Here is a 56,449-nt window from a genome sequence, read left to right on the forward strand (position 1 = left end):
CGGGGCCCCGCCCCTCTGCGCCGAGGGCCCCCGGGGGGTGTCCCGCGGGGGGGGGGTAAACGGGAGGGGGCCGCGGGTTGCCCCCCCCCCCCCGCTCCGAGGGATTGTTCCGGCTAATTCCTCTTGATCACTTTGCCCGCGTACCGGAATCCCTTGATGCTCGCCGGAGCGATCTTGAGCGCATTGGCGGCGATCGAGACGAGCATCTGCACGTTCTTCAGCGTCCCCTGCGTGTTGAACCCGTGGGCCTGGTGGTGGTCGTCGTGGATGTGGAGCGTGTGCTCCAGTGCCCCGTTGGCGTCGTAGATCTCCACGGTGTACTCGTGATAGTCGACCATGATGTCCCCCAATTCGACGGAGGTGCGTCCGCGGCGGAAATCAACGTAGCAGGCGGGAAGAATCGAGTCAGTATCACCCGACTGGTGCAGGAGGTGCATTCACGGCGTACCGAGGGGCGCATTCGGGGGCGCATTCTGAAACTCCGGCCATTTGTGCCGTGAACATGACGGAGAATGCGGTCCGGACGGCTGCGCGGGTTTTGTCGGGGAATTCCTGACGTGCGCCGATCGATGTCGCCGACGGACGCAGCCGGGCGTCGCCGCCGCAACTGCGCGCCCGGGTCGCTTCGGTCGCTCGACCCCTCCCGGCTGCTTCAGGCGGGGACGGAGCCCGCCTCGCCGGTGGCCGGATCCGGGGCACGGAAGGTGCGACGGTACGCCGACGGGGCGACTCCGGCCTCCGCCGCGAGGTGCCGTCGCAACGAGGTCGCGGTGGCGAATCCGACCTCGTGGGCGACGCGTTCCACCGGCAGATCGCTGGACTCCAGCAGGTGCCGGGCCCGCCGCAGCCGCTGCGAGATCAGCCAGCGGCCGGGGCTCAGACCGGTCTCCTCCTTGAAGCGCCGGGCGAAGGTACGGGTGCTCATCGCCGCGTGCGCGGCCAACTCGTCCAGCGACAGCGGTAGTTCGAGCCGCTGCAGGGCCCAGTCGCGGGTCGGCCCGGTGCCGGTGGCGCCCGTCGGCGGCAGTGGCCGCTCGATGTACTGTGCCTGACCGCCGTCCCGGTACGGCGGCATGACGCAGAAGCGGGCGGCCTGGTTGGCGACCTCGGTGCCGTGGTCCTGGCGCAGCAGGTGCAGGCAGACGTCGAAGCCGCTGGCCGCCCCCGCCGAGGTCAACACGTCACCGTGGTCGACGAAGAGGACGTCGGTGTCGAGCTCGACCCGGGGGAACAGTTCCCGGAAGCGGTCGCTGAGCGCCCAGTGGGTGGTGGCCCGACGCCCGTCGAGGAGACCGGTGGCGGCCAGCAGGAAGGCACCGCTGCAGATCGACACCAGACGGGTGCCGGGCCGGACGCCGGACAGCGCATCCAGGGCCTTCGGGTCCGCGGCGGCGGCCGATCTCCCGGTGATCGCGTACCCGGGGATGATCACGGTGTCCGCCTCGGCCAGCACCTCGGGGCCGTGCCCGGGGGTGACGGTCAGGTCCGAGACGGTGCGCACGGGCTTCCCGTCCACGCTCGCGGTCACCACCTCGTAGCGGCCGCCGACGGAGCCCAGGACGTGTTGAGGGATGCCGAGTTCGAAGGGGTAGATCCCGTCGAGTGCGAGGACGACCACCTTGTGGGTGCCGGGCCGCGGTCCCGGGCGCAGCGCGCGATCCGGTTCGGTGGTGCGACCGGCCGGGCCGCGGGCGCCGGGAGTACCGAGGACGGCATGGTCGACGGGCATGGCGTGAATGTATCGGAGGCTGACCATTCCGCCATGGTCGGGGCCGGCTCGACCGGCAAGGATCGAGGCACGACCTCGACGGAGACCCTTGAGAACCTCGACCTCCTGAGCCCCCGTCGGGATCGATCGATCCGAGTTGTCCATTCGCAGTCGGACGTGTCCGGCCGAGCACAGGAGGTTTCCATGGCCAAGGGCTACTGGGCCAGCGTCTACCCCGTCATTTCCGACCCCGAGAGCCTGACTGCCTACAACGAGCTGGCCGGTCCGGCCGTCCGGGCCGGCGGCGGGCGCGTCCTGTCCCGCGACGGTCGAGTGGTCGCCCACGAAGCCGGAATCGCCTCACGCGTCGTTCTGATCGAGTTCGACAGCTTCGAACAGGCCGTCGCGACACACGAGAGCGAGGCGTACCAGAAGGCGCTGGCGGCCCTCCCCGACGGCTTCGAGCGCGACTTCCGCATCGTCGAAGGCATCGACTGACAGTGATGATGTCCATGGTGACGCCGCCTGTGGGTCCGGCCCTTCGACCGACCGACGTCTCGACTGTCCTGTTTCGGATTTGTCGGCTCATCGGTGGCGTCACCACGCACGCGGCTGCCTAGTACTCCGGGCAGCCGTGCAGGAGTTCGGCGAAGGCCTCGCCGGCGGCGCCGTAGGGGAGGATCCGCAGCGCGGTGTCGTAGTCCGAGGTGCTGATGACGTAGTACTCGGCGAGGTAGGAGAGGTCGTCCCAGGGCTCCCAGCTGTGGGCGCGCAGCAGGACCCGGCCGCAGCGGGTGCACTCGATCCACGGCACCAGGAGCAGGTCGGCGAGTTCCGGCTCGCGCCAGCCCGTCACCACCTCGACCCCGTCACCGCCGTCCGCACCGTCACCGGCCGTACCGTCACCGGCCGTACCGTCGCCGCCACCGTCGTTCCCGCCACCGCCTGCACCCTGACCGTCGCCCGCAGCGCCGCCGAAGCCCTCCGCGTCGAGGAGCCGCACCGGGGCGGGCGCGCCGTCGTCCGGGCAGCGCAGGATGCCGGGCGTCAGCTGCTCGCGCCCGCCCCACTGCTCGGCGAGCACGGCTATCTGCGCCCGGTCCGCCCCGCCGATCGGGACCTGCCGGGCGAGCAGGCCCCCGACGAGCAGGTCGAGCCCGCACTCCTGCTCCCCGATCAGCCAGCAGTCCTTGACCTCCTCGCGCGCGGGCTCCGGCAGGAGATCGGCGATCCGGTACCAGAGGGCTTCGTCTGCGTCCATGGACCGGACCCTAACGCCCCCCACCGACAGTCCCCGGGCAGCCGTCGCATGACCCTTCCTCAGGATTCGCCTGACCCCGGGGCGGTGGACGGACTACGCTGCGAACGTGCAGTGTCACGTTTCGTAGCCGCCCGCGGAGGAGTCCCGTGTCATCGCCCTGCGACCCCCAGTTCGCTCCCGTCGGCGACGTGAGCGCCGCGCTCATGGTCGTCGACTCCCGGCTCAAGGCCGTCTACGACGGCAAGACGGGGACGGACTCCGAACAGGAGCGGATGATCAAGCAGTTCGCCGCGTCCCTCGGCGCGACGGGCCTCGACGAGCTGGTCGACGGCACGTGCACCCTCATCTACGTGTTCATGAACTGGCTGCGGGGAACGCTGGAGCGCCAGGAGCAGGACGTCGTGGAGTACGTGGTGCCCAGCCTGGTGGCCACGATGCGCATGATGCCCAGGACCTTCCGCCCCGAGGTCGTCCCCATCATGGCCGGTCTGCTCATCGCCGCGGGCACCGGCCTGAGCCCCTCCCTGTGGCGGGCGCAGTACGGGCCCTGGACCGGGGACGAGATGAACCCCCTGGAGGCCCTGGCCGTGCTGCTCGCCGAACACATCAACCGGGTCGCCGGCAACAACGACCACGGCTTCGCCACCCGCCTCGTCGCCGACGCCCTGTCCGAACTGGACGAGGAGGACTGACCGGGGAACGGAACCCGACGGCGACCGCGGCCGCGAACGGATTCTCCCGCCGTCCGGTGCAGCCCGGTGGCGTCGCCGCCGGGTGGGTCGAGGATGATGGCGGGGTGTTGGTCATGGTGGAAGCAGTGCCGTCGGCCCCGGCGGAGCCGATGTTCGTTCGAGTGCGCTCGGCCGTCGGCAGTGCGGTGGTGATCTGGCGGGGAGCCGCTGAGGCGGTGGGCCGGGAGCACCATGTCGAGTGGACCGTGGACGAGGACGTCGTCTGGGCCGGGAACGCCTGGCCGAGCCTGTCGGCCACGCCCGAGGTGCGCGAGGACGGCGATCACACGGTGCTGCGCGGGGTCCTGAGCCTCGACGAAGACGGCGTGGCGGACCTGGACGTGGGGGGTGCGCTGATCATGTTCGAGATCGCCGAGGCCGGCGGCGGCCGCCCGCCACTGCCTGACGGTGTCGACGGCTCGTGGGTCGAGGTCCGGGTCGCACGGGACCGCACCGCCGTCTGGCCCTTCGAGGTCTGACCGTCGGCGGCCGGCGGTGGCAGCGCTGCATCGTCTCCCGTCCGGTCTCCGTCCGCACCGCTCTCGTGGCCGGCACCACCGGCCACGGAAGCGGTGCGGAGCGGTGCCCCGTGACCGTCAGCCGTCGGCGTTGCCGTCGCTGTCGCTGTCGGCCTTGCCGTCGCTGTCACTGTCCGCCGCGCGGCCGCCCGTGAGCTCCACGGCGAAGCGGTCGGAGGCCTCCACCAGTCTGCGGGTCGCCCGGTCTGCCCGGTCCGAGCGGTCGGCGACGGCGCGGAAGGCGCCGTCGAGATCACCGTCCAGCAGCTCGCAGGTGATCACCAGGATGTTCTCCGCGGGCAGGTGGTGCCGGTCCAGCCGCTGCTGGACCGCGTCCATGCCCTCACTCGCCAGCACGTCCCGCAGCTCCTCGGTCAACGGGGCCAGCCACCGGGCGCGCAGTGCGTACTCTCCGCGGTCGGCGAAGGTCGGGCGGAGCGCGGCGAGCAGCTCCGCCGGGTACTCCTCGACGGGCCCGGCGAACTGCGGGTAGTCCTTGGCGAACTCGTCCCAGTCGACGTAGAGCCCGCTGATCTGCTGCGGGAGGAGCGGCCAGCGCGACCAGTTCTCGTCGGATCCGGTGAAGACCTGGCGCAGCAGGTCGTAGGGCGCCTCGGCGGTGCGCGAGAGCAGGATCGCGTCGTAGAGGTCCTTGCCCTGGGGGTGGTTGTCCGACACCAGCCAGAGGATCTTCCAGGCGAGGGAGAGCTGTGGCGTGGCGGCGAGCAGCGGGCCGGTGACGCCGGGGAGGCGGTAGGCCTCCGGTTCGACGGGCAGGTGCTCGGTGAAGACGAAGTCCAGCTGGACCGTCCCACCCGGGACGCCCGGCGCCGACCACGGCAGGACGAGCCTGCGCCCGGGAATCCTGCTGTACGTCCAGATCTCGTCACTGACCGCCTGGTCCGCGTGCAGCCGCACCGTCCCCGAGAGGCGTTCGGCGCCGGCGGCGAGCTCTTCGAGCATGCGGTCGGTGCGCTCGTCCTCCAGCTCCCACGCCACCGGGCGGACCACGAAGTCCAGGTCGCCCGGCTCCCGTGCCTGCTCCCCGTACCAGGCCCGCAGCAGGATGCTGCCGCGCAGCACCAGGTGGTCCGCCCACGGCGATTCGGCCACGGCGGACAGCACGGTGTTCAGCGCCTCGCGCCGCGCGGCGAGCCAGGGCTCGGCGAGTTCCGGGTCGGCGAAGGCCGGTTCGCTGGGCCGGAGGGCCATGCTGTACCCGGCGAGGGCGGGGTCGAAGACCGGCTGCTGGCTCACCGCCTCGTCGTCGATCGGACGGATGCTCCTGGGCAGGTCCCGGTCCTCGCGGACGTCCTCGGACGGCGGCCGCCTGGGCAGCACGACGCCCTGCCACGGGCCGTACTCCAGCTCCTCCCACCCCACGGGTGACTGCGGCTGCGATTGCGGCTGGGACTGGTCCCCGGTCATCTCGGCTCTCCCTCTCCGTACGGCCCGGCACCATGCCCGGGCTCGGCTATCCACCCCGCGTCCAGGGCCTCGTCGCTGTCCACGACGACGAACTCGCGCTCCACCGACACCACGTCGCGGCCGTCGTCCGCGAGGTCCCCCAGCAGCGCCTCCAGCCGGCGGCCCGCGGTGTCCAGGCCCACGAGGCGGCACCGCTGCGTCACGAACCACTCGCACCGGCCGTCCTCGCGCACCCGGCGCGGATTGCGCGACAGGTGCGCGGCGTGCCGGTCCACCAGTTCGGCGAGGCGGGCGCGCCGCCCGGCGTCCCCGCCCTCCTGGGCCGGGCCCGGGAGCAGCAGCTTGACGTGGTGTTCGAAGTACCGGCCGGCCCCGTGCCGTACGGCGTCCTCGTCCGAGGCCGGGACGCCCTCCGACCACGGCGTGGCCTCGATCTTCGCCCGCAGGACGGTGAACCCGGCCCGGTCCAGCCGGCCCGTGACGCGGGCGGTCTCCGCGGCGACCTCCTCCAGCGTGCCGCCGGCGCGCAGGGTGAGCATCGGCTGCGAGGGCGACGCACCGCGGTCCAGCAGGATGTGGGTGAACTTCAGGCCGTGGTCGTCGGCCCAGGCGGCCAGCGCGTCCGCGGCACCGGGCCCCACCGTCAGGTGCACCTCGAAGTCTCCCCGGACGTCGGGCGGATCGGACGGGACGGGCCGGGCGGTGGGCCGTGGGTCAGGACGAGTGGCGAGCGTGGCGAGCATGGGGAGCATCCTGCCAAGCGCGTCTGACAACGGCTCATGCCGCCGACGCGCAGCGGTGCCCGACGGGAGGTGGGTGCCCCGCGCCGCGCCGCTCCGCCCCTGCTCCCTCCGGCCCGTCTCCCGGCGGCTCTCGCTACTGCCTCGACGCCGCCACCGCACCATGTCATCATGTGATGACATCATCTGGTGACATCGCCCGATGACATCAGTGCCGGGACCCCGGGCCACCGACCAACCGACGAAGGAGGACGCGTCCGTGCCAACCCCGACGGGCCTGCCGATACGACGTGAGCGGGCCCTGGTGCCCGTCCTGGTGTTCCTCAGCGCCGTGGTGGCGGTGATCAGCAGTCTCGGCGCACCGATGATCCCCACCATCGCGGCCGTCGACCACGTCTCACTCTCCGAGGCCCAGTGGTCGCTGACCATCACGATGCTGGTCGGGGCGGTCGCCACCCCGGTCCTGGGCCGCCTGGGAGACGGGCCGCACCGCCGTACGGTCACCCTCGCCACCGCCGCCGCCGTCGTGGTCGGCAGCGTGCTGGCCGCGCTGCCGCTCGGCTTCGGCTGGCTGGTCACGGGGCGCGCGTTGCAGGGCCTCGGGCTCGGACTGACCCCGCTGGCCATCGCCACCGCGCGGGACAGCCTGCCCGCCGCGGCCTCCCGCTCGACGGTCGCGCTGCTCTCCGTCACCACCGTCGCCGGCGTCGGCCTCGGCTACCCGATCACCGGCCTGATCGCCCAGGCCTTCGGCATCCACGCGGGCTTCTGGTTCGGCGCCGTGATCAGCGCCCTGGCCCTGCTGCTGGCCGCCCTGGTCCTGCCCTCGACGGCGGAGCGCGAGCGGCACCCGCTGGACGCGCTCGGCGCGGTGCTGCTCGGCCTGGCCCTGGTCGGCCTCCTGCTCGTGCTCAGCGAGGGCGAGACCTGGGGCTGGGGCAGCGCCCGACTGTGGACGGTGGCGGTCGCCTCCGTCCTGCTGCTGGTCGGCTGGGTGTGGCACGAGCTGCGCACCGCCCACCCGCTGGTCGACCTGCGCGCGCTGCGCAACCCCGTCGTCCTGACCGCGGACGTGGCCGGCCTGGTCGCGGGCGTCGGGATGTACCTGCTGATGTCGCTGGTGATCCGCTACGTGCAGACCCCGACCGCCACCGGCTACGGCCTCGGCGCCTCGGTCGTGGTCGCCGGCCTCGTCCTGGTGCCGTTCTCGGCGGTCAGCCTGCTGTCCGGCAAGGTGGTCCCCGGCCTCGCCCGGCGCACCTCCTCCGCCCTGGTGCTGCCGCTGGGCTGCGCGGTCTCGCTCGTCTCGATGCTGTTCTTCCTGTTCGCCCGCGACCACCTCTGGCAGCTCCTGGTGGTGATGGGCATCGCCGGACTGGGCGTCGGCTGCACCTTCGCCGTGATGCCGGGGCTGATCGTCAACGCGGTGCCCGCCCACGAGGTCGGCAGTTCGGTCAGTTTCAACCAGGTGCTGCGCTACATCGGCTACTCCACCGGCAGCGCGCTGTGCGGCGCCGTGCTCCAGGCCCACACCGAGCCGGGCCGGCAGCTGCCCGGCGACAGCGGCTACCGGGACGCGGCCCTGATCGGCTGCGCGGTGTGGGTGGTGATCGGCCTGGCTACGATCGTCCTGCCGCGGCTCGGTGCCGCGACCGCCGCCCGCCGGGGCGCGCGCGTGGACGACGGACTGGTCCCGGACGGGGAACCGGTCGTGGACGAGGAGCTGATCGTGGAGGAGAGCATCGCCGACGGCGTGGCCGGCGAGAGCGAGGTGCCCACGCGGCGGGCCGGAGCCGACCGGTGACCGACGAAACCCCTTCGGCCGACCGGTCCGCCCCTGACACCGACCGGTCCGTTCCTGACACCGACCGGTCCGTCCCTGCCGCCGACCGGTCCGTCCCCGTCACGGACGGCGGCGTGCCGGAGAGCGCGGCAGCGGAAGCCGCGGCACCGGCGGCCGCCGCACCCCGGCGCCGGGACGCCGCCCGCAGCCGGGAGCTCCTCGTCCAGGCGGCGCTGGAACTCTTCGCCGAGCGCGGATTCGAACGCACCACCACCCGCGAGATCGGCGAACGGGCCGGCGTCGACCCGGCCCTGATCGCCCGGTACTTCGGCGGCAAGACGCAGCTCTACCTGGCCACCGTACGGGTCGAGCTGGGCGGCGCGGCACCGGCCGACCTCCTGGTGGAGGACCGGCTGCGCCACCTGCTGGAGCGCTTCTCCCAGCGCGGCCCCGGCCCGACCTTCCGGGCCGCCGTGCTGCCCGGCGACAACACCGAGGTGCAGCAGGAAGCCCGCGCCTACCTCCGCAAGCGGCTGGTCCAGCCCCTGCACGACCGCTTCACCGCCGAGCAGGTCGACCGGCCGCAGCTGCGGGCCGAACTGGCGGCGGCCGCGTTCGTCGGGGTCATCCTGGCCCGCTCGGGCGGTGCCTTCGACGAACTCGCCGCCGCCGACCCCGAGGACCTGCTCCCCCTCCTGTCCGACCTGCTCGCCGCGAGCCGCCCCGCCCGGTAGGCCCCCGCCCGGTGGTCCGCCCCCGACCCGGGGGGGGGGGGGGGGGGCCCCCGCCGGCCCGGGGGGCCCCCCCCCCCCCCCCCGCGCGCCCCCCCCCCCCGGGGCCGCGCCCCCCCCCCCCCAGGGCCGCCGCGGCGCCCGCGCGCCCGCCCGCCCCGGCGGTCCGCCCCCCCCGGGGGCCCCCCCCCCCCCCCGCGGGCGCCCGCCCCCGCCCGGGCGCGCCCGACGGCTCATTCCCGCACGGCGACGGCCTCCGCGAGCGGGGCGAACAGCAGCGCCCAGTTGCCGGGCAGGTGCGTCACCGCGGACGCGACGTAGCAGCGGACGACCGTCCACTCGTCCGACCGGCCGTCCTCCCCCGGCGCCCCGCCCTCCCCGAGGGCCCGCAGGCATTCGTCGACGCACTCCGCGAGGTCGTCCTCGTCGAACCCCAGTCGCGCGCAGGCCTGCCGGGCCTCCGACGGCAGGGGGAACGCGTCGTCCCACTCACCGGCCGCGTCCAGCAGGTAGAGCAGGTGGCTCCCGGGTCCGGGCAGGTCGGCGCGCAGGTCCGCCGTGGTGAACTCCCGCTCGGCGTTCCGCGACACCAGCCCCGACGTCCCGACCGCGTCGGCGACGAGGTCCGCCCAGTAGGCCTCGCCGTGGCGGCCGTCGGTCTGCCGCATGTGCTCGGCGGCGAAGGCCGCCATCGCGCCCGGGTCGTCGATCAGCGGTGAGACGACCAGGTCGCTCCGGTAGTCGAAGCCGAAGTAGTGGCGCCGCCCGTCGAGGGTGAGTGACTCGATCCCGCCCACGTGGCCGACCCGCCCGGGCAGCGGACCGAAGCGCTCGGCACCTACGGCACGTTCCTGTTCCATGCAGCACACCGTACGGACCGTCACCGACACCGGCCGCCGGCAGGCCGCGAGGCCGCACGTGGTGTCCAGGACGGCCGGGCTCCGTAGGCTCCGCCAGGAGGGCCGCGAACGCCGTGGTGCCCGGACCGCTCGGCGGTCCGGGCACGACCCGTACGGAGACGGGCAGGCGGGCGGTCGGTCGGGCAGTCGGTCAGGCGGGGATGCCGCAGTACTGCTGCTGCTTGCCGATCGCGCGGTAGACGCAGTCCGCCGTCTCCACCAGGCGCAGGACCGCTTCGCGGTTGCGGCTGGTCTCACGGCCGATGACCTCGTCGGGCGGGTAGAAGCCGCCGCCGCTGCCGCTCGGACCGGGGTACATCTCGAAGGTGTAGGCGAAGACCCGCTGGGTGCCCCACAGCCAGTCGTCGATGGCGCCGTCGGTGATGTAGAGGTCGCTGGACTGCTCGGGCGTGTAGCCGTTGGTGGAGGCCATGGTGCGGCCGAGGGTGGCGAAGGTGTTGTACTCGTCGGCGGTCATGCCGGTGGGGGTGTCGGCGGTGGTCCAGCCGAACGGCCAGAGCACCAGTTGGCTGTAGGTGTGGAAGTCGATGGCGGCCGTGATCTGCTGCTTGCCGCCGACGATCCGGCTGCGGACGAAGTCGGCGACCACCTTGGTCTCCTTGGCCGACTCCGGCGCGCTGCCCCGGTAGGTCTCGTTGGAGGTGGAGCCGGAGGAGCCGCCGCAGCAGCCCCACTTGTAGTCCCAGTTGCGGTTGAGGTCGGTGCCGACGCTGTTGCTGCCGGGGTTCGGCTGGCGGTCCTTGCGCCAGCTGCGGTAGCGGCCGGTGGCGATGTCGTACTCGCCGCCGTCCGGGTTGAGGTCCGGGATCACCCAGATCTCGCGGCTGTTGACGGCGTTGGCGATGCGGCTGTCGGTGGTGTACTTGTCGCCGAACTCGTGCAGCAGGTAGAGCGCCATCTCGACGGTGAGGTGCTCGCGCGCGTGCTGGTGGGCGGTGAACAGCACCTCGGGCTCGTTCTCGTCGGTGCCGACGTTGTCGCTGATCTTCACCGCGACGATCGGCCGGCCCTCGTACGAGGTGCCGATGACGCGCTTGCTCATGATGTCGGGGTGCGCGGCGACGACGGCGTCGATGTCGGCCGTGGCCTCGGCGTAGTTGTGGTAGCCGGAGTCGGCCTGCGGGAAGTCGTAGGCCACGCCGGGCGCTCCGTCGGTGCCGGCCCCGAGGCCGTAGCGGGGGCCGGGCAGGGCGACCGGCGACCAGCCGAGCGCGCGCAGCCGGTCGGCCTCGGCCGGGTCGGCGGTGACCACGACGGCGTCGGGCAGGACGGCGTCGACGGAGGCGCCGGTCGCGGCGACGGCGGTGCGTTCGGCGACCGTGCGCGGTCCGTCGATCCGGTACTGCCGAGCGGTGTCGGTGCCGGCGTTGTCGGTGCCGGTGAGGGTGTTGTCGGTGCCGGTGTCCGCGGCGGTGGCGGACGCGGGCACCGACGGGCGGTCGGGGGAGGCCGCCCGGGCGGTGATCGGGGTGGCGAGGGCGAGAGCCAGCAGGACGGCGGTGGCCGCGGCGGGCTTCCCTCGGCGGGGCAGTCGCATGACTGTCCTCCTGTGGGGGTCCGTGGGGGCGGAACGGTGGAGGAGGTTCGGCGCGCGCCAGCTTGATGGTCCGTCAGTGTCATGCGTTCGTCAAGACATCGGAAAGACCGATTCCCCGGCTCGCGCGGATCCCGTGGTCGCAGTGGCGCCCGCGCGATGACGGGGCAGCAGGCGTCGCCTGCCGGATGGGATTTCGTCGGCAGAACGACCATCATCGCCGACGGCGGCTACCCGGGCACCGACGCCTGGTCATCCCGCACCGCCGGCCCCGCGGAGGAGAACCGACCGAGTGGCAAGTCGAGCACGACCGTGAGCACAAGCGGGTCCAGGCCGCGAGTCGAGCACGTCTGCGCGCGCCTGAAGACTGGAAGATCCTGCGCGACTGCCGACTCACGGGGCGGCGGAGTCCACCACGCGATTCTCGGCATCGCCCGACTCCACTACCTGCTCCAGGAAGCGGTCATGCACCTTGGATGCGCCCGATCTCGGGGAGCTCGACGAACTCGACCCCCCTCGCCCCGAACTGCCTCGCGGTTTCGGCGAACCTCTCCGAGCAGAAGGCGATACCCAGGAGCGCGACGCAGTCGATGAAGAACAGGTCGCGCTCCGGTGACTTCCTGAACCTGAGCTCCCAGACCTTCTTGATCTGACCGTCGGGGCGGAAGTCGATCTTCGACCTCTCAAGGTCGACCACGTCCTCGACCTTCAGCAACTCGGCCCGGGGGAACTTCACGAAGAAATAGTCCTTCGCCGATCTCGGATCGCCCTTGGTGGACACCGCGTGCAGCTTCGCGGCCTGCCAGTTGCCGGTGTCGGTGGACTGCATCAGGGACAGGAAGTCGCCGCTGACGACGTGCCCGCCGAAGGCCGTGTGGAAGTCGAAGTCGTAGGCCCGGCCCTTCGTGATCAGCCACAGCTCCGGCGGGAGGTCGGCCGGCGGCGCGTGGCCCACGGCGTAGTGCCAGGCGTACTGCATCGGCTTGTCGTAGCCGTCGTCGGAGAACTCCTCATGGATGACTCCGTTCAGGAAGACGGGGCAGCGGGCCTCTTCCTTGTATGCGAGCGCGAAGTGCAAGACGTCCACCATCGTTCATCAGCCAGACGCGGGGTCACCGTTCCGCCGCCGCCATCGGCCTAGGAACGGAGCTCCTGCTGGAACCGTATCGACCGAGATCACTGTTCGCCGGGAGCTCCGTGGGTGCTCAGTCTGTCATCTCTCGTGAGGTCGTGGTTGCCGCAGGGGCGTTCGCGCCCGGCCGTCTCGGCGAGTTGACCCGCTTGTCCCGTTCGAGATGGTCGACGAGGCGCCGGCGCAGACCGGCAGAGTGCAGGCCCGGGTCCGGAATCTGCCGTCGCGGGTGGTGGTGCATCTGCTGCCGGTCCTTCGCCGCTGCGGTGACGGCTCCTACCGGCACGATCGTGGTCCGGACCTCGGGCGGGTGGAGGCTGCGCAGGTAGCGGCAGAACTCCAGGAACCTCGCTATACGCCGGTGGCGCCGTCGATGCGTTCCCTGACCAGGTCGGCGTGGCCGTTGTGGCGGGCGTACTCCTCGATCATGTGGACGTAGATCCAGCGGAGGCTGACGTCCTGTTCCATGAAGCGGCCGGTGTCGGCCAGAGCACGGCCGGCGCAGTGCTCGCGGGCGCGGGCGATTTCCGTGTGCCAGGTGGCGAGAGCATCACGCAGGGTGGCGCCCTCGGGCAGATCGAAGCCGCCGTCGGGACCATCCGGGTCAGCCTCTGGGGCGTAGATGGGCGGGGCCTGTTCTCCGGCGAACACCCTGCGGAACCAGTTCCGCTCCACCTCCGCCATGTGCCGGACGAGACCGGTCAGCGTGAAGCCGGACGGCGGCACGGACGCGACGGCAGCCTGCTCGTCGTCCAGGCTCTCGCACTTCATGGCGAGTGTTGCGCGATGAAAGTCGAGCCAGCTTTCGAGCGTGGTGCGCTCGTCGGCGTTCAGGGGCGGCAGAGGGCGTTCGACAGTGGTCACCCGGTCGATTGTCGTCACCGGCCGACCCTGTCACGCGACCTGATCAACCTTCGATGGCACGCGGTCAAGGTTCGGTGTCACAGGACAGGCGGGTCCTGGGGGTGGGGTTCGAGGACGAGGACCGGGATCACGCGGTCGGCCTTCTCCTGGTACTCGGCGTACGGCGGATACGCGGCGACCGCGCGCTGCCACCACTGCGCCTTCTCGTCCCCGGTGACCTCACGGGCCGTCATGCGCCGGCGTTCGGGGCCGTCCTGGAGCTCCACCTGCGGCTCGGCCTTGAGGTTGAAGTACCAGTCCGGGTGGCGCGGGAAGCCGCCCTTCGAGGCCACCGCCGCGTACCGCCCCTCGTGCTCCACGCGCATCAGTGGAATCTTGCGGATCCTGCCGCTCTTCGCGCCGCGCATCGTGACGATGACGACCGGCAGGCCGGTGTCCCAGAGCGTCGTCCCCTGCGTGCCGCCCGAACTCTCGTACAGCTCGACCTGTTCGCGCACCCACTGTGCCGGACTCGGATCGTACTCGCCCTCAAGAGGCATCGCCGTCACCCCGTTGTCGTGTACGGATTGTGCCGGGACAGTCCAGCACAGGCGCCGCGCGATGGGGAGGGCGCCCTTGCCGCTCCGCCGACAACTTCAAGCGAATGGCTGGGATGCCCGGGACGCGGGCCGCCGGGCGCGCCGCCCGTGCCGCGCACCGCCCCTGCCTCCGGCCTGCGCGGTGACACCGGTCCCCGAAATGGACTGGTGCGAACGAATGTCCAGGCCCTAAGGTGTCGCTCCGCCATTCCGGTCCGTTCCTGGAGCCTTTCACCGATGCCTTCACCCGCCGTGTACCGCTCGCCGCGAGCCGCCTCCATCGCCGCCACCGCGCTGCTCGCCGCAACGTGCGCCACGACGCTGTTCTCACTCGTCGCCGACTTCCGCATGTACCAGGCGGCCGGGGACCTCGCCACCGACACCGAACTGGTCGACGACGCCACGCTCAACGCCGTGGACCAGCTCCGCGACAACGCGAGCACGATCCACATGCTGGTCCTGGTGGCCTCGGGTGCGGCGTTCATCACCTGGTTCTACCGGGTGCGGGTGAATGCCGAGACACTGGACCCGCACGGGCACCGGTACAGGCGGGGCTGGGCGATCGGCGGCTGGTTCACTCCCGTGGCCGCACTCTGGTTCCCCCGGCAGATCGCCGGCGACATCTGGCAGGCCGGTGCCCGCCCGGACGGGTCGGGGGTGCGCCCACCGCTCCCGCAGACCCTGCTCAACCTCTGGTGGGGCACCTTCCTGGCGGCCGGCGTGGTCGACCGGATCGGCGCCCAGTACAACGCGAAGGCCGAGTTCCCGGACACCTACCAGCAGTCCGTCCTCTGGCTGACCGCCTCCGACCTGCTCGAAGTGGCCGCCGCGGTCTTCGCCGTCCTGATGGTCCGCAAGCTGACGGGCATGCAGGAGCAGCGCTTCGCCGAGTCCGCCGCCGGGGCGTACGGGGTGTCCGCGGCGACCGTCCGGAGCTGAAGCCGCGCCGCCGGAGCACCGGCCGCGCGCGAGGCCGCCGTCAGGCCTCAGCCGTCAGGCCTCAGCCGTCAGCCGTCAGGCCTCAGCCGTCAGGCCTCAGCCGTCAGGCGTCAGGCGTCAGGCGACCCGGACGGTGAACTGGCGCCTGGCCTGCGCGGGCCCGCCGGAGAACGTCATGCCGTCCTGGTCGCGGTAGTCGACGTGCAGAGTGACGGTGGTGCGGCCGGGGTTCGGGGCGGCGCGGAAGACGAAGTAGTAGTGGCCACCCGAGCCGAGAGCGCCGATCTCGCCGAAGTCGAGCAGGTCCCCGACGCCGAAGTCCCGGACGTACTCGTCGCCGACGGTCTGCACCACCGCGGCGTCGGGCGCCGGATCGGCCACGGACCAGATGTCGCCGGCCATCTGGTACGCGCCCACCTCGATCGAGAAGAGCTCGCCCGGTCGGACGGTGATCTCGCCCGTGGTCGCCGTGACCACCGTGCCGTGGTCGAGCTTGCCGGTCGTCATCCGGTGGATCGCCACCGCGCCCGCCGTGCCCACGACGGCGAGCACCGCGACCAGCACGAGGAGAATCCGCTGCCACTTCTTCACGAGGTCGCCTCCCGGTGGGTGACCCGCAGGGCCAGGACGGTGGCCACGGCGTCCAGCCAGCGGGCGACCAGCAGGTCCCCGGTCGGATCGCCGACGACCATCGAGGCGGCCTCCAGCCAGCCGCGCGCCACCGCCGCCGCGGGGCCGGGCAGCGGCTCGGGCAGCGGCGCGGCGTAGCGGGTGCCGCCGGAGCGGACCACCTCGCCGAGGAAGACCAGGGCGCGCGGCAGGACACCGAGCCGGTCGACGGTGATCGCGGCGGCCACCGCGCCGTCGCCGAACAGCGTGGCGCGGTGCGGGCCGGCGGCCGGCAGGCCGAAGCGCAGCAGCACCTCGACGTCCAGCTCGGCCAGCCGGGCGTCGCTCATGGGCTGGGGTGTGCTCAACTCTGCTCCTTGCCGGTTCACTTGGGCATGCTGACGTTGTTGGCGACGGGCAGCCGGCCCTTGGTCGCGCCGCCCATGTGGTTGTGGACGAAGTCGTCCTCGCTGACCCACACGGTGTAGCCCCAGGGGTTGTAGATCTCCAGCTGGTCGCCCCGGTGCCCGATGATCATCATCTGGTGACGGCTCGGCACGAGCCAGGTGTCCTCCTTGACCTCGATCGGCACCGGCTTGCCCTGGTCCACCGCCGCTTCGACCCGGGCCAGCACGTCCTTGCGCTGATCCGCGCCCTCCAGGTCCACGGTGTGGTACTCGGTGCCGGTGTGCTTGCCGATCTCGTCGTCGGCGACGTCCGTGGACTCCCAGGACGTCATCCCGTCCCTCATCCGGTGCCACCAGCCGCGGGTGTCGTAGACGCGGTTCGTCTCCTGGTCCCAACGTTCCTTCGCGGCCTTGCCGTTGTCGTACTGCGGGTCGCCGGGGTGCCCGCCGGTGGTGAGCTGGAAGGCGAACAGCGGGTCGACGAGCGCCCGGGCGGTCACCGTCGAGGCGGCCACGCAGGTCCCGTGGTTGCCCTGGGTCCACTGGACGCCCTGGTAGCCGGTGTCCCTGGTCTGGGACGAGGTCGCGTCGAGCTGCACCGGGGAGATCCGCTCGGCCAGCCAGCCAGGACTGTCGGCGTGCTCGTGGATCAGGTCGTCGAAGGCCTTGACCTCGTCGTAGCCGTGCCCGGCGGCCAGCGCCTTCATCAGGTAGGCGCGCTCCTCGGGGGACTTGCTGCCGGCCAGCAGCCGGTCGAAGCGGGCCCGGTCGGCCTCGCTCATCCTGTCCATGAACTGGCCGGCCCTGGTGACGTCGGTGGCCGTGAGGATGCTGCCGTACCTCTGGTTCCCGGCCGTGGCGGCGTCGGCCAGGACCAGCTTGTCGGCCGCCCCCAGGCCCTTGTTCGTGAACTTGCCCGCCAGCGCCTTGCCCGCCAGCGCGTTCAGCTCGCGGGCGGCCGCACGGCCGGCGGTCTCGGCCTTCACCGCCGCGTCGAAGATCGACTTGATGCCGTCCTTCGCCTTCGCGTGCGCGCTGTGCATGGTGTCGTCGTCCCAGTGGACGAGGTCCGGCGCGCCGGCGACGGTGATCTTGTGCAGCAGGCTCAGTGCCTCGCCCAGCGGCGCGGCCCCCTGCCCGTGCAGGGTCTGCGCCTCGCTCAGCGCGGTGGCCAGCGTCGCGAGGTGCAGCCGCCCCTGGCCCAGCGCGTCACGACAGTGCGTCAGGTCGTCGGCGGAGGCCTTGACCACCTCGGCCGCCTTCTCCCCGACCTGGCCGGTCCAGGCGTCGGGCAGGTGCTGGGAGCCGACGCGTTCCACCTTCATCTGGATCTCGTCGATCTGCCCGACCGCCGTGGTGTAGGCGGCCGCGAGTTCACCGAGCTTGCCCGCGTCCCCCTTCGGGGCGGCGAGCTGAAGGGCGTCGTGGACGGCGTACTTGAGATCACCGGCGCCCCACATGCCGTGCGACTCGTCGATCGTCTTCTTCAACCGCTCGGCCTGCTGGCGCTGACTGCCCGGCTTCTCCCCCAGCGGGTGCGCATCGTGGTCGGGCACCGTCAGGCCCCCTGCCGCCGGTACTGCCGCCGGTGCTGCCGGCCGGCACCCCGGCCCGTCCCGGAACCGTCGCTGTCCATGACATCTCCCCCGATATCCCGTCATGCGGTCCGAAGACCGCCGGACAGCATAGCGGCCGGCCCGGACCCCTCCGACCTGCAGGAACACCACGTCGGAGGGTGTGCGCACAACGGGCGCACAACGCGCGCACAACCCGCCGGATCCCCCCGGAACGATCACAGGATCCCGCCCCCACCCGGCGGCCCGACCCCTCAGCCGCCCGGCCGACGACCGCCCGGAGCCCCATCGATTCCCACCCGAATCCGTTCGACGACCCGTTAATATCCGACATCAAATGATCCCGGAACCGGGCAGTACGCCGGCCCGGCAGCAATGGGGGATACATGGCGGCTTCTGATGCAGTCTCGGAGTTCGAGCTCGATACGGGCGCCCGCCTACGCTGCACCAATGCCGCGCGGTTGGCGCTGCCGACCGTCGCCGCCCTCCTGATGGCCACCTCCTGCGCCGGCACAGACGACAGCCCGACGATCACCCTTCAGCAGGCGAAACAGAAGACCGAGGCGTACTTTGCCGACACCTTCGCCGCCCTCCCCCAGCCGGTGACCGCCGTCACCGACCGCGACAACGGCGCCTACTGCTTCAAGAACGACGCCCCCTCGGAAGAGGACGGCCGGATGACGGCCGTGACGTCGCGCTACCTGCGGGGCATCCCGGCCGACCAGCATGCTGCGACCTTCAACGCCTTCCGGGACCACCTCACCGCTGCCGGGTTCAAAGTCACCAGCAGCCGACCTGACAACATCTCGCTCGACAATCCGAAAGACGGATTCAGCGCCTCCATCTACGACGGCGGCGAGTGGACCACAACCCTGACCATCGGATTCACCTCCCCCTGTGTCTGGCCCCACGGCACCAAGCCACCGACTCCGTGACACGGTCCGATCGAGCCCGATCGATACTCGCCCCCTATAGATCAATGATCCGTTAATATCCAAAACTGAAAGCTCTCGGAACCGGGCAGGACGCCGGGCCCGGGACACGGGGGGACAACGGGGGGAAGAACGTGGCAGATCCTGATGCCGGCTTGCAGTTCAAGGTCAATCCGGCCGAACTGGACGGCTGCGGACAGAGTGCGCAGCACATCGGCGGTCTGATACCGGGTGAGACGTCGAAGCTCGCAGAGCCGTGCAACCAGGCTGCGGGCACTCTGCAGGGGTGGCTGACGGCCGCGGCGGTGCGGGACTGCGGCACCAACTGGAAGACGCTGCTGGACAAGCTCGCCGGCGACATGGGCGACGTCGGCACCAAACTCGGCACGACAGCCACCTATTACCGTCAGGTCGAGAAGGACGTCCACCAGAGCATGCGGAACCCGGCCGCGCCGGTGCCTGACGAGCCGGACCCGTTCGGCACGGCCGTCGTCCCGGGCCCCGTGAAGCCCTCCAGCGCGAAGGCCACGGAGTAGCCCGGTGGACATCAAGACGCTGTACGACGCCGACGTCATCAACATCACCATCGCGAAGAACGCGTTCGACGCGCTCTACTCGGCCTTCGGCCAGCACATCGAATCCTGGCAGCACGAGGTCGCCGACCGGCTGGCCAACTCGCACTGGACCGGCACCGCGTCCGACCACGCGCAGGCCCGGATCCGCTTCCTGGGCACCGAACTGCAGTCCGCACACACCGAGTTGGACCTCGTCGGCAAGGCGCTCGCCAAAGCCGCCGAGCAGTTCGCACTGGCGCAGTCGCACCTGGTCTACGCCCTCGACGACGCCAAGGCCGCCAAGCTCACCGTCGCCCCCGACGGCCGCATCACCTGGGACAACGAGCCGACGTCCGCGAACTACGCGGGCGCCGGTGCCGAGACGACGGCCATCGCCATCAGCAACCGCATCACCTCCGCGCTCAACGAAGCCGACCAGGCGGACCGGGAGATCAGCGCCCGACTCAACCACTTCGCCAGTAACGCGAGCAACGGCCTCGGCCTGGACGCCGCCATGGCGGCGAGGGACCTTGCCGCCCAGACCGGGCGCGAGCAGATACCCCCCGCAGGCACCGACCCGACCGGCGTCAAGAAGTGGTGGGACGGCCTCACCGACACCGAACAGCAGAAGTTCATCCACGACAACCCCGACCAGATCGGCAACCTCGACGGCGTTCCCGCAGCCGTCCGCGACCAGGCGAACCGGGTGAACCTGACCCGGACCCAGGCGGACCTCCAAAAGCAGCTCAGCGACCTCGACAAGTCCGAGCCCGTCTCAGTGACGGGGACCCCGTACGGGGCCACCGAAAGTCCGGACCACATCGTCTGGAAGGCCGAGCGCGACGCCTTGCAGGGCAAACTGACGGGCCTCAAGGCCCTCCAGGACCGCATTGACCTGCCCGTCAGCGCCCAGGACCCGCGGCCGTACCTGCTCGCGCTCGACGCCACGGCACCGGGGGGCCGCGCGATCCTCGCGCTGAACGACCCGGACACCGCGGACCACGTGGCCACCTTCGTCCCGGGCACCGAGTCCAAGCTCGCTGGTGTGAGCGGCACCATGGACAAGGCGAAGGAGATGTACCGCAGCGCCATCGACGCAAGCCCGGGCGCCAAGGTCTCCACGATCGCCTACGTGAACTACACCGCACCGCAGTCGGCGAGGCCCGGTTTCCCACAGGTCATCCCGGACGCGGCCTACGAGGGATATGCCAAGGACGCGGAGCAGAACCTCTACAACTTCCAGTCCGGCCTGCGTGCCACCCACCAGGGGTCGCCGTCCCACAACACGATCGTCGGGCACAGCTACGGCAGCACGGTCGTCGGCTACGCCATGCGGGACAAGGGACTGCCTGTCGACAGCGTGGTCTTCGCCGGAAGCCCCGGCGTCGGGGTCGACAAGGCAGCCGACCTCAACGTCGATCTGGCGAAGGGGACGAAGATGGACCCGTCCAGGGTGTACGCGGTGCTCGGAGGCGACGATTCGATCACGGACTGGACGCCCGACCCCCTTTCCCCCAGCAACTACAACCCACTCAGCGACGACTACCACCTGCGCTTCGGACGCGACCCCATGAACTCGGCCTTCGGCGCGCAGCACCTGCCGTCCCAGAACACCGATCACGACCACTACTGGAACTCGGACACCCCGTCGTGGAGGGCGTTCGGCCAGGTCATCGCCGGAAAGCCGGTCTCATGAGCCGATTCTCACAACTCGTGCCACGTGGACGATCCGCACGCACCGCCGTGCTCTGTCTCCTGCCGGCAGCCGCCCTCGTGCTCTCCGCCTGCGGGAGCGACACTCCGTCGATGAACCTGGGGCAGGCCGAGGAGAAGGTGAAGGCGTACTCCTCCAACGCGCTCGCCGTGCTCCCCGACAAGGACAGCGTGAAGGTCGCCGAGCCACTGGTGGACAAGGACGCGTGCGAGGCCGGGCCGCTCGGCTCTCCCCAGACGTACATGCCCTACATCAGGTACACGCTGGGCGGCATTCCCGGGCCGAAGGTGCACGCCGTGTTCGAAGCGGTGCAGCAGCGGCTGAAGCAGGACGGCTTCTCCGTCACGCGCAACGACGACCAGCGGCTGGACCTGTCCAACGACTCGAACAAGTTCACCGCCTCGGTCGTGGTCGGCGAACCCGACACCGCCCCGGACACCCTGTACGTGACCGTCATCGCCCCCTGCGTCAAGCCCGGCCCCAGCGGGAGCGCTTCTGCGGGCGGCTGACCGCCGGCCCGCGCGGCGGGGGCCGGCGGTCGGCACGGGTCGGCGCGGGGAGGCGCTGTCAGCCGACGAGGCCCAGTCCCAGCAGTGCGCCCACCGCGCCCAGGGCCATGAAGACCGGCGTGAGCACCTTGATCTCGACCCAGCTCCCGGCCCGGAAGCGCATACCCTTGGGCGGGCCGATCGGGTACCAGCGCTTGCGGCCGATCGGGATGGGCCACAGGATCGGGCAGCCCGAGACCGTCAGTGCGTCACCGATGCAGTGCACCAGTGCCCCCAGGGCGATCGGCAGCCCGATCCACAGGTACGCCTGCCCCGGCTGGTCGAACAGCCACTGCGACCCGTTGCCGGGCTGGTCGAGGACGTCCGCCAGCATCCAGGCGCTGGTCGCCCCGAGCAGCCACACCAGCACGTCGCTGGAGACCCTCGCGTGCCGCCACAGCAGACCCTCGATGGCCAGCACCATGTGCACGAACAGCACGGCCAGCACGCCCCAGCGCCCGCCGTACACGGCGATGCCGGCGGCCGAGGCGCCGCACATCACCGCCCAGATCCAGGTGTGGGTCAGCGTCCGGTGGCCGCCGGAGCGGCGCGCGTCGCCCTTGCCCCGGGTCGACTTGTAGACGGCGTAGGAGAGCTTGTCGATGACCTCGCACAGCCAGCGCGACACCGGGCCGAAGGCCCGCGATATCGTCGCCGCCTTGTGGTCCAGGTCCGGGGCGAGCGCCGCTCCCGCGCAGATCAGGGCTCCGGCGACCAGCACCGGCCACGGCATCGGTTCGCCCATGCCGGCCGCGACCGCGCCGACCCCCAGCCACGCCGCCGCACCCGACAGCGCGTGCGCCGGTCCCATCATGCCGATCCCGCCTTCCCGCTCCGACCAGGGCCGGAGCGGCACCTGACGGGAAATGAGCATATCGGCCCATGATCACTTCTTGATCTCGCCCGTTCGAGGCGACGGCGCTCGCGCTCGCCGCCCCGAACGGCCCGAACGGCCCGAACGGCCCGAACGGCCCGAACGGCCCGGACGGACGGCCCCGTCCGGGCCCCGGCGAGGTGCCTAGCCGAACGTGAACCAGTTGAGGTTGACGAAGTCGGCGCTCTGCCCGCTCGCGAAGGTGAGGTACACCGTGTGGGTGCCCGTGGTCCGGGCGATGTCGGCGGGTACCGTCCGCCAGGCCTGCCAGCCGCCGGTGCCGGCGACGGCGAAGCTTCCGACCGGTGCGGCGGTCGGGCTGTCCAGCCGGACCTGGACGAGTCCGCTGACGCCGGGTGCGGCGCCGGAGGCGACCCGGGCCTGGAAGCGGGTCGCGCCGGAGCTGCCGAAGTCCACGCCGGCGTAGGCGAGCCAGTCGCCGTTCGCGATCCAGCCGACGTCGCGGCCGCCGCCGGTGTCGCCGCAGGTTTCCAGCGCGGTGCCGGACTGCGCGCTGTACGACTCGGCCCGGATGGTGCCGAAGGCGCTCGTCCCGCCGCCGGGTTGCGGTGACGGCCCGGGGTCGACCGGGCCCTGGGTGCCTCCCACGGTGACGGTCAGCAGGGTCGGGTCCGCCGACTGCACCTTGCCCTCGAAGTCCACGCCGGCCGGGTGGACGTCGTCGTACGGGAACGCGTAGCCGAGGTGGTCGGGGTTGGTGGCGTGCAGGACGCGCGCGTAGTGGTTGGTGCGCGCGGCGGTGTAGAAGGCGGCCGGGTTCTCGCCGTCCGGCTGGTGGGGGTCGTCGAGCAGGGTGGTGCGGTTGAGTGCGGCGGCGAGTCGTGCGCTCAGGTTGCCCATCAGGTCGTTGCCGGTGGTGAACGGTGCCGAACTGCAGTTGAAGACGGCGGCGGTGGAGGGCTTGGCGAAGCCGCCGACGCCGGGGAAGGTGAGGACGCCGTTGCGGACCCGGCCGGTGACGGTGCCCCAGCCGGCCTGGGTGTCGACGACCAGGTCGGTGCTCTGGTACTTCTGCCACACGGCGGTGAGGTAGCCGTCGAGGTAGCCGTTGAACAGTGACGGGTCGGCGCTGATCGCCGTGTTGGGGCTGAGGATGCGCAGGGTCCGGCCGGCGGGGTCCGGGACGATCAGCCGGGCCCAGTCGCCGCCGTCGGCAGCGGCCTGGGTGCGCAGCGCGTTGGCGGCGGACTCCAGACCGCCGGCGGGCAGGCCGCTGACGTGCTGCCGCGCACTGCCGGCGGTGAGGTCGAACGCGATCGGGACGGCGGCGAAGTCGACGTAGCTGATGTTGGCGTACAGCTGGTCCGGGCCGTAGGTGAACTCGCAGAACCCGTAGGCGGTGGCGATGTTGGGGTCGGTGGGGTTGCTCACCGAGGGCAGCGCGATGCCCGGGCCCGGGTTGATCCGGAAGACCAGTTCGCGGCCGACGGAGAAGTAGATCCGGCCGCTGGAGAGGTACGGCAGCCGGATCCGCCGCGGGGTGCCGCCGGGCGCGTTCAGGGCGATGGCGCAGTCGGCGCCGAGGGGTGCGCCCGGGGCGCTCGGGGAGGGCGGGTGGTAGAGCGTGCTGCCGTCGGAGCGCAGGAAGGCCCAGCTGTTGCCCTGGGCCGGGTCGAGGCCGAGGACGTAGGCGTGGACCTGCTGGGAGGACACGGTGTTGACGAGGTCGACGTCGAGGCGTTGCGGGGTGGTGCTGCCGTCGGCCGTCCGGGACAGGGCGGCGACCAGCGCGGGCGCGGTCAGGGCCGCGACGGAGGCGCCGAGCATGGTCCTGCGAGTGATCACGGGGACTCCGGGAGCGGTGGAGGAGGCGGGGGAGGGCGGGAGCCGCGCGCTGCGCCCGCCTGCCCATCACCCTCCCGCTCGGCCCCGGACACGTCAATGTCCGTAACCATAAGTGGCTCTTAAGTCGGAGTCCGTTGATTTCTTGAACGCTCTCGCTCTGACGCTCCGCCGACTTCTCGAACGCTCCGCCGACTTCTCGAACGCTGCGGCGCGCGCCGGACCGCGCACGCCGGACTGCGCTCGGCGGTCCCACGCCTCAGGCCAGGAAGCCCCGCAGCAGGGCGGCCGTCGCGGCGAGGTGTTCCTCGGTGGCGCGGCGGGCGGCGTCGCCGTCCCCGTCGAGGATCGCCCGGACCATGGCCCGGTGCTGCTCGGCGGCATGTTCGATGTTGCGGTCCAGCATGGGGATGGCGTTCAGCAGGTCGTTGAGGCGCATCCTGGCCTCGGCGATGGCCGCGGCGAGGGACGGGGAGCCGGTGAGTTCGCCGATGGCGAGGTGGAAGCGGGAGTCGAGCTGGCGGTACCGCTCCGGCGGGGCTTCCTCCAGGTCGGCCAGCCGGCTCTCCAGGTGGGCCCGCTGGTCGGGGGTGAGGGGGTGACGGGCGGCGGCCTCGGCGGCTCCTGCCTCCAGGACTTGACGGTAGGTCAGCGCGTCCTCCAGGGAGCCGCCGAGGTCGCGGGCCGCGCGGCGCAGGTCGGCGACGTCCGGTGCGGGCATCCGGTAGGTGACGAAGGTGCCGCCGTAGCGGCCGCGGCGGGGTTCGACGCAGCCGGCCTGCTGCAGCGTGCGCAGCGCCTCCCGCAGGGTCTCCCGGCTGACGCCGAGCCGGACGGCGAGGTCGCGTTCGGCGGGCAGTCGGTCGCCGAGGCCGAAGACGCCGAGCTTGATCGCCTGGAGCAGCCGCTCGACGGTCTCCTCGAAGGCGTTGCCGGTCCGGACCGGGCGGAAGATCGCTCCGGCCTGCCAGTCGAGCCGCGCTCGCTCGCGTGATTCGTCCACGTCCACGCCGGAATCGTACCTACGGACCGGTTTCCGGCACCTGTTCCCCCGTTTCTCTTGACGCGGCCCCGATGCAGCCGGAACGATGCTGCTCACCCACCCAATGGACTGATTCCAGACCATTGACGAGCCGTCCGACCGTCGAACCCGTCGGGGCGACCGTGCCACGCCGTCGTGGCCCTGTGCTCCCCGGCACACCCTCAACCCCCAGGGGTGCCCATGACCGACGCACGCTCACCCGACCAGCCTGCCCCCGAGAAGTTTCCGCAGAACACCGCTCCCGTTTCCGCCGACGAACAACGGCTCCGCGAGCTGGGCTACACCCAGGAACTGGCCCGCTCGATGTCGGGCTTCTCCAACTTCGCCGTCTCCTTCTCCATCGTCTCGATCCTCTCCGGCTGCCTGACCCTGTACGGGACGGGCATGAAGACCGGAGGCCCGGCCCTGATCATCTGGGGCTGGCCGGTGGTCGGCCTGCTCACGCTCTGCGTCGGGCTCGCCATGGCCGAGATCTGCTCCAGCTACCCGACGGCCGGCGGGCTCTACTACTGGGCGGCCAAGCTGACCCGCACCCGCGGCCCGGCGTGGAGCTGGTTCACCGGCTGGTTCAACTTCCTCGGCCAGGTCGCGGTGACCGCGGGCGTCGACTTCGGCGCCGCGTTCTTCACCAACGCCTTCCTCACGCTGCGCTTCGGGATCGAGGCCAGCCCCGAGCACACCATGGAGATCTTCGCCGTCATCCTGCTGGTGCACGGCCTGCTCAACACCCGCGGGGTACGCCTGGTCGCCGTCCTCAACAGCGTGTCCGTGTGGTGGCACCTGGTGGGCGTCGCGATCATCGTCGGAGCGCTCGCCGTGCTCCCCGACCAGCACGCCTCGGCCTCCTTCGTGCTCACCGAGTTCGTCAACGGGACCGGCTTCCACAACCAGTTCTACGTGGCGATGATCGGCCTGCTGATGGCGCAGTACACCCTCACCGGCTACGACGCCTCCGCGCACATGACCGAGGAGACCCACGACGCCGCCCGCTCCGGACCCCGCGGCATCGTCAACGCCATCACCGTCTCCCTGGCGGCGGGCTGGATCCTGCTGCTCGGCATCACCTTCGCGATCCGCGACTACGACGGCGCGCTCAACAGCGACACCCAGGTCCCGCCCGCGCAGATCTTCATCGACGCGATCGGCGACGGCGGCGCCCAGATCCTGCTGCTGATCGTCATCGGCGCCCAGTTCTTCTGCGGAATGGCCTCCGTCACCGCCAACTCCCGCATGATCTACGCCTTCTCCCGGGACGGCGCACTGCCCGGCTCCCGCCTGTGGCACCGCATCGACCCGCGCACCCAGACCCCGACCAACGCGGTCTGGCTCGCGACCGGCGGCGCCCTGCTGCTCGGACTGCCCGCGCTCTGGAACACCACCGCGTACACCGCCGTGACCTCCATCTCCGTCATCGGCCTGTACATCTCCTACGTCATCCCGGTGTACCTGCGGCTGCGCCAGGGCGAGGACTTCCAGCGCGGGCCCTGGCACCTGGGACGGTGGAGCCGGCCGATCGGCATCGTCGCGGTCGTCTGGACCGCGGTGATCACCGTCCTGTTCATGCTCCCCACCGCCAGCCCGATCACCGCCGAGAGCTTCAACTACACACCCGTCGCGGTGGCCGTCGTGGTCGGCTTCGCCGGCATCTGGTGGCTGGTCTCCGCCCGGCACTGGTTCACCGGGCCGCACGTCCACGGCACCCCGTCCGACCCCGACGCACTGGACACCGAACTGGAGGTCCGATGACCCGCCCCCGGCTCACCCTCGACGAGCTGCGCACCCGCGTCGCCGACGGGTCCGTCGACACCGTCGTGCTCGCCATGACCGACATGCAGGGGCGCCTCCAGGGCAAACGCGTCGCCGCCGAGTACTTCCTCGCCGACGTCGTGCCCGGCGCCGCGGAGGGCTGCGGCTACCTGCTGGCCGTCGACGTCGACATGAACACCGTCGACGGGTACGAGGTCTCCTCCTGGGAGAACGGCTACGGCGACCTGACGCTGCGCCCCGACCTCGCCACCCTGCGGACCATCCCCTGGCACCCCGCCACCGTCATGGTCCAGTGCGACGTCGTCCACCACGACGGCACCCCGGTCGCCGTCTCCCCCCGCCAGATCCTGCAGCGCCAGCTCGACCGGCTGGCCGGCTACGGCTGGCAGGCCCACGCCGCCACCGAGCTGGAGTTCATCGTCTTCCGGGACAGCTACGAACAGGCCTGGGACAAGGACTACACCCGGCTCACCCCGGCCAACCAGTACAACGTGGACTACTCCATCCTCGGCACCGGCCGGATCGAGCCCCTGCTGCGCCGGCTGCGCAACGGCATGGCCGGCGCCGGCCTCACCGTCGAGTCCGCCAAGGGCGAGTGCAACCTCGGCCAGCACGAGATCGCCTTCAAGTACGCCGACGCCCTCACCACCTGCGACGACCACTCCGTCTACAAGACCGGCGCCAAGGAGATCGCCGCCCAGGAGGGCTGCAGCCTCACGTTCATGGCGAAGTACGACGAACGCGAGGGCAACTCCTGCCACATCCACCTGAGCCTGCGCGACGAGCAGGGCACCCCGGTGTTCGCCGGTGACCGTCCGCACGGCTTCTCCCGCACCATGGAGCACTTCCTCGCCGGACAGCTCGCCTGCCTGGCCGACTTCGCCCTGCTGCTCGCCCCCACCGTCAACTCCTACAAGCGCTACGTGCCCGGCAGCTTCGCGCCGACCGCCATCGCCTGGGGCCGGGACAACCGCACCTGCGCCCTGCGCGTCGTCGGCCACGGCCAGTCGCTGCGCTTCGAGAACCGCGTCCCCGGCGGCGACGTCAACCCGTACCTCGCGGTCGCCGCCCTGATCGCCGCCGGACTGCACGGGATCGAGCAGCAACTCGAACTCGAACCGGAGTTCACCGGCAACGCGTACGCCTCCGCAGCACCCCGGGTACCCGCCACCCTGCGCGACGCGGTCGACGCGTTCGAACGCAGCGCCGTCGCCACCGAGGCCTTCGGCAAGGACGTCGTCCGGCACTACACCCACGCCGGACGCACCGAACTGGCCTCCTACGAGCGGGCGGTGACCGACTGGGAGCGGCGCCGCGGATTCGAGCGGCTGTGACGCGCGACAACCGCCGACGACCGCTGATCGGCATCACCAGCTACCAGGACGACGCCGCGTGGTCCGTCTGGAACCAGCGCGCCTCCCTCGTGCCCCAGACGTACGTCGACGCCGTCGTCCGCGCGGGCGGCACCCCGGTCCTGCTGCCGCCCCAACCCGGCGGCACCGACCACCTGCTCGACGCCCTGGACGGACTCGTGCTGGCCGGCGGCCCGGACGTCGACCCGGCCCGGTACGCGACGGACGCGGACCCGCGCACCGGCCCGCCGCACCACGCCCGCGACGACTGGGAGAGCACCCTCCTGCACACCGCCCTGAGCCGGGACCTTCCGGTGCTCGGCGTCTGCCGCGGCATGCAGCTGCTCAACGTCGAACTCGGCGGCACCCTGCTCCAGCACCTGCCCGACGGGAGCCACCAGACCGTCCCCGCCCGCTACGTCCGCCACCGGGTCGCCCTGGTGGCGGGCAGCCGGCTCGCCGAGGTCCTGGGGCCCGACACCGAGGTCTCCTGCTACCACCACCAGGCCGTCGACCGGCTCGGCGCCGGTCTGCAGGTCACCGCCCGCAGCGCCGACGGCACCGTCGAAGGCCTCGAACTGGCCGGCCACCGCTTCGCGCTGGGCGTCCAGTGGCACCCCGAGACGAACCCCGACGACCTGCGCCTCTTCCAGGCCCTGGTCGCCGCCGGCCAGACCACCGCCACGCACAGGGAGACAGCTCCATGACCGAACCGGACCTCTACGAGGTCGTCAACCCCGCCACCGAGGAGGTGATCACCACCGTCGAACTGGCCGGCCTCGCCGAGACCGACGCCGCCGTCGCCCGCGCCCGCGCCGCCTTCGACACCTGGCGCCGGGTCGCCCCCGCCGACCGGGCCCGGCTGCTGCGCGCCTTCGCCGCCGCCGTCGACGCCGACCGCGAGCACCTCGCCGCCCTGGAGGTCGCCAACGCCGGCCACACCATCGGCAACGCCCGCTGGGAGGCGGGCAACGCGCGGGACGTCATCGAGTACTACGCCGCCGCGCCCGAACGACTGTTCGGCCGGCAGATCCCCGTCGCCGGCGGCATCGACGTCACCTTCCAGGAACCGATCGGCGTGGTCGGCGTCATCGTGCCGTGGAACTTCCCCATGCCGATCGCCGCCTGGGCCCTCGCCCCGGCGCTGGCGGCCGGCAACACCGTCATCGTCAAACCCGCCGAACTCACCCCGCTCACCGCCCTGCGCCTCGCCGAACTCGCCCTGCAGGCCGGGATCCCGGAGGGCGTGCTGCAGGTCCTGCCCGGCCGCGGCCCCGTCGTCGGACAGCGCTTCGTCACCCACCCCGACGTGCGCAAGGTCGTGTTCACCGGCTCGACCCGGGTCGGGAAGGAGATCATGGCGGGCTGCGCCGCCCAGGTGAAGCCCGTCACCCTCGAACTCGGCGGCAAGAGCGCCAACATCGTCTTCGCCGACGCCGACCTCGCCAAGGCCGCCGCGACCGCGCCCTACGCCGTCTTCGACAACGCCGGCCAGGACTGCTGCGCCCGCTCCCGGATCCTGGTCGAGGCCTCCGTCCTCGACGACTTCCTGGCGCTCCTGGAGCCGGCCGTCCGCGGCGTGCGGGTCGGCGACCCGGGCGACGAGAAGACCGAGATGGGGCCGCTGATCTCCGCCGCCCACCGGGAGCGCGTCGCCTCCTACGTCCCGGACGGATCGGCCGTCGCCTTCCGCGGCAGCGCCCCCGACGGGCCCGGCTTCTGGTACCCGCCGACCGTCCTCGCACCGGTGCGGCACGACGACCGTGCCTTCACCGAGGAGATCTTCGGCCCGGTCGTCGCGGTCGTCCCGTTCCGCGACGAAGAGGACGCCCTGCGCATCGCGAACGCCACCGAGTACGGGCTGTCCGGCTCCATCTGGACCAGGGACGTCGGGCGGGCCCTGCGGGTCTCGCGCGGCGTGGAGGCCGGCAACCTCTCCGTCAACTCGCACTCCTCGGTGCGCTACACCACGCCCTTCGGCGGCTTCAAGCAGTCCGGCCTCGGCCGCGAGCTCGGCCCGGACGCGCTGGACGCCTTCACCCAGACCAAGAACGTCTTCATCTCCACGGAGGAATGATCACCATGACCCAGCGACTCGACGGCCGGGTGGCCGTCATCACCGGCGCGGGCAGCGGCATCGGCCTGGCGACCGCCCGCCGCTTCGCCGCCGAGGGCGCCAAGGTGGTCTGCGTCGACCTCGACGCCGAGACCGGCGCCAAGGCCGCGAACGAGGTCGGCGGCCTGTTCATCCAGGCCGACGTCACCGACGAGGACGCGGTGCGCGACCTCTTCCAGCGGGCCGTCGACGAGTACGGCCGGCTCGACATCACCTTCAACAACGCGGGCATCTCCCCGCCGGACGACGACTCCATCCTCACCACCGGCCTGGACGCCTGGAAGCGGGTCCAGGAGGTCAACCTGACCAGCGTCTACCTGTGCTGCAAGTACGCGATCCCGCACATGCAGCGCCAGGGCAAGGGCTCGATCATCAACACCGCCTCCTTCGTCGCCGTGATGGGCGCGGCCACCTCGCAGATCTCCTACAGCGCCTCCAAGGGCGGCGTGCTGGCCATGTCCCGCGAGCTGGGCGTGCAGTTCGCCCGCGAGGGCATCCGGGTCAACGCCCTGTGCCCCGGCCCGGTGAACACCCCGCTGCTGCAGGAACTGTTCGCCAAGGACCCGGAGCGGGCCGCCCGCCGCCTGGTCCACATCCCGCTCGGCCGCTTCGCCGAGCCCGAGGAGATCGCCGCCGCGGTCGCCTTCCTCGCCTCCGACGACTCGTCCTTCATGACCGCCAACACCTTCCTCGTCGACGGCGGCATCTCCGGCGCCTACGTGACGCCGCAGTAACGGCCGGCCCCGCGAGCGGCCGATCACGGTCGGGGCGACGCGGCGCGCACGGCACAGCACAGGGGAAGGGGGCGTCCGTTCCGACGGACGCCCCCTTCCCCTGTGCCCGAGGCTCCGCGGCCTCACGGCCGCGGGGCCCTGGGCCCGGCGGGTCAGCGCACGGTGACGGTGAAGACCGGGGAGGCGGTGTCCCCGCTGACGATGCGCAGCTCGTTCAGGCCCTTGAGGCCGAGCTTCACGCCGAGCGAGTAGGAGCCGTTGCGGGCCGTGGTGACGGAGGCCGGCAGCGTGACCCAGGCGCCGTGCTGCTTCTGCTGCAGGGTCACCTTGCTGCCCGCCTGGAGGCCGGTGGTCGTGCCGGTGACGCGGAACAGCTGCCACGCCTGGACGGAGGAGACCGACGGCTTGGCGGTGATGGCGGCATGCGCGGCGGCCGGCTGGCCGACGGCGACCGGCTGGGCGACGGCGGCGGGCTGGGCGACGGGGGCCGCGGCCATGGCGGTGCCCGCCAGACCGAGGGAGAGCGCGCCGAGGGTGGCCACGGCGGCCAGGCGCAGGGAGGTCCGCTTGGAGACGATCACGGGTGCACCCCTTTCGAGGGGAGGTGGTTGTCCGGCCCGAAAGGCGTACGTACCGCCGTTCGGGGTCTGCCGTCTGTAAGGACACCCGCCGCCCCGGATCGGTTGTGGACGGAACGTCACCATCGGGTAACAGTCGGCGATCATGTCTCGCACGGCGCGCGGCGGCGGCAACACCGCGCAACCGGGTCGGCGAGGTGACAATGGGGCATGCCACCAAGCCCCGGCCCAGCCGGTCCGCCGCCGGTCACACCCGCTCCGGCCACCGAGCGGGGCGAGCACTGGTGGCCGGTGGGGCTGGCGGTCGCGACCGCCGCGGTGCTCCACGTGGCGCTGCCGGCGTCGTACCGGCTGGACCCCGTCTGGCTGGTTCCGGTGGTGATGTTCACGCTGCTGGCGGTCCTGGTCATCGGTGACCCCGGGCGGATCGACCGTCAGAAGACCTGGCTGCGGGTGGTCACCGAGGCCCTGATCGCCTTCGTCACCGCGTCGAACCTGCACGCGGGCATCCACCTGGTGACGGACATCCTGACCAACAACAAGCTGTTCGCCAACAACGCGACCGGCCTGCTGGCCACCGGGGGCGTGACCTGGGTGACGAACGTGATCGCCTTCGCGCTCTGGTACTGGGACCTGGACCGCGGCGGCGCCGCCGCCCGCGCCAACCGGCCCGACGTGCCGCCCACGTTCGTGTTCCCCGAGATGCAGCACAGCGCCCACGCGCCGCCCGACTGGGTACCGAACTTCACCGACTACCTGTCGCTGTCCTTCTGGACCGCGACCGCCTTCAGCCCCACCGACATCTCCGCGATCAGGAGGTGGGCCAAGCTGCTGATGATGGTGGAGGCCGCGACCTCCCTCATCCTGGCCGGTCTGGTGATCGCCCGCGCGATCAACATCCTGCAGTGAGGCCGGATCCCGCGGTGAGGCGGGATCCGGCCCCCGGGAGGGGTGCCCCGGTCAGGCGTTCCTGCCGCGGGCGGCCACCCGCCAGCGGTCCACGAGCTCGCCGGCTCGGACCACCGCGACGTCGTCGACGAGGTTCACCGCGACGCAGACGTGGTTGGGAACCACCCGCAGCCGCTCCCCCAGCGCGGGCAGGTCGCTGTCCTCGGGCCACACCACGGTGGCGTGGTGCTCGGAGAGCGCCGTGATGCGGGCCTCGGGGTGGTCCATGAGCCGTCCGAAGCCCGTCGCCCAGGCGGACCGGTCACCGCCGAGGACCTTGCTGCCCGCGTCCAGGACGACCCGCCGGGGTGTGGTGTCGTCCCCCTCGTGCCTGCTGACGACGGTCGCCGCGACCGTCAGCGCGATGTCCGCGAGAGTGCACCGTCCGAGTTCGAACTGCTGGGCGTCGCCGAACACGTAGACGCCCGGCCGCACCTCGGTGAGCGCCGGGTCCCCGCTCTGCTCCGCGCTCCCGGCCCCCTCCGAGCCCGGCTCCGAAGCCCCGGTCAGCTCCGCGGTCGGCGTGGATCCACCGCTCACCCGCGTGATCTCGAAGCCGGCCGCCGCGAGCAGTCCGGCCGCCCGCCCGAGGGCCTGCTGCTCCTCCTCGACCGCCTTCGCGGGCATGCCCGGCGCATAGCTGTGCCCCGGGAAGGTGAACACCCCGCCGACGCGGAGCCCCGCCGCGGCCGCCGCCCGGGCCACCACCACGGCCTGCTCCGGCAGGACACCGCTGCGGTGGTGGCCGCTGTCGATCTCCACCACGGCCTCGATGTCGCCGGCCGCGGACCCGAGGTGACGGCCCGCCGCCTCGGCCGCCTCGACGGAGTCCACCCCGATCGCGATCCGCGCCGTGCCGGCGAGCCGCCGCAGCCGCTCCGCCTGCCGGGGCCCGATCCACAGCGGATAGGCGATGAAGAGGTCGGTGGCGCCGTGCTCGGCGAAGACCTCGGCCTCCCCGATGGTCGCCACCGTCAGCCCGACGGCCCCCGCCGCGAGCTGCCGCGCGGCGATCTCCGGCATCTTGTGGGTCTTGGCGTGGGGACGCAGCCGCAGGCCCCTGGCCCGCAGTGCCGCCGCCATGCGCTCGATGTTCCGTTCGAGCACCTCCAGGTCGACCACGATGTCCGGAGTGTCGATCTCCGCCGGGATTCCGCTCATCTGCGTTCCTTTCGATTCGAACCGCACGGACATGATCGCCGACATGTCGAGCACGGTCACCCCCGCCCGCCTGGCCGGCTGAGCAGTCGACGCGCGACGGCCGATCCCCACTGGCGGGCAGTGGCGCGGATCACAGCGGGAACCGCGCGGCCGACGAAATGCCGAAGCCGTGGAGGTGGTTGGCACAGGCAACCGTTTCCGCTCCGGCGCACACCCCCGGTACCCGCGAGGATCCCCATGACCGTCACCGAGCCCGTCCCGTCCACCGAGCCCGCCTCCTCCCGCGCGGCCGAGATCCTGTCCCGGCCCGTCACGATCAACGGGCTGACCGTGCCCAACCGCATCGTGATGGCGCCGATGACGCGCCAGTTCTCCCCGGGCGGCGTGCCCGGCGAGGACGTCCGCTCGTACTACGCCCGCCGCGCCGCCGCGGGCGTCGGTCTGATCGTCACCGAGGGAACGTACGTCGGCCACGAGTCCGCCGGGCAGAGCGACGACATCCCGCGCTTCCACGGCGAGGAGCAGCTGGCCGGGTGGGCCCGCGTCGCCGAGGACGTCCACGCGGCGGGCGGCACCATCGTGCCGCAGCTCTGGCACATCGGGATGGTGCGCAAGCAGGGCGACCCGCCGGTCGCCGACGCCCCCGCCGTCGGCCCGTCCGGCATCCGCCTGGACGGCACCGAGGGAACGGGCCGGGCGATGACCCGCGCCGACCTGGACGCCGTCATCGGCGCGTTCGCCGAGGCCGCCGCGGCCGCCGAGCGGATCGGCTTCGACGGCGTCGAGCTGCACGGCGCCCACGGCTACCTGCTCGACCAGTTCCTGTGGGCGGGCACCAACCGCCGCACCGACGAGTACGGCGGCGACCCGGTCGCCCGGACGAAGTTCACGGCCGAGCTCGTCGCCGCGGTGCGCGCCGCCGTCTCGCCGGAGTTCCCGGTGATCTTCCGCTACTCGCAGTGGAAGTCGGAGAACTACGACGCCCGCCTCGCCGAGACCCCGCAGGAGCTGGAGGCGATCCTCACCCCGCTCGCCGAGGCCGGCGTCGACGCCTTCCACGCCTCGACCCGCCGCTACTGGCTCCCCGAGTTCGACGACTCGGACCTCAACCTGGCCGGCTGGACCAGGAAGCTCACCGGCCGCCCCACCATCACCGTCGGCTCGGTCGGCCTCGACGGCGACTTCGTCCGCGCGTTCATGGGCGAGGGCGCCCCGGTCCAGGGCATCGACAACCTGCTCGACCGCCTGGAGCGCGACGAGTTCGACCTGGTCGCCGTCGGCCGCGCCCTCCTCCAGGACCCGCAGTGGGCCGCCAAGGTCCTCTCCGGCCGCTTCGCCGACCTGCTCCCCTACGACGCCGCCGCAGTCCGCACCCTCAGCTGACCACTCCTCCCGGGGCCCCGCCCGGTCGGGCGGGGCCCCGGGAGCAGGGGGTTCGGGAGCAGGGGGTTCGGGAGCAGGGGGTTCGGGAGCAGGGGGTTCGGTGAGCTCTGCCCGCCGCGGATCAGCCGCCGGGCGTGGGACCGGCCTCGGGGCGCAGGTCGTCGAGGAGTCCGGCGCGGTCGGTCAGCAGGGCGGCGAGGATGGCGCGGGCGACGGCCAGGAGTTCGCCGATCTCGGGGCTGGTGAGCCGGTAGACGACGGAGGCGCCCTCGCGGTGGGAGACCACGACGCCGGCGCGGCGCAGGATGGCGAGCTGCTGGGAGAGGTGGGCCGGCTCGACGCCGACCTCGGGCAGCAGCTCGGCGACGGCGTGCTCGCGTTCGCTCAGGAGCTCCAGGACGCGGATGCGCACGGGGTGGCCGAGGGTTTTGAAGAACTCGGCCTTGTGCTGGTAGAGCGGCACGGCAATGACCGAGGGCCTGCGTGGCGAGTCGGCCGTCATGGGATTCACCGCCCCTGCCGGGCGCTGGTTGGGCTTGGCTTCATCGGTGGAGACTGTAGCAACGTGGTCGAACGGCCTGGTCAGCGTGGGGCGAGGGCGGTCGGCCCGGGACTATTTGCCAATATTAGCAACTGCTAAGCTATGCAACGCGGCAGGCTCCGGAAGCGTCTGTCGCGACGTGGCCGCCCCGGAACCGACGCCGGGGCGGCCACGACTCATCCGCTCCGCCGGGGCCGCCTTCTCGGGCGCGCCGGGTCCGCCGGTCTCAGGTGCGGACGTGGCGCTCGATGTCCTCGGTGAAGGTCTCCAGGGCCTGCGCGGTGAGGGTGGGACGCGTGGCGGCGATCGCCGCGAGGAAGTCGTCGGTGCCGGCGGGGAGCCCGGTGCGGTGGGTGATCTCGTTCTCGAAGGCCTGCTGGGAGCCCTTGCGGGCGGCGTACTCGATGTCGGCGGGGGTGAACATCTCGCTGGCGGAGACCAGCCTGTCGATGTCGACGCGCTGCGCGCTCGGCCCGAGGTAGCGGCGCCAGATCGCCTCGCGCGCGACGGCGTCGGGCGGACCGACGGGGATGATGTAGTCGAAGCGGCCCGGCCGCAGGAACGCCGAGTCGAGGGTGCGCAGCGAGTTGGTGGCGCAGATCAGCAGCCGGTCGTCGTGGTCGCGGAACGCCGGGATGAGCTTGAGGAGCTCATTGGTGACACCGTGTCCGGGGTCGACGGCGGTGCCGGAGCGGGCGGCGGCGATCTCCTCGACCTCGTCGATGAAGAGCAGCACGCTGGAGAGATCGGCCAGGTCCGCGAAGACCTCGCGCAGCGAGGCCGCGAGGGCCCCGTCGGCGTCGGCCGCCAGCCGGGACGGGAACAGCTCCACGAACGGCCAGCCCAGTCGTGAGGCGACCGCCTTGGCGAACGTGGTCTTCCCGGTTCCGGGCGGCCCGAAGAGGATGACCGCCTTGGGCGGGCGGACTCCGTAGCTCTCGGCCAGCTCCGGTTCGGTGAGCGGGAGGACGATCCGCCGTTCGATGGCGTCCTTGGCCGCGTGCATCCCCGCGAGCCGCTCCCACAGCCCGTGCGGCATGACCCGGCCGCCGAGCTGGGCGAGCAGCCCGGCGTCTCCCGCGTCCGGGTGTTCCAGCTTCTCGTAGTAGACCAGCCCGCTCACCTGGCGGTAGCCGGAGTTCTCCAGGGCCGCCGTCCCGGTCGAGCCGGGGGTGAGGACCGCGCTGAACCGCCGCACCCCCTTCGCCCGCAGACGTTGTTCGACCTGAGTGATCAACGCGCTGCCGAGCCCACGGTTGCGCCACGCGCCGGACAGGGCCACGATCATGATCCATCCGCGTTCGCCCTCGGCACGGGCGACCGCCATGCCGACCAGCTCCTCCCCGACCAGGGCGACCACGGCCGGCTGTCCCCCGCGGGCCGCGGCGACGACGTCGGAGACGGGGAAGACCGGGAGGGACAGGTCGGCGTGCCGGCCCTGGTCCCACAGCTGGATCGCCTGGTCCAGATCGTCGTCGTGGAAGTCCCGCAAGTGCCACACTGGCACGGCTTCCTCCTCGGCCCCCGAGCCCCTGCACGGCCCCGGTGCGCTGCGCCCGCGAAGGCTGTCCCTCGCCCCGGTCCCCCTCGGGGCCATTGTCCGCGCGGCGGTCGCGGCGGGCGACCAGAACCGACCGAACGGCAGACCGTCAGGCGTCCGGCCCAGCTCCACGGGCGCCCACCACACCGGACTGGTGAGCTGTGCGGGGAGTCCACGACCCCGACCGGGCTCCCACGGCTCCTGGAGGAGGACTTCGTGCCGGACCCGACGACGTCGTACGCCGACCTGCGCGCCCTGGTGATCAACTGCACGCTGAAGCGTTCCCCGGAGCGCAGCCACACCCAGGGCCTGATCGACGTCAGCACCGGCATCCTGGAACGCCAGGGTGTCCAGGTCGACGTCCTGCGCGCGGTGGACATCGACATCGCGACGGGCGTCTGGCCGGACATGACCGAGCACGGCTGGGAGACCGACGAGTGGCCGGTGATCTACTCCCAGGTGATGGCCGCCGACATCCTCACGCTGGCCGGACCGGTGTGGCTCGGGGACAACTCCTCCGTGATGAAGAAGGTCGTCGAACGGCTCTACGCCTGCTCGTCGATCCTCAACTCCGAGGGCCAGTACGCCTACTACGGCCGGGTCGGCGGCTGCCTGATCACCGGCAACGAGGACGGCGCCAAGCACTGCGCGATGAACGTCCTCTACAGCCTCCAGCACCTCGGCTACACCATCCCGCCGCAGGCCGACGCCGGCTGGGTCGGCGAGGCCGGCCCCGGGCCCTCCTACCTCGACCCCGGCTCCGGCGGCCCGGAGAACGACTTCACCAGGCGCAACACCACCTTCATGACCTGGAACCAGCTCCACCTGGCCCGCATGCTCAGGGACGCCGGCGGCATCCCCGCCCACGGCAACCAGCGCTCCGAGTGGGACGCCGGCTGCCGCTTCGACTCCGACAACCCCGAACACCGCTGAACCGGCATCGGTTCGAAGGGAACGGGGACACGGGCTCGTCCGGCGGGCGGCTGCTGTGTGCGACGTCGCCACCAGAGTCGGTCACTCATCGGTGCGCGTGCGGGGCGGCAGCTCGTACAGTCCGGTGCCGGCGTGTGCTCCGTTGGTGATGTTGACCACGCCGACGTTGGCTTCCAGGCGGGTGGCGCGGGCCATGATGCCGGCGAAGCCGCGCGCCATGGTGAACACGCCCCAGACCGTCAGCCAGGGCTGCAGCCGGCCGTCCTCGTCCGGGAAGAGTTCGGTGACCGGGCGGATCCGGCGCTGCAGTATGGAGGGCTTGCCGAGCGCGGCGTCGAGGTGCTTGGCCCAGCTCTCCTCGGTCACGTCCCCGCCGAGGACCACACCGCTGCCACCGTGCAGGACCGTCGGTTTGAGGACGAGGTCGTGTCGGTTCGCCCGGGCGTAGTCGAGCAGTTCCACCGGCTGTCCGCTCTCCAGCGTCACCGTGCCGGGCCGGACGGTTCGGGTCCACGGCAGGAGGCGGTCGAACGCCGCCAGCTCCTCGGTGCCGAACAGGTGCCGGTTCTTCTCGTCCGAGAGCATCGCGAGCGTGGTCTTGCTGGCGTAGAGCTCTGCGTCCAGCGGGACGAACAGCTTCACCTGGTCGGCTGCGGCGGCGCGCACGACCCGGTCCATCAGCGCCGGGGCTTCGGGGGATTCGAGCAGGTCCTCGGCGAGGAAGATCCGGTGGATGATGTCGACGGCCCGGTCGCCGAGCCAGACCCGGCCGTCGCGGTAGTCGAGCTGGCCGATGTGACAGGGGTGTGCGTCTGCGCCCAGGGCCCGAAGACGGGCGCAGAACGCCTCCAGGAAGGCGGCCCAGCCGCTCAGGTAGCTGCTCGGCCAGTCGGCGACCGCGATGACCGGCCGGGACTGCGGGTCGAACCCGGTGGCGGCGTACATGGTGTGCAGCAGTTCCCCGGCGGTGTCGGCGAAGCCGAGGCCGTGCCGGGCGGCGAAGTCGGCGAGGAGCGGGTGTTCCAGCAGGGCCTCGGCCATCACCCCGTTGCCCAGGCCGCCGAGCGAGCTGGTCATGTTGACTTCCACGACCTTGAATCCACTGTCGTCGACGCACAGATCCGTACGGGCCATGCGGGTCGCGCCGGCGCCCTGGCTGCGCAGGATCACCTCGGTCTGGGTCTCGGTCATGCCGACGGCCCGGGCGAACGCGCCGAGGTCGCCGTCGAAGAGCCTGTCGGGCAGGCTGAACAGCGCGGTGTGGAGCGTTTCCAGATCGTCCGTCAGCTGCTCCCGCTCTTCGTGGCCGAGGAAGAGCGGGCGGGGCAGGAAGCGGTTCTCGTAGTCGAGGGCGAGCAGGGCGTCGTGCTGCGCACGACCGAGCAGTTCGGCCGCGGTGGCCGTACTTTCGCTCAGTTCGGCCAGATACTGCGTGGTCAGGGTCGGGCGGTCCACGGAAGGTCCTCTCAGGGGACGGGTGCGCGGTGGTGGCGGGAGTGTTCAGCTGCGCGCCGACGCCGCGCGGCGGGTGGCGACCAGGGCAGCCAGGGCTGCCACGTCGGGCTGGCGCATGACCTCTGCGGCCTTGACCCGGATCGGGTAGGTGCTTTCGATCAGCGCGATCAAGCGCGCGACGGCCAGCGAGGTCCCGCCCGATTCGGCGAAGTTGTCGGAGGGCGTGAGGTCGGGCCGGTCGAGCAGCCGGCGGCAGGCCACGAGCAGGAACGCGTCGGTGTCCGCTGCCTGCGGGGTCCGCTGGGTCGGCGCCGCCCCGGGTGCGGAGGACGCTGCCGGGGCGGCCTGCCGGGCGAGCAGTGCGCGGTCGACCTTGCCGTTGGCGTTCAGCGGGAAGGTGTCGACGAAGCGGACCATGACGGGCACCGCTTGCTTCAGTACCCGGGCGCGGGCGGCGGCCAGCACGGCCTCCTCGTCGGCCTGCGCCCCTTCGGCGAGCCGGAGGAAGGCGGCCAGCCGTACGACGCCGCCGGTGCCCTGGTACGGGACCACGACGGCGCGCCGGACCGAGTCGTGGGTTTCCAGGGCGGCCTCGACCTCGGCCGGTTCGATCCGCGCGCCGCTGATCTTCACCTGGTCGTCCGTGCGGCCGAGGAATTCCAGCAGTCCGTCGGCGCGCATCACCGCCTTGTCGCCGGTCCGGTAGACACGGTCCACGTACGGTTGACCTGCGGGGGCCGGCACGAAGCGTTCGGCGGTCCGCTGCGGGTCCACGTAGCCGAGCGCCAGGCCCGCACCGCCGATCCGGACCTCTCCGGCCTGTCCCCTGGGCAGGATCCGGCCGTCCTCGTCGGTGATGAAGACGGCGTAGCCGGTCAGCGGCCGTCCGATCGGCACGGGGGCGGTCGGGTCGTCGCTCCGGGGTTGCAGGCGGTGGGTGGTGGTGAGCACGGTGGCCTCGGCGGGGCCGTACACGTTGTGCACGACCGCCGTGCACTGCGCGGGCGGCCGCACCCGCATCCGGTCGCCGCCCACCAGGATGTGGCGCATGGCCAGGCCGGCGGGCCACGGCTGGGTGAAGGCGAGGTCGGCGAGCGGGGTCGGCAGCAGGCAGTGGGTGAGGCCCGACTCCTGCCACCACTGGAACAGTTCGGCCGTCGAGCCGCGGGCGTCCTCGGGCGCGACGTGCAAGGTGGCGCCCGACGACAAGGCCTCCCACAACTCCTTGAGGTGGGCGTCGAAGGTGGTGCCGACGAAGAGACCCACCCGGGACCCGGGACCGATGTCGAGCCGGTCGCAGGTCCAGCGGACCAGGTTGGCCATCGCCCCCTGCGGCAGCAGTGCGATCTTGGGCTTGCCGGTGCTGCCCGAGGTGGTGACGGCGCAGAAGGCACCGCTGGACGCACCGCCGGGCCCACCGCCGGGCGCACCGTTCGTCCGTCCGCCGCGCAGGGCGACCATGAGCCCGTCCACCGCCTCGGCCGGCGCAACGGTCCAGCCGGGCGGCGGGGTGGTGGTGCCGTCGGTGAGCAGGCAGCCGATGTCGGCGTCCTCGGTGATCGATTCCACCCGCGCGGCCCCCGGCTGCGCGCCGAGGGAGAGATGGACCGCGCCGATCCTGGCCAACGCGACCGCCGCGGCCACCAGCAGCGCGGAACGTTCCAGGCAGACTCCCACCAGCTCGCCGCGGGTGACCCGGCCGCCGAGGGCCTGCACGATCCGGGCGGAGGCCCGGTCGAGCTCGCGGTAGCTCCAGGTGATGGTGCCGTCCACGACCGCCGGGGCGTCGGGCTGTTCGGCCAGCCGGCTGTCGAACCAGTCGAGTGGTCCCGCCCCCGGTGCGGGAGCGGGCGCGGGCTCACCTCCCCAGGCGATGCTGGGCAGCTGGTGGCCGGTCGGATCGTGGGAAGTCATCTGGTCTCCTCGGGGCATGGTTCGGGGTCGTGGGGTCAGTCCTTGGCCGGCCAGTCATCGGCCGGTCAGTCATCGGCCGGCCGGTCATCGGCCGGCGCGGTGAGTGCGGCGAGGCCGGTTGCGGTGTCGGCGAGGTAGGCCTCCAGCAGCGCGGTGAACTGCCGCTGCATCTCGGCGATCCGGGGGCCGTCGTACAGGTCGGTGGCGAAGTCCCAGATCAGCAGCATGCCGCCCGGGCCCGAGCGGGCGTTGACGGTCCGGCGGGAGTCGGGGATCAGGACCACGTCGAGGGCGAAGCGGGAGGTACCGGTGTTGAACGCCTCGTGGATGGACACCTCAAGGTCCAGCCCCTCGACGTGCGGGATCGGCGCGTCGTGCGCACTGAACATGACGTGGAACAGTGGGTTGTCCAGGCCGGTGCCGGAGTGTTCTCCGAGTTCGCGGGCCAGGTCCTGGACCGGGACGCCCTGGTGCGGCAGCGAGCGGATCAGGACCTCGGTGACCTCGTCGACCGTGTTCAGCGCACTGTCGTCGGGCTGGAGGCGGATGCGCAGCGGGATGGTGTTGACGAACATCCCGACGCTCTCCTGGAAGCCGGGCGGGCGGTTGCCCACCGCGCTGCCGATCACCAGGTCGGACCGGCCGCTCTGCCTGCGCAGGAGCTCCGCGAAGAGGGTGAGCAGAACCGAGAACGGGGTGTGCCCGTGTCGGCGGGCGGCTGTCCGCAGGCGCTCGGCCAGCTCGGGCTCCAGCAGCTGGCGCAGTTGGTCGCCGTGCGGGACGTCGCGGACCCGTCCCGGGTCGGCCGGGCCGGGCAGCGGCAGGTCGAAGGCGGCGCCGTCCAGGGCGCCCCGCCAGTACGCCAGGGCGTCGTCCCGGTGGCCCGGTCGTTCCTCGGCGGCCACCGACCGGCGGACGTGTTCGAGGTAGGAGCGGGGCTCGGGCAGGTCGGCCGGGATGCCCTGGGCCAGCGCGCGGTAGGTGGTGAACAGGTCGCGCAGGACCAGGCCGAAGGACCAGCCGTCGTGCACCAGGTGGTGCTCGGTGTGAAGCAGCCGGTGGTGGTCCTCGGCCAGCCTGATCAGGCTCCACCGCACCATGGGCGCTTCGGCGGTGTCGAAGGGCTCGTCGTGCTGCTCGCGCCACAGGTCCTCGAAGGCGGCCTCGTGGTCGTCGGCACCGGTCAGGTCCACGGTGCGGTAGCGGGGTGCGCAGGTGCCGTTCACCCGCTGCTTCGGTGGGAAGTCCTCGGGATCGAGTTCGAGGCGGAACGCGTCGTGGCGGGCGAGCACGGTCGCCAGGCTCTGCCGCAGGGCCGGCTCGTCCAGCGGGCCGCGCAGGTCGAGGGAGGCGGTGAAGTTGTAGGCACGGCTCTCGGGGAAGAGTTCCTCGTGCAGCCAGACGATCTCCTGGGAACGGGAGAGGTCGAACATGGGCGCGGCCCTTTCCGGGTCGGTGGTCGTTCGGTGTGCGGGGCTGGTGGCCGGGGCGGCCTCGGATGCCACCTGCTCAGCGGGCGGGTGGGGTGGCGGTGACGGTGTCGCGGAGCAGGAACTCCAGACGGTCGCCGTGAAGCCACTGCGCACAGACGCCGGCGTGGTCGGGTCCGTCGGTGTCGGCCAGGCGCCGCCGGGCGTCCGCCATGCGGTGGCGTGCGTCGGCGCAGAACACGTCGGCGAGGTCCTGGGCCGGTCCGGTGCCCTCGCGGTGCAGTCGGGCGGCGTTGGCCAGCACCGCGGACATGCTGAACAGCTCGGCGGAGAGCCGGTTGAGCAGGATCAGCGTGCGTTCCTCGGCGAAGAGCTCCTCGGGGTCCGGGTATCGGTCCACCAGGTCGCGGCTGAGGCGGGCGAACTGCACGGCCTGTTCGGCCACGAAGCGCAGGTGGTCCCGGTTGCGCGGGGACAGGCAGGAGTCCGCTGCGGTGAGGTCGGTCGCGGCCTCCGCGATGGCCTGCGGCTTCGGGTAGTGGCGCGAGAGCAGGTGCCGGGCTGCCCAGTGGTCCACGAGGAAGTCCACCCCGCCGGCCACCCGCAGGGCACGCGCGTCGCGGAAGAACCGCTCCACCGGCAGCGGCTGAGCACCGCGCCGGGCCTTGCTCGTCGCCGTCTCGAAGCCCTCGGCGGCCAGCAGGGACAGGGTGCGGTCGACGATGCGCCAGCTGGTCATCGAGCTGATGTTCTTGGCTGCCGTCTGCTCCGGATCCAGGTCGATCCCCGGGTGGCGCTCCTCGGCCAGCAGGCACCACTCCACCACGCTCTCCACGGCGAAGGTCTCGGCGAGGTTGGCGGCGACGATGCGCTGGATCTCGTCGTACTGCTCCAGCCCGATGCCGCCGACCGAACGCCGCCGGACGAACTCCCGGGACCAGTGCAGGCAGAGCCGGCCGATCGCCAGGGCGGGCGCCGAGATGGGGTACATCCGGCCTCGGACGCTGACGGTGTGCAGTTCGGGGGCCAGACGCCACTCGTCCTCGGCGGTCAGGCCGTCCAGGGTGAAGACCCGGCTGTGCGGGACGAAGACCCGGTCGAAGGTGAGGGCCGCGTTGGGCAGGCCCTTGAGACCCAGGTACTCGTGCCAGGACCTGACCGCGAAGCCGGGGTCGGTGGTGTCGACGAAGAACAGCCGGATGTACTCCCGGTCGTTGTCGTGCACGGTGGCCGAGACCCTCAGGAGGCCCGCGATCGGGCCGTTCTGGATGAACACCTTCTCGCCGCTGATCCGGAATCCGGTGCCGTCCTCGGTCGGCACCGCGGTGGTGGCGCGGGTCCGGTTGATCGCACCGGTGGGCTCGGTGTCGGCGTCGCCGGAGATCGCGCCCGCTGCGAGCAGCCGTTCGAGTTCGGACTTCAGCTCGCCGTCGGCCAGGATCGGCAGGTAGGCGCCGGCGCCGAGTCCGAGGTGGACGGACATGGCGTAGCAGGCGGTCACCGACCAGCTTGCGGCGGCCTGGATCATCCGGAAGGCGTTGTGGGCGGACAGGCCCAGACCGCCGCGCTCAAGCGGGTCCTGAAGCCTGAAGTAGCCGCGGGCGGCGCAGGCTTCGTGGAAGCCGTCGGGCAGCTTCGCGGTGCGGTCCACCTCCGTCGGGTCGACGGTCTCCTGGAGGAAGCGCATCAGCTCGGCGACGGCGGCGTCGCCGCGGGCGCGGTCCTCGTCGGACGGGGCGGGGAAGGGGCTGATCAGGTCCCAGCGCACGTGCCCCAGGTGGAGCGCTGCGAGGAAGCCGGCCGGGGTGGCGGTGTCGTGAGTCATCTCTGCTTTCACAGGTCGTGGGAGAGCGGGTGGACGGGCGACCCGGCGCGCCGGCGGTCGGTGAGTGCGGCCCGGATCAGTGCGAGCAGGGCGGCGCGGTGCTCGCGGAGGTAGAAGTGACCGCCCGGCAGCAGGTTCAGGGCGAACGGTCCGCGGCTGTGGCCCTGCCACCGGGTGAGTTCTTCGGCGGGGAGCCGGTCCTCGGTGCCGCCGAAGACGTGCAGCGGCAGGTCGAGGGGCTCGCCTGGGGTGTGGCGGTAGCTGTCGACCAGTTCGAAGTCGCAGCGGTGCGAGGCCATCACGATCGCGAGCAGGTCCGGGTCCTCGGCCACCTCGTCGGGGAGTGAGCCGTACTGTCCCTGGATGGCGGTGAACAGCTCCCGGTCGCCGAGGTGGTGGATCGGCGGCAGTCCGCGGGGACGGTGCGGGGCCGGGCAGGCGGACAGCAGCAGGCGTTCGGGGCCGGGCAGACCGTGCTCGCGCAGGGCGCGCGCGGTCTCGTAGGCCAGCAGGGCGCCGAGGCTGTGTCCGAAGAAGGCGAACGGTGCACGGAATGCGGCCTGTCCCACCAGATCGTGAACCAGCGGGCCGACCCGGGTGTACGGCGGGTCGTCGAGCCGCGAGCCGCGGCCGGGCAGTTGCACGCCCCACACCTCGATGCCGGGCACGTCGTCGCCCCAGCGGACGTACTCGGCGGCCGAGCCGCCGCTGTGGGCGAAGCAGTACAGCCGGATCGGGGCGTCGGGGCGCTTGCGGCGGTTGACCAGCCAGCGTGGGGCGGTGTGCCCCGGAACCTCAGGCATGAAGGGTCTCCTGGCTCATCGATCGGGCGGTCGGGGCGGCGTCGGGCATGGCCCGCAGTGCGTGCACGGCGGAGAACAGCAGCGGCAGCCCGGCGAGGACGCTGCCCGCACCGGCGAGCCAGAGGGCGCCGCGCAGTCCGAGCGGGCCGACCAGTGCGCCTCCGAGGAAGGTCCCGACGGGGATGACGCCCCAGACCACGAACCGCAGCGTCGCCGTCATGCGCCCGCGCATCGGGGCGGGGGTGACGGACTGCCGCAGGCTGATCTGGTTGATGTTGAAGACGGAGGCGCACAGCCCGGCCAGGGCCATCGCGACCGCCAGAACGGGCATGGCGGTGCCGGGGGTGGCCAGCGGCAGCAGCAGGAGGGTGCCGCCCAGCCCGAAGGCGGCCCAGGTGAGCGACGGCCCGACGCCGAGGCGCCGCACCACCCGGCCGTTGGCGAGCGAGCCGAGCAGTACGCCTGCGTTCGCGATCGCGAGCGTGGTGCCCAGCCCGGCCGGCGAGAGCCGCAGGTCACGGACCGCGTAGAGCACCAGGATCGCCTGGACCATTCCGAACAGACCGAAGAGGTTGGCGATCCCCGCGCTCAGCGCTATCGGGCGCAGCAGCGGATGCCGGAACACGTACCCGAGGCCGTCCTTGACCTCCGCCACCAGTCCCGGCCGGACCGCGTCGCGGGTCGGGCGCTCCTCCACCCGCACCAGCAGGAGCAGGGCCGCCGACCCGGCGTAGCCGAGCGCGTTGGCGAGCACCGCGAGCGGCGCGGTCAGCAGCTGGACCAGGAATCCGCCGGCGCCGGGGCCGGCCAGCTGACCGGCGGTCTCGGACAGCTGAAGTCTGGTGTTGGCCTCGACGAGCTGCTCCTCGCCGACCAGGGTCGGCAGGAAGGACTGTGCCGCCAGGTCGAAGAAGACCGTCATGACCCCGACCGCGAAGGCGACCGGATACAGCAGCCACAGGTGCAGGACCCCGCAGAGCGCGGCCGCCGGCACGGTCAGCAGGACCGCGCAGCGGACCAGGTCCGCTGCGATCATGACGGGCCGTCGGCGCGTCCGGTCCACCCATGCCCCGGCCGGCAGGCCGACCAGCAGGAACGGCAGGTACTGCACGGCGGCCAGCAGTCCCACCTGGAACGGGGTGGCGTTCAAGACCGTCACGGCCGCCAGCGGCAGCGCGAGTTCGGAGATCTGGGCGCCGAGCACGCTGACCGTCTGGGCGGCCCACAGCCGTCGGAAGCCCTGGTGGCGCGACAGTCCCGGCGGAGGGGCCGGTTGCGTCATCGGGCGGCCGCCCGTTCACGTGTGCTCTTCGGTCGGAGGTCGCTCCACAGGCCGTCGATCAGGGTGAGGCAGTCCGCTTTGCTGCCCCGTCCGCCCGTCCGCTCCCACCCGGCGGGTAGCGCCCGGCCGGCCGGCCAGACGGAGTACTGCTCCTCGGTGTTGCGGACCACCTCGTAGGTCCGGTCGTCGTCGTCCTCGAACATGGCTGTCCCTCGGGTCGGTGTGTCGCATGACGGTTCAGGCCGGTTGCCGGGCGGCGTCGATCACCCGGGCCAGTCGGCGCGGAGTGGGGGCGGTGAAGACCTGCTTGACGGTGATGCGTACGCCGAAGGCCGCGCGGACGGCGGAGGCGAGTTGAACGGCGATCAGCGAGTCCCCGCCCAGGTCGAAGAAGTCGTCCTGCGCCGCCACGTGCTCCAGTCCGAGCAGTTGACCGAAGATCCGGGCGAGCTGTGTTTCGGTGTCGCCGTCCGGTGCGGGCTTCGGGACGGTCGGCGCGGGCCGGGCGGTGACGGTCGGCGCCGGGTTGTCGGTGGGGAGCGGTGAGTACCGCTGCGGGCTGAACGGGTAGGTCGGCAGCGGAGTCCGGCCCGGCCGGTGGCCTTCGTGCAGCCGCGGCCAGTCGAGCTCGACGCCGGCCGCCCACAGCTGTCCGGCGGCGGCCAGCGAGGTCCGCAGGGCGGACTGCTCGCCGGCGGGGTGCGGCAGGCTCGGCAGCGCCAGGTGGCCCTCGGTGCGAGCCGGGTGCCGGCGGGCCAGAGTCGTCAGGGTCAGGCCGGGGCCGACTTCGAGCAGGATCCGGCCGGGCTCGGCGAGCAGGGTGGCGAGGGTGTCGCCGAAGCGCACCGCCCGGCGCATGTGGGCGGTCCAGAACTCGACGCCCGGAACGCGGTCCGTGCGGACCCACTCCCCGGTGGTGTCCCCGACCCAGGGGATCGACGGCGCCCTGAGGTCGAGTTCGGCGACCACGGAGGCGAACCGGTCGAGGATCGGCTCCACCAGAGCGCTGTGTCCGGCGGCGGCGATGTGCAGCAGGCGCGCGTCGACGCCGTCCTCCGTCAGCCGTGCGAACAGCGCGTCGACCGCCCCCCGCGGCCCGGACACGACGCACTGGTCGGGTCCGTTGACGGCCGCGAGCTCCAGGCCGTCGCCGAGAAGTCCGGTGACGTCGCGCTCGGGCAGCGGCACGGCCAGCATCGCCCCGACGGGCAGGCCCTGAAGCAGCCTGCCGCGCTCGGCGACCAGCCGCAGCGCGTCGGGCAGGCAGAGCACACCGGCCACGCATGCGGCGGCGAAGGCACCGAGGCTGTGTCCGGCGACGGCCGCCGGCCGTACCCCTCGCTGCTCCCACATCCGGGCGAGCGCGTACTCCACCACGAAGACGGCCGGCTGGGCCACGCTCATGTCGCGCAGCAACTCTTCGGCCGCCGCGCTCTGCTGCTCGCCGGCCGGGTACAGGACCGCCCGCAGGTCCAGGCCGAGCGTGGGCGCGAGCTGCGCGCAGCACGCGTCGACCTCGGCGCGGAAGACCGGGTCGTTCTCGTACAGTTCGCGGCCCATGCCGACGTGCTGTCCGCCCTGCCCGGGGAAGACGAACGCCACCGGCCGCTCGCCGCCCACGGGCGGGTGGCCGAAGGTGCCGGCCCCGGTCAGTGCTTCGACCGCCTCGGTGTGGTCGGCGGCCACGGCGAACCGGCGGTGCACGAAGGCGCGGCGGCCGGTCTGCAGCGTCCAGGCCGTGTCGGCCAGCTCCCGGCCGGGGTCGGCGGCGCCGGCGGCCTGCCGTTGCAGGTGCTCGGCGAGCCTGGCGGCGGCGCGGTCCAGCTCGGGGGCCGTCCGGGCGGACAGCACCAGCAGCTGGCTCGCGGGCGCGGCGGGCGGGCGGGGTCGCGCGGGCGGCTCCTCCAGGATCGCGTGCGCGTTGGTGCCTCCGATCCCGAACGAGCTGACCCCGGCCCGGCGGGGACCGTCGGGGCGCCACCGGTACGGTTCGGTGTTCACCACGAACGGGCCGTCCGCGAAGGGGATCTCCGGGTTGGGTGAGGTGTAGTGCAGGCTCGGCGGGATCAGGCCGTGCCGGACGGCCAGCACCGCCTTGATGAAGCCCGCCACCCCGGCGGCCGCGTCGGTGTGGCCGATGTTGGTCTTCACCGACCCGATCCGGCAGAACCCGCGCCGGTCGGTGCCGCGCCGGAAGGCCTGGGTCAGCGCGGCCAGTTCGATCGGGTCACCCAGCGGCGTCCCGGTCCCGTGCGCCTCGACGTAGCCGATGCTGTCCGGCTCGACGTCGGCCACCAGGTGGGCCGCGCGGATGACCTCGGCCTGGCCGGCCACTCCCGGCGCGGTGAAGCCCACCTTGTCCGTGCCGTCGTTGTTCACCGCGGTGCCGCGCAGGACGGCACGGATGTGGTCGCCGTCCTGAAGTGCGTCGGCGAGCCGCTTGAGGACCACGATGCCGACACCGTTGCCCGCGACGGTCCCACGGGCCCGGGCGTCGAAGGCCCGGCAGCGGCCGTCGGGCGAGATGACACCGCCCTCGGAGTACTCGGGCAGGCGCGCCGGGACGTTGACACTGGCCCCGCCGGCCAGAGCCAGGTCGCACTCGCCGGACAGCAGCGCCTGCGCGGCGAGATGAACGGCGACCAAGGAGGTGGAGCAGGCGGTCTGCACCGTCACCGCCGGCCCGGTGAGACCGAGCCGGTGGGCTGCCCGCGACGTGAGGAAGTCGATGCCGGTCCCCAGCCGCAGCTGCCACTCGCTGACCGGGCCGAGCCGGTCGCGGTGGGCCGTCAGCGTCTCCAGGTAGCCGGTCTGGCTGCTGCCCGCATACACGCCGACCGGCCCGGCACAGGCCCGGGCGTCGTACCCGGCGTCCTCCAGCGCCTCCCAGGCGCAGGTCAGGAACAGCCGCTGCTGCGGGTCGAGGATCAGCGCCTCGCGCGGCGAGTAGCCGAAGAACGCCGCGTCGAACCCGTCCGCGTCCTCCAGTACTCCGAGCGCGGGGACGTACTCGGGAGTGGACGGGTCGCCGGGGAAGCGGGTGACCGATTCCGTGCCCTTGACCAGGTTGTCCCAGAACTCCCCGAGGTCACGCGCTCCGGGAAACCGCCCGGCCATCCCGACGACGGCGAGGAAGGGGCTGTCCGGAACCACCGGCTGTGCCGCCTGCGTCATCGGGCACCTCCGGCGCTCCGGCGGGCGGCGCGGCGCTGCTGGAGCCGGGCGTACCCGCTGCGGCGCTCATCGGCACGCTCGTCACCGGGCGCGCCGACGGCCGGCCCGGAGCCGTCGCGCAGATGGGCGGCGAGCTTGCGGACGGTCGGGTGCGCGAAGAGCGCGACGCCGGGAACCCGGCGTCCCAGCGCCCCGCTGAGCTTGCGCTGCACCTGGACGAGCAGCAGCGAGTGACCGCCGATCTCGAAGAAGCTGTCGTCCGGCCCCACCTGGCCGACCTGCAGCACCTCACGCCACACGGCCGCTATCTGCTCCTCCAGGCCGGTCAGCGCCACCGCCTGCGGTGCGCCGGAGTTGGCGTCGCCGGCGGTGGTGTCGCCGGACGTGGCGTCGCCGGACGTGGCGTCGCCGGCGGTGGCGTCGCCGGACGTGGCGTCGCCGGCGGTCGGCACCGGGAGCGCCCTGTGGTCGATCTTGCCGTTCGCGGTCAGCGGCAGCTCGTCGAGCACCACGTAGGAGGCCGGGACCATCGCGGTCGGCAGACTCATGGCCAGATGGGCGCGCAGCTGCGACGACTCGACCTCGGCGGCGACCACGTAGGCGACCAGCCGCTTGCCGTCCGCCCCGTCGTCCACCGCCCGCACGTACGCCTGACGCACCGCCGGGTGCGTGCACAGGGCCGCACTGATCTCCGCCGGTTCGACCCGCCGGCCGCGGATCTTCACCTGGTCGTCGGCCCGCCCGACGAAGGCCAGGGCACCGTCGGCGCGCAGCACCACGAGGTCGCCGGTGCGGTAGAGCCGCCCGCCCGGCGTCTTGCCGAACGGGTCCGGCACGAAACGGTCGGCGGTCAGCCCCGGCTGCCCGAGGTACCCGCGGGCCAGCACCGCCCCACCCACGTACAGCTCGCCCCGGGTGTCCGCCGCAACCGGCTCCAGATCGGCGTCCAGCACATACGCCCGCGCCCCGGCCACCGGCCGCCCGATCGGCAGCGTCTCCCCCTCGGGTATCGACTCCCCGGTGAACGCCTGGAGTGTGGCGGTGATGGTGGTCTCCGTCAGCCCGTAGGCGTTGACCACGGGCACCGGGGTATGCCGTCGCCAGCCGGCCAGCGTACGGGTGTGCCCGGTGTCGCTGCCCACGACCAGGAGCCGCAGGGCCTCGGGCACCTCCCGCGGTTCGGCGTCGAGATCGCGGACCCACTGGTCCCAGTACGGCGTCGGCACGTTGGCCACCGTGACCCGCTCACGGCACAGATGCTCCTCCAGCTCCGCGGGCGACGGCACCGAATCGGGAGCCACCACCACCCGGGCGCCGGCCAGCAAGGTCGGGAACACCTCCTCGCCGAACACGTCGAACCCCGGCGCGGCGAACTGCAGCACCCGATCGGCTGCGGTCAGGGCGAAGGCCGCGCCGACGGCAACCGCGTGGTTGGCCAGCGACCCGTGGGTGACGGCCACCGGCTTGGGACGCCCGGTCGAACCCGAAGTGAAGATCACATAGGCGAGGTCGCCGGGAGCGACCGCCACCGCCGGGCTCTGCGCGGAGCGCCCGGCCGGCCCGCCGACGGCCGGGTCGACCACCTCGACCGCGTTGGCCCCCTCGACCCCCTTGACCCCCGCACAGCCCTCGGGCCCGATCAGCAGGGCGACACCGGCGGCCTCCAGCTGGTACCTGCGGCCCTCGACCGGCAGCGCCGGGTCGAGCGGCAGGTAGGCGGCACCGGACTTCAGCACGGCCAGCACCGCCGTCACCAGTTCACGCCCGCGCGGCAGGTTCACCGCGACCACGCTCTCGGCGCCCGCACCTCGCTCCACCAGCACTCCGGCCAACCGGTCGGCGGCAGCGTCAAGCCCCGCGTACGTCACGCACCCGTCGCGGTCGACGACAGCCACCGCATCAGGACTGGCCCGTACCCGCTCCTCGAACAGCTGCGGCACACAGACCACGGCACGCAGACCGGCCGACGAGAGCGCGGTAGCGGCTCGGCTCTCATCCTCTTGACTCAGTTCGGGCCTCACGAGGCCAACTCCTCTCCAGAACGGCGCGCGCAGCACTCCACCGGACACCGGACGGGCACAGGCCCCGGCCGTGCCGTCCGCCCGAAGCGCACCCGCCCCGGCCGGGCGGGGTTTCAGGAAGCTCAAGGGGAAACCGGGCGGAGTCATTGCGGCCCGTCGACGTCACGTCAGCTGTGGACAGCTGCTGTCGGGCTTTCAGACGATCAGCGAGCTTGCTGCCGACGAGTGTGCGAAGCGCCGGTAGACATCCGATGGACGAGCACACCGACCGTTCCGCAGAAACCCCCGAGAGCCCCCGCACGCCGTATCCGCCGGCAGATCGACAACTGAAGCGAACCAATGCCGAAAGGCTCCACCCGCTCACCTGGGTGGAGCCTTTCGTGCCATCGGGACCGAGCAGATGTGCCGTGCCGCCGAGGGCTTGGCGCCCACGGCCGTTCCGTTGATCCCCGAGGCCGGTATCGCGTTCGCCGACTCCCCGATCCGGTCGCGGCCGGAGAAGGCGGGGACGTGGCCCGGCTGAGTGAGCGCGTGCAGGCGAACCTGTTGCACGGCAACGGAGTCGGAGACCACGGTGAGATGGGGCTGTTCCGGGCCTCGGCCGCCGTCAGCCCCCGCAACGTGCGGTCAGAACTCCAGCACCTCGCGGTCGAGCGGGTACTGCGCACGGTGGGGGCCCTCGTACGGTGAGGGTGTGATCGGGAGGACGCCGGTCGGTTGCAGGCCCAGGTTGTCGTCCCAGATCCGGGGTTCGACCTGTCCGAGGACGCGGAAGCTCCGGAAGGTGAACGGCGGGCTGTCGGTCGGGAAGAAGTCGGCCGTGGTGGTCACCTGGAAGTGCAGGTGGGGTGTGGTGGAGTTGCCGCTGTTGCCGATCAGTCCGAGGACCTGGCCGGGTTCGACGCAGTCGCCCTCCCGGACGTCGAGCGTGCCGGCTTCTAGGTGGGCGTAGAGCAGGTAGCGGCCCGGTGCGACTTCCAGGGTGATGTGGTTGCCGACGGTGTCCTCGATCGGCGGGACGGGCGGCGTGACGGGCGGCGGGTTGTCCGGGATTCCGTCCTGGACCTCCACCACTCTGCCGCCGGCCGCGGCCACGACCGGCTGGCGGTAGCTCAGGTAGCTGGTGAGCCGCGCGGGGTCGCCCTCCCAGGCCTGTCCCTGCTCGCCGAGCCGGTACCAGTCGATCGCGAAGCGCTGCGGCACGTCGAAGCGGCCGTTGATCGGGGCGAGGCCGCGCCGGTGGTGGGTGTTGCCGCAGCAGGACTCGCTGGCGTACCAGGTGCCGGGGCGGACGGGCGCGTTCAGGTTCAACGGCGCGGTGCGGGAGGTCGGGGTGGCCTGCACCGTCTCCTCGAACGCGGACGGGCCGGAGGAGGTCAGGACGGCACCCGAGAGGTGGTGTTCGAGGACCTCGGGCACCGGCTGACCGCGGTCGAGGGTCAGGTCGAGCCAGATGATCCACTGCTGGGAGCCCTGGATGACGGTCGGCGTGGGCCCCGGGGGCGCCGGGGTGTACGCGTCCGCACCGGGCAGGGGGTCGCCCACCGGATTGGCGGCGTCGGCCAGCGGCTGCCCGCTCAGCGAGCCGATGACCCGGTGGGTGCGGGCGTCCTGGACGTCGACCCGGTCGAGCCGCAGCGGGGTGCTGCTGGACAGTGCGCTCGTGGTGAGCAGTTCGTAGGAGAGGTGCGTCCTGCCGTCCGTGGCGTCGAACGGCGTCGGCTCGGTCATCACCGCGGCCGTCAGCGGCGTGAACTGGGTGCCGGGTGCCAGGGCGGCCGCGCCGGTCCCGAATCCCGGTCCCGCGGCGGCCACCAGCGCGGCGGCCGCGACCACGGCGGCGGCGCGTCCGCGACGTCGAGGGCTGCGGCTGGTGCGGTTGCGAGGGTCGCGCTCTGCCATTGTGCTCTTTCGTCCGTCGGGCCCGGGGCCGTGAACGACGCCGGCACGCCCCGCACCGCGGCGCAGGCTCATGTAACCGGGCGGCCCGCCGCTTCGGCCGGAGGCCGCCGAAGTCGGCTGCCGAACTACACCCGTCCAGCCGCATCGACAGCCCGACAGCCTGCCGGGGGACGGTGCCGAAGGCCCCGTGATGTCCGAGGCCGGGCGCTGTGCCCGTCCGCCCGGCAGGCCGGTCGTTCTGCGGCGTGCTGTGGTCAGTGCTGGTGGACGTGTTCCGTCGTCGTCAGGAGCGGGACTCCGTCGGCAGTCCTTGTTCGAAGCGCAGGTACCGGTCCACCGACCGGGCCAGGACCTCGTTGCCGTCGCTCGTGACGACGCGGTCCCACCACGCCCCGTAGATCCGCTCGAAGCGGTAGCCGGAGAGCAGTTCGCCGGCAGCGCGCACGGCGTCGGGGCGCTCCGGGATGTGGTTGGCGTAGCTGTACATGATCGTGACCCAGCGGCGGTCCGGGCAGACGTTGACCACGTCGCCCGTGAACAGCGCGCCCTCCCCCGTGTTCCGGTGCATGACCGTGCTGCCCGGGAAGTGGATTCCGGGGTTGATCAGCGTCAGTTCGTCGGTCAGCCGGTGGGTCCGGCCGTTCCAGAAGTGCAGGGCGGGGTCGGGGCGGCCGACCCACTGCCGGTCGGCCTCGTGCAGGTAGACGGGCGCGTCGAAGGCGTGGGCCCACTCGACGACGGCGGAGTAGAAGTGGGGGTGGCTGACGACGATCGCGTCGATCCCGCCGGCCTTCTCCACCTCGCGGATCACCGCGTCGTCGAGGTAGGGCACGCAGTCCCACAGCACGTTGCCGCCGGCCGTGCGCACGAGCAGGGCCCGCTGGCCGATGGCGAAGGAGGGGGTGCAGCCGATGCCGAGCACGTCGGGGCCCTGCTCCTCGAAGCGCCCCTCGTGGCCCTCGGCGCGCAGTTCGGCGAGGCTGGTCCACTGCTGGCCGTCGGCCCCGACGTACTGGCGTTCGTCCAGGCAGACCGGGCAGTCGGGGCGGGTGTCGGCGTACTGGGTGCCGCAGGTGCGGCAGATGGGCAGGGTGGAGCCGGTGAGGTCAGCCACGGTCGCCTCCGGTCAGCTCGGTCAGCTCGGTCGGCTCGGCCAGCTCGGCCGGCTCGGCCAGCTCGGTCAGGACGTACGGTCGGCTGGGCCGCCAGCCCAGCTCGGTGACGGCGCGGCGCCCGGACACGACCTGGTTCAGCGCCAGGGCCTCGGCGAACGGGGCGCCCACGACGTCGGCTGCCTGCTCCTGCGGCCAGGTCTCGGCCCGGCCGGTGCCCCCCGCGGCGATGTCGGTGGCGGCGGCGAGCGCGGCGACCGGCACGGCCTCGTGGGCCACGCCGTGCAGCACGCTCCCCGGCTCGGCCTTGGTCAGGGCCAGCACGAACAGCTCGGCGAGGTCGTCCACGTGCACCATCGGCCAGCGGGTGGCCGGCGAGCCGACGTACCGGCCGGTGCCGTGCTCCTTCGCCCAGCCGGTCATCAGGCCGGGTATGCCGCCGCCGTGGCCGTAGACGATGCCGGGCCGCAGCACCACGGCGCGCACGTCCCCGGCGGTGGTCGCCAGGACGCGCTGCTCGATGCGCGGGCGGTAGCCGACGATGGCGATCGCGTTCGTGGCGGCGTCCTCGTCGACCACGGTGTCCCCGGTGGCGCCGAGCACCCACACACCGCTGGTGTACACGAACGCCCGCCCGGTGCCGCGCAACCGCTCGGTCAGCGCGTCCACGGCCGCCGCGTCCGCCGTCTCGTCGCCGGTCGGCGTGGCGAGGTTCAGCACGGCATCGATGTCATCGGTGACGGCGGCCCGCAGCGAGGCCGGGTCGCCCAGATCACCCACGCGCGACGCCACGTCGGGGCCGAGCCGCCCGGCGTCCTTGACGAAGTGGACCACCTGGTGGCCGTCCGCCGTCAGCCGCCGTGTCACGGCGGACCCGATGTAGCCGGTGGAACCCAGTACGAGTACCTTCACGTTTCTTCCTTTCGAATGATCGACAGAGGTGCAGCAGCAGGGGGTTACGAGGGATCGACGGTGTTCCGCAGCAGCTCCGCGGCCACCGTCGCGCCGTCGGTGCGGATCGCGGCGGCCAGGTCCCTCGCCCGTGCGCGGATGCCGGGGGTCAGGGCCTTGCCGAGCGCGGCGGACAGGGAGTCGAAGGTCAGGGTCGGGCCCTCGTGCAGCACGCCGATACCCAGCTCGGCCACCCGGCCGGCCCAGTACGGCTGGTCCGCCATCTGGGGCACCACGACCTGGGGTGCACCGGCCCGGGCGGCCGTCGTGGTGGTTCCGGCGCCGCCGTGGTGCACCACGGCGGCGACCCGGCCGAACAGCGCCTGGTGGTTGACCTCGCCGACCGGGAAGCAGTCGCCGTCCTCGTCGGTCGACGCCAGGTCGGCCCAGCCGCGGGAGAGGAGGATGCGGTGCCCCAGGGCGCGGACCGCCTCGACGGCCGCCCGGGCGACGTCCGGCGCGTCGCGCACGGGCATGCTGCCGAAGCCCACGTAGACGGGTGGTTCGCCGGCGTCCAGGAAGGCCTCCAGCTCGGCGGGGAGCGGCCGTTCGTCCGGCCGGATCCATGCCCCGGTCTGCACCACGTCGAGGTCCGCGGACTGC

At 72.3% G+C, this 56,449-nt stretch carries 52 protein-coding genes and 1 pseudogene (1 of these 53 cut by a window edge); 20 read left to right on the plus strand and 33 right to left on the minus strand.

The window, feature by feature from the left end:
• Window positions 1–113: 113 nt before the first annotated feature.
• Together ACIRST_RS10390 and ACIRST_RS10395 are read right to left on the minus strand one after the other, a co-directional pair.
• Window positions 114–437 (minus strand): hypothetical protein, encoded by a 324-nt coding sequence (locus tag ACIRST_RS10390; protein WP_402801476.1) that lies wholly within the window; start codon window positions 435–437, stop codon window positions 114–116.
• Between the two features lie 215 nt (window positions 438–652).
• Window positions 653–1,729: a GlxA family transcriptional regulator gene (locus ACIRST_RS10395; RefSeq protein ID WP_402801479.1), complete on the minus strand. Its 1,077-nt coding sequence runs from the start codon at window positions 1,727–1,729 to the stop codon at window positions 653–655.
• 183 nt (window positions 1,730–1,912) lie between these two features.
• Here ACIRST_RS10395 and ACIRST_RS10400 point away from each other — a divergent pair, with 183 nt between their 5' ends.
• Window positions 1,913–2,206 (plus strand): DUF1330 domain-containing protein, encoded by a 294-nt coding sequence (locus tag ACIRST_RS10400; RefSeq protein WP_396548267.1) that lies wholly within the window; start codon window positions 1,913–1,915, stop codon window positions 2,204–2,206.
• A 118-nt stretch (window positions 2,207–2,324) separates the two neighbouring features.
• Here the strand turns inward: ACIRST_RS10400 and ACIRST_RS10405 are convergent, their stop codons facing one another.
• Entirely contained in the window at window positions 2,325–2,969 is a 645-nt protein-coding gene (locus ACIRST_RS10405; protein WP_402801481.1) for a hypothetical protein, read from the minus strand.
• A gap of 146 nt (window positions 2,970–3,115) precedes the next feature.
• Between ACIRST_RS10405 and ACIRST_RS10410 the strand changes: the two genes are divergently transcribed.
• Together ACIRST_RS10410 and ACIRST_RS10415 are read left to right on the plus strand one after the other, a co-directional pair.
• Entirely contained in the window at window positions 3,116–3,661 is a 546-nt protein-coding gene (locus ACIRST_RS10410) for a hypothetical protein (protein WP_350520734.1), read from the plus strand.
• Window positions 3,662–3,774: 113 nt separating this feature from the next.
• Window positions 3,775–4,179 carry a hypothetical protein gene (locus tag ACIRST_RS10415; protein ID WP_402801483.1) on the plus strand — a complete coding sequence of 135 codons (405 nt, stop codon included), beginning with the start codon at window positions 3,775–3,777 and terminating at the stop codon, window positions 4,177–4,179.
• A gap of 117 nt (window positions 4,180–4,296) precedes the next feature.
• On the opposite strand, the gene ACIRST_RS10420 is transcribed toward ACIRST_RS10415, so the two are convergent.
• On the minus strand, window positions 4,297–5,646 hold the full coding sequence (locus ACIRST_RS10420) for a nucleotidyl transferase AbiEii/AbiGii toxin family protein (protein ID WP_402801485.1): 1,350 nt from the start codon (window positions 5,644–5,646) through the stop codon (window positions 4,297–4,299).
• Window positions 5,643–6,389 (minus strand): hypothetical protein, encoded by a 747-nt coding sequence (locus ACIRST_RS10425; RefSeq protein WP_402801487.1) that lies wholly within the window; start codon window positions 6,387–6,389, stop codon window positions 5,643–5,645. Before ACIRST_RS10425 ends, ACIRST_RS10420 begins: the two co-directional genes overlap by 4 nt.
• 256 nt (window positions 6,390–6,645) lie before the next feature.
• Between ACIRST_RS10425 and ACIRST_RS10430 the strand changes: the two genes are divergently transcribed.
• Complete coding sequence (locus tag ACIRST_RS10430; RefSeq protein ID WP_402801490.1) at window positions 6,646–8,190, plus strand: MFS transporter; 1,545 nt, start codon at window positions 6,646–6,648, stop codon at window positions 8,188–8,190.
• Window positions 8,187–8,903 (plus strand): TetR family transcriptional regulator, encoded by a 717-nt coding sequence (locus tag ACIRST_RS10435; RefSeq protein WP_402801493.1) that lies wholly within the window; start codon window positions 8,187–8,189, stop codon window positions 8,901–8,903. The genes ACIRST_RS10430 and ACIRST_RS10435 overlap by 4 nt, the downstream gene beginning before the upstream one ends.
• Window positions 8,904–9,133: 230 nt before the next feature.
• Here ACIRST_RS10435 and ACIRST_RS10440 read toward each other — a convergent pair whose 3' ends face one another.
• Both ACIRST_RS10440 and ACIRST_RS10445 read right to left on the minus strand, forming a co-directional pair.
• Window positions 9,134–9,760: a hypothetical protein gene (locus ACIRST_RS10440; RefSeq protein WP_402801495.1), complete on the minus strand. Its 627-nt coding sequence runs from the start codon at window positions 9,758–9,760 to the stop codon at window positions 9,134–9,136.
• A 190-nt stretch (window positions 9,761–9,950) separates the two neighbouring features.
• Window positions 9,951–11,357, minus strand: coding sequence for a M14 family metallopeptidase (locus ACIRST_RS10445; RefSeq protein ID WP_402801497.1), 1,407 nt, complete (start codon window positions 11,355–11,357; stop codon window positions 9,951–9,953).
• Between the two features lie 195 nt (window positions 11,358–11,552).
• Here ACIRST_RS10445 and ACIRST_RS10450 point away from each other — a divergent pair.
• Window positions 11,553–11,804: pseudogene (locus tag ACIRST_RS10450) on the plus strand (transposase family protein); the annotation flags it as partial.
• Window positions 11,805–11,817: 13 nt separating this feature from the next.
• Here the strand turns inward: ACIRST_RS10450 and ACIRST_RS10455 are convergent.
• Complete coding sequence (locus ACIRST_RS10455) at window positions 11,818–12,444, minus strand: Imm43 family immunity protein (protein WP_402801500.1); 627 nt, start codon at window positions 12,442–12,444, stop codon at window positions 11,818–11,820.
• Between the two features lie 205 nt (window positions 12,445–12,649).
• Here ACIRST_RS10455 and ACIRST_RS10460 point away from each other — a divergent pair, with 205 nt between their 5' ends.
• Complete coding sequence (locus ACIRST_RS10460; protein ID WP_402801502.1) at window positions 12,650–12,925, plus strand: hypothetical protein; 276 nt, start codon at window positions 12,650–12,652, stop codon at window positions 12,923–12,925.
• Here ACIRST_RS10460 and ACIRST_RS10465 read toward each other — a convergent pair.
• Together ACIRST_RS10465 and ACIRST_RS10470 are read right to left on the minus strand one after the other, a co-directional pair.
• On the minus strand, window positions 12,838–13,350 hold the full coding sequence (locus tag ACIRST_RS10465) for a DinB family protein (protein WP_402801503.1): 513 nt from the start codon (window positions 13,348–13,350) through the stop codon (window positions 12,838–12,840). The genes ACIRST_RS10460 and ACIRST_RS10465 overlap by 88 nt on opposite strands.
• 77 nt (window positions 13,351–13,427) lie before the next feature.
• Window positions 13,428–13,889: a nitroreductase family deazaflavin-dependent oxidoreductase gene (locus ACIRST_RS10470; protein WP_350520745.1), complete on the minus strand. Its 462-nt coding sequence runs from the start codon at window positions 13,887–13,889 to the stop codon at window positions 13,428–13,430.
• 276 nt (window positions 13,890–14,165) lie between these two features.
• Here ACIRST_RS10470 and ACIRST_RS10475 point away from each other — a divergent pair, with 276 nt between their 5' ends.
• Complete coding sequence (locus tag ACIRST_RS10475) at window positions 14,166–14,867, plus strand: DUF4328 domain-containing protein (RefSeq protein ID WP_402801505.1); 702 nt, start codon at window positions 14,166–14,168, stop codon at window positions 14,865–14,867.
• Window positions 14,868–14,984: 117 nt separating this feature from the next.
• Here ACIRST_RS10475 and ACIRST_RS10480 read toward each other — a convergent pair whose 3' ends face one another.
• Genes ACIRST_RS10480 through ACIRST_RS10490 form a run of 3 tightly spaced genes read right to left on the minus strand, consistent with a single transcriptional unit; the run spans window position 14,985 to window position 17,439 of the window.
• A complete protein-coding gene (locus ACIRST_RS10480; RefSeq protein ID WP_402801508.1) occupies window positions 14,985–15,458 on the minus strand; it encodes a protease inhibitor I42 family protein in 474 nt (157 codons plus the stop codon).
• Entirely contained in the window at window positions 15,455–15,844 is a 390-nt protein-coding gene (locus tag ACIRST_RS10485) for a hypothetical protein (RefSeq protein ID WP_350520748.1), read from the minus strand. Before ACIRST_RS10485 ends, ACIRST_RS10480 begins: the two co-directional genes overlap by 4 nt.
• Before the next feature lie 17 nt (window positions 15,845–15,861).
• Window positions 15,862–17,439, minus strand: a complete 1,578-nt coding sequence (locus ACIRST_RS10490; RefSeq protein WP_402801510.1) for a peptidoglycan-binding protein — start codon at window positions 17,437–17,439, stop codon at window positions 15,862–15,864.
• 404 nt (window positions 17,440–17,843) lie between these two features.
• Between ACIRST_RS10490 and ACIRST_RS10495 the strand changes: the two genes are divergently transcribed.
• The 4 genes from ACIRST_RS10495 (at window position 17,844) to ACIRST_RS10510 (ending at window position 21,166) form a co-directional block, all read left to right on the plus strand.
• Window positions 17,844–18,392, plus strand: coding sequence for a hypothetical protein (locus ACIRST_RS10495; RefSeq protein WP_350520750.1), 549 nt, complete (start codon window positions 17,844–17,846; stop codon window positions 18,390–18,392).
• 131 nt (window positions 18,393–18,523) lie between these two features.
• A complete protein-coding gene (locus ACIRST_RS10500; RefSeq protein WP_396548239.1) occupies window positions 18,524–18,925 on the plus strand; it encodes a WXG100 family type VII secretion target in 402 nt (133 codons plus the stop codon).
• A gap of 4 nt (window positions 18,926–18,929) precedes the next feature.
• Complete coding sequence (locus tag ACIRST_RS10505) at window positions 18,930–20,639, plus strand: alpha/beta hydrolase (RefSeq protein ID WP_350520752.1); 1,710 nt, start codon at window positions 18,930–18,932, stop codon at window positions 20,637–20,639.
• A gap of 110 nt (window positions 20,640–20,749) precedes the next feature.
• Window positions 20,750–21,166, plus strand: a complete 417-nt coding sequence (locus ACIRST_RS10510; protein ID WP_402801515.1) for a hypothetical protein — start codon at window positions 20,750–20,752, stop codon at window positions 21,164–21,166.
• Window positions 21,167–21,224: 58 nt separating this feature from the next.
• Here the strand turns inward: ACIRST_RS10510 and ACIRST_RS10515 are convergent, their stop codons facing one another.
• The 3 genes from ACIRST_RS10515 to ACIRST_RS10525 all read right to left on the minus strand — a co-directional run bounded on the left by ACIRST_RS10515 (window position 21,225) and on the right by ACIRST_RS10525 (window position 24,891).
• A complete protein-coding gene (locus ACIRST_RS10515) occupies window positions 21,225–22,019 on the minus strand; it encodes a metal-dependent hydrolase (protein ID WP_350520837.1) in 795 nt (264 codons plus the stop codon).
• A 204-nt stretch (window positions 22,020–22,223) separates the two neighbouring features.
• Complete coding sequence (locus tag ACIRST_RS10520; RefSeq protein WP_350520754.1) at window positions 22,224–23,885, minus strand: beta-1,3-glucanase family protein; 1,662 nt, start codon at window positions 23,883–23,885, stop codon at window positions 22,224–22,226.
• Window positions 23,886–24,141: 256 nt separating this feature from the next.
• Complete coding sequence (locus ACIRST_RS10525) at window positions 24,142–24,891, minus strand: FadR/GntR family transcriptional regulator (RefSeq protein ID WP_402801517.1); 750 nt, start codon at window positions 24,889–24,891, stop codon at window positions 24,142–24,144.
• Window positions 24,892–25,104: 213 nt separating this feature from the next.
• Between ACIRST_RS10525 and ACIRST_RS10530 the strand changes: the two genes are divergently transcribed.
• The 5 genes from ACIRST_RS10530 to ACIRST_RS10550 are packed head-to-tail and all read left to right on the plus strand — an operon-like array spanning window position 25,105 to window position 30,893.
• Window positions 25,105–26,670 (plus strand): amino acid permease, encoded by a 1,566-nt coding sequence (locus ACIRST_RS10530; protein ID WP_396548234.1) that lies wholly within the window; start codon window positions 25,105–25,107, stop codon window positions 26,668–26,670.
• Window positions 26,667–28,025 carry a glutamine synthetase family protein gene (locus ACIRST_RS10535; RefSeq protein WP_402801519.1) on the plus strand — a complete coding sequence of 453 codons (1,359 nt, stop codon included), beginning with the start codon at window positions 26,667–26,669 and terminating at the stop codon, window positions 28,023–28,025. The genes ACIRST_RS10530 and ACIRST_RS10535 overlap by 4 nt, the downstream gene beginning before the upstream one ends.
• Window positions 28,022–28,750: a gamma-glutamyl-gamma-aminobutyrate hydrolase family protein gene (locus ACIRST_RS10540; RefSeq protein WP_350520758.1), complete on the plus strand. Its 729-nt coding sequence runs from the start codon at window positions 28,022–28,024 to the stop codon at window positions 28,748–28,750. Before ACIRST_RS10535 ends, ACIRST_RS10540 begins: the two co-directional genes overlap by 4 nt.
• Complete coding sequence (locus ACIRST_RS10545; protein ID WP_350520759.1) at window positions 28,747–30,120, plus strand: aldehyde dehydrogenase family protein; 1,374 nt, start codon at window positions 28,747–28,749, stop codon at window positions 30,118–30,120. Before ACIRST_RS10540 ends, ACIRST_RS10545 begins: the two co-directional genes overlap by 4 nt.
• 5 nt (window positions 30,121–30,125) lie before the next feature.
• Window positions 30,126–30,893: a 3-oxoacyl-ACP reductase gene (locus ACIRST_RS10550; protein WP_350520760.1), complete on the plus strand. Its 768-nt coding sequence runs from the start codon at window positions 30,126–30,128 to the stop codon at window positions 30,891–30,893.
• A gap of 152 nt (window positions 30,894–31,045) precedes the next feature.
• Here the strand turns inward: ACIRST_RS10550 and ACIRST_RS10555 are convergent, their stop codons facing one another.
• Complete coding sequence (locus ACIRST_RS10555; RefSeq protein WP_402801522.1) at window positions 31,046–31,474, minus strand: hypothetical protein; 429 nt, start codon at window positions 31,472–31,474, stop codon at window positions 31,046–31,048.
• Between the two features lie 207 nt (window positions 31,475–31,681).
• Between ACIRST_RS10555 and ACIRST_RS10560 the strand changes: the two genes are divergently transcribed.
• Entirely contained in the window at window positions 31,682–32,380 is a 699-nt protein-coding gene (locus ACIRST_RS10560) for a hypothetical protein (protein WP_402801524.1), read from the plus strand.
• Between the two features lie 51 nt (window positions 32,381–32,431).
• Here ACIRST_RS10560 and ACIRST_RS10565 read toward each other — a convergent pair whose 3' ends face one another.
• Window positions 32,432–33,580: an alanine racemase gene (locus ACIRST_RS10565; protein WP_402801526.1), complete on the minus strand. Its 1,149-nt coding sequence runs from the start codon at window positions 33,578–33,580 to the stop codon at window positions 32,432–32,434.
• 237 nt (window positions 33,581–33,817) lie between these two features.
• Between ACIRST_RS10565 and ACIRST_RS10570 the strand changes: the two genes are divergently transcribed.
• Entirely contained in the window at window positions 33,818–34,963 is a 1,146-nt protein-coding gene (locus ACIRST_RS10570) for an NADH:flavin oxidoreductase (protein ID WP_350520764.1), read from the plus strand.
• A 121-nt stretch (window positions 34,964–35,084) separates the two neighbouring features.
• Here the strand turns inward: ACIRST_RS10570 and ACIRST_RS10575 are convergent, their stop codons facing one another.
• Both ACIRST_RS10575 and ACIRST_RS10580 read right to left on the minus strand, forming a co-directional pair.
• On the minus strand, window positions 35,085–35,432 hold the full coding sequence (locus tag ACIRST_RS10575; RefSeq protein WP_402801658.1) for an ArsR/SmtB family transcription factor: 348 nt from the start codon (window positions 35,430–35,432) through the stop codon (window positions 35,085–35,087).
• A 298-nt stretch (window positions 35,433–35,730) separates the two neighbouring features.
• Window positions 35,731–37,011, minus strand: coding sequence for a GNAT family N-acetyltransferase (locus tag ACIRST_RS10580; RefSeq protein ID WP_350520765.1), 1,281 nt, complete (start codon window positions 37,009–37,011; stop codon window positions 35,731–35,733).
• A gap of 249 nt (window positions 37,012–37,260) precedes the next feature.
• Here ACIRST_RS10580 and ACIRST_RS10585 point away from each other — a divergent pair, with 249 nt between their 5' ends.
• Entirely contained in the window at window positions 37,261–37,977 is a 717-nt protein-coding gene (locus ACIRST_RS10585) for a flavodoxin family protein (RefSeq protein WP_350520766.1), read from the plus strand.
• 81 nt (window positions 37,978–38,058) lie between these two features.
• Here ACIRST_RS10585 and ACIRST_RS10590 read toward each other — a convergent pair whose 3' ends face one another.
• The 13 genes from ACIRST_RS10590 to ACIRST_RS10650 form a co-directional block, all read right to left on the minus strand.
• A complete protein-coding gene (locus ACIRST_RS10590) occupies window positions 38,059–39,432 on the minus strand; it encodes a hypothetical protein (protein ID WP_402801530.1) in 1,374 nt (457 codons plus the stop codon).
• A gap of 45 nt (window positions 39,433–39,477) precedes the next feature.
• The gene (locus tag ACIRST_RS10595) at window positions 39,478–41,346 is read right to left on the minus strand and encodes a non-ribosomal peptide synthetase (RefSeq protein WP_402801532.1); all 1,869 of its coding nucleotides are present in this window, start codon (window positions 41,344–41,346) and stop codon (window positions 39,478–39,480) included.
• A 65-nt stretch (window positions 41,347–41,411) separates the two neighbouring features.
• Window positions 41,412–42,779: a condensation domain-containing protein gene (locus ACIRST_RS10600; RefSeq protein WP_402801535.1), complete on the minus strand. Its 1,368-nt coding sequence runs from the start codon at window positions 42,777–42,779 to the stop codon at window positions 41,412–41,414.
• 76 nt (window positions 42,780–42,855) lie between these two features.
• The gene (locus ACIRST_RS10605; protein WP_402801538.1) at window positions 42,856–44,601 is read right to left on the minus strand and encodes an acyl-CoA dehydrogenase family protein; all 1,746 of its coding nucleotides are present in this window, start codon (window positions 44,599–44,601) and stop codon (window positions 42,856–42,858) included.
• 8 nt (window positions 44,602–44,609) lie between these two features.
• Entirely contained in the window at window positions 44,610–45,404 is a 795-nt protein-coding gene (locus ACIRST_RS10610; protein ID WP_350520771.1) for an alpha/beta fold hydrolase, read from the minus strand.
• The gene (locus ACIRST_RS10615; RefSeq protein ID WP_350520772.1) at window positions 45,397–46,686 is read right to left on the minus strand and encodes an MFS transporter; all 1,290 of its coding nucleotides are present in this window, start codon (window positions 46,684–46,686) and stop codon (window positions 45,397–45,399) included. Before ACIRST_RS10615 ends, ACIRST_RS10610 begins: the two co-directional genes overlap by 8 nt.
• Window positions 46,683–46,889 carry an MbtH family protein gene (locus tag ACIRST_RS10620; protein ID WP_402801542.1) on the minus strand — a complete coding sequence of 69 codons (207 nt, stop codon included), beginning with the start codon at window positions 46,887–46,889 and terminating at the stop codon, window positions 46,683–46,685. Before ACIRST_RS10620 ends, ACIRST_RS10615 begins: the two co-directional genes overlap by 4 nt.
• Before the next feature lie 34 nt (window positions 46,890–46,923).
• Window positions 46,924–49,860, minus strand: coding sequence for a type I polyketide synthase (locus tag ACIRST_RS10625; RefSeq protein ID WP_402801544.1), 2,937 nt, complete (start codon window positions 49,858–49,860; stop codon window positions 46,924–46,926).
• Window positions 49,857–51,800: an amino acid adenylation domain-containing protein gene (locus ACIRST_RS10630; protein ID WP_402801546.1), complete on the minus strand. Its 1,944-nt coding sequence runs from the start codon at window positions 51,798–51,800 to the stop codon at window positions 49,857–49,859. Before ACIRST_RS10630 ends, ACIRST_RS10625 begins: the two co-directional genes overlap by 4 nt.
• Before the next feature lie 708 nt (window positions 51,801–52,508).
• The gene (locus ACIRST_RS10635) at window positions 52,509–53,783 is read right to left on the minus strand and encodes a M23 family metallopeptidase (protein ID WP_402801548.1); all 1,275 of its coding nucleotides are present in this window, start codon (window positions 53,781–53,783) and stop codon (window positions 52,509–52,511) included.
• A gap of 283 nt (window positions 53,784–54,066) precedes the next feature.
• The gene (locus ACIRST_RS10640) at window positions 54,067–54,897 is read right to left on the minus strand and encodes an MBL fold metallo-hydrolase (RefSeq protein WP_402801550.1); all 831 of its coding nucleotides are present in this window, start codon (window positions 54,895–54,897) and stop codon (window positions 54,067–54,069) included.
• Window positions 54,890–55,807, minus strand: a complete 918-nt coding sequence (locus tag ACIRST_RS10645) for an NAD-dependent epimerase/dehydratase family protein (protein ID WP_402801553.1) — start codon at window positions 55,805–55,807, stop codon at window positions 54,890–54,892. Before ACIRST_RS10645 ends, ACIRST_RS10640 begins: the two co-directional genes overlap by 8 nt.
• A gap of 44 nt (window positions 55,808–55,851) precedes the next feature.
• Window positions 55,852–56,449: the 3' end of a glycosyltransferase gene (locus tag ACIRST_RS10650; protein WP_402801660.1), read on the minus strand. It continues 632 nt past the right edge of the window; 598 of the gene's 1,230 nt are visible here — the last part of the coding sequence; its start codon lies beyond the right edge, outside the window — the gene reads right to left on this strand; the stop codon is at window positions 55,852–55,854.

The sequence above is a fragment of the Kitasatospora sp. NPDC101447 genome, assembly GCF_044767225.1.
Taxonomy (GTDB): domain Bacteria; phylum Actinomycetota; class Actinomycetes; order Streptomycetales; family Streptomycetaceae; genus Kitasatospora.

Bases quoted from the DNA above. Each gene is read 5' to 3' on its own strand.
- ACIRST_RS10390 (WP_402801476.1), bottom strand. From the start codon at position 437: ATGCACCTCCTGCACCAGTCGGGTGATACTGACTCGATTCTTCCCGCC.
- ACIRST_RS10395 (WP_402801479.1), bottom strand. From the start codon at position 1,729: ATGCCCGTCGACCATGCCGTCCTCGGTACTCCCGGCGCCCGCGGCCCG.
- ACIRST_RS10400 (WP_396548267.1), top strand. From the start codon at position 1,913: ATGGCCAAGGGCTACTGGGCCAGCGTCTACCCCGTCATTTCCGACCCC.
- ACIRST_RS10405 (WP_402801481.1), bottom strand. From the start codon at position 2,969: ATGGACGCAGACGAAGCCCTCTGGTACCGGATCGCCGATCTCCTGCCG.
- ACIRST_RS10415 (WP_402801483.1), top strand. From the start codon at position 3,775: ATGGTGGAAGCAGTGCCGTCGGCCCCGGCGGAGCCGATGTTCGTTCGA.
- ACIRST_RS10420 (WP_402801485.1), bottom strand. From the start codon at position 5,646: ATGACCGGGGACCAGTCCCAGCCGCAATCGCAGCCGCAGTCACCCGTG.
- ACIRST_RS10425 (WP_402801487.1), bottom strand. From the start codon at position 6,389: ATGCTCGCCACGCTCGCCACTCGTCCTGACCCACGGCCCACCGCCCGG.
- ACIRST_RS10440 (WP_402801495.1), bottom strand. From the start codon at position 9,760: ATGGAACAGGAACGTGCCGTAGGTGCCGAGCGCTTCGGTCCGCTGCCC.
- ACIRST_RS10445 (WP_402801497.1), bottom strand. From the start codon at position 11,357: ATGCGACTGCCCCGCCGAGGGAAGCCCGCCGCGGCCACCGCCGTCCTG.
- ACIRST_RS10455 (WP_402801500.1), bottom strand. From the start codon at position 12,444: ATGGTGGACGTCTTGCACTTCGCGCTCGCATACAAGGAAGAGGCCCGC.
- ACIRST_RS10460 (WP_402801502.1), top strand. From the start codon at position 12,650: ATGGTCGACGAGGCGCCGGCGCAGACCGGCAGAGTGCAGGCCCGGGTC.
- ACIRST_RS10470 (WP_350520745.1), bottom strand. From the start codon at position 13,889: ATGCCTCTTGAGGGCGAGTACGATCCGAGTCCGGCACAGTGGGTGCGC.
- ACIRST_RS10475 (WP_402801505.1), top strand. From the start codon at position 14,166: ATGCCTTCACCCGCCGTGTACCGCTCGCCGCGAGCCGCCTCCATCGCC.
- ACIRST_RS10495 (WP_350520750.1), top strand. From the start codon at position 17,844: ATGGCGGCTTCTGATGCAGTCTCGGAGTTCGAGCTCGATACGGGCGCC.
- ACIRST_RS10510 (WP_402801515.1), top strand. From the start codon at position 20,750: ATGAACCTGGGGCAGGCCGAGGAGAAGGTGAAGGCGTACTCCTCCAAC.
- ACIRST_RS10515 (WP_350520837.1), bottom strand. From the start codon at position 22,019: ATGATGGGACCGGCGCACGCGCTGTCGGGTGCGGCGGCGTGGCTGGGG.
- ACIRST_RS10530 (WP_396548234.1), top strand. From the start codon at position 25,105: ATGACCGACGCACGCTCACCCGACCAGCCTGCCCCCGAGAAGTTTCCG.
- ACIRST_RS10535 (WP_402801519.1), top strand. From the start codon at position 26,667: ATGACCCGCCCCCGGCTCACCCTCGACGAGCTGCGCACCCGCGTCGCC.
- ACIRST_RS10545 (WP_350520759.1), top strand. From the start codon at position 28,747: ATGACCGAACCGGACCTCTACGAGGTCGTCAACCCCGCCACCGAGGAG.
- ACIRST_RS10550 (WP_350520760.1), top strand. From the start codon at position 30,126: ATGACCCAGCGACTCGACGGCCGGGTGGCCGTCATCACCGGCGCGGGC.
- ACIRST_RS10560 (WP_402801524.1), top strand. From the start codon at position 31,682: ATGCCACCAAGCCCCGGCCCAGCCGGTCCGCCGCCGGTCACACCCGCT.
- ACIRST_RS10565 (WP_402801526.1), bottom strand. From the start codon at position 33,580: ATGAGCGGAATCCCGGCGGAGATCGACACTCCGGACATCGTGGTCGAC.
- ACIRST_RS10570 (WP_350520764.1), top strand. From the start codon at position 33,818: ATGACCGTCACCGAGCCCGTCCCGTCCACCGAGCCCGCCTCCTCCCGC.
- ACIRST_RS10595 (WP_402801532.1), bottom strand. From the start codon at position 41,346: ATGACTTCCCACGATCCGACCGGCCACCAGCTGCCCAGCATCGCCTGG.
- ACIRST_RS10600 (WP_402801535.1), bottom strand. From the start codon at position 42,779: ATGTTCGACCTCTCCCGTTCCCAGGAGATCGTCTGGCTGCACGAGGAA.
- ACIRST_RS10605 (WP_402801538.1), bottom strand. From the start codon at position 44,601: ATGACTCACGACACCGCCACCCCGGCCGGCTTCCTCGCAGCGCTCCAC.
- ACIRST_RS10610 (WP_350520771.1), bottom strand. From the start codon at position 45,404: ATGCCTGAGGTTCCGGGGCACACCGCCCCACGCTGGCTGGTCAACCGC.
- ACIRST_RS10615 (WP_350520772.1), bottom strand. From the start codon at position 46,686: ATGACGCAACCGGCCCCTCCGCCGGGACTGTCGCGCCACCAGGGCTTC.
- ACIRST_RS10620 (WP_402801542.1), bottom strand. From the start codon at position 46,889: ATGTTCGAGGACGACGACGACCGGACCTACGAGGTGGTCCGCAACACC.
- ACIRST_RS10625 (WP_402801544.1), bottom strand. From the start codon at position 49,860: ATGACGCAGGCGGCACAGCCGGTGGTTCCGGACAGCCCCTTCCTCGCC.
- ACIRST_RS10635 (WP_402801548.1), bottom strand. From the start codon at position 53,783: ATGGCAGAGCGCGACCCTCGCAACCGCACCAGCCGCAGCCCTCGACGT.